Source organism: Staphylococcus sp. GDY8P196P (assembly GCF_017891705.1).
GTDB lineage: Bacteria > Bacillota > Bacilli > Staphylococcales > Staphylococcaceae > Staphylococcus > Staphylococcus ureilyticus.
In genome coordinates this window covers 403,701-461,371 of the sequence record NZ_JAESJS010000003.1, presented here as the reverse complement: position 1 = coordinate 461,371, position 57,671 = coordinate 403,701, and the positions used below count along the sequence as shown (strand labels likewise).

The following is a 57,671-nucleotide window of genomic DNA, read 5'->3' as shown; positions in this document are numbered from 1 at the left end:
TCAGACTTTTGCATGCGCTTAATTTTCGTTATTCTCTCAGCCATTATTTATTCACCTGACTTCCTGGGAAAGTGTAATCATCACGTTTCCATTTGTCTTCAACACGTACGCTATATTGTGGTTGTCTTTGTTTATCTACTCGGAAGTTTGTAGGGTTTAATGGTGATTTTCCTCTACGTGTTTTAACTTCCATACGACAACTTGTACGCTTATAAGAAGGTGTGTCTGTATCTTTATCCACATCACTGTTCGTCAATAAGTTAATCGCACCTTGATCACCATTTATCATTGCATTGTTATTAAGTGGAATATAAATTTCTTTGCCTTTTACTCTATCAGTGACATGTGCAATTAGTTCAGCTTCACCACTATCTGAAATCAACTTAACTTCTGCCCCTTCATGAATATCTCTTTCTTGTGCTAGTTCTGGAGATACTTCTACGAATGGTTGAGGGACTTTATATGCAAGACCTGGTACTTTATAAGTCATGTTTCCTTCATGGAAATGCTCTAATAAACGACCGTTATTTACATGTAAATCATATTTTTCATTCACTTTAAAGAAATTATCGAAAGTTAAAGGATAGAAATTCGCTTTACCATCTTCAAAGTTAAATCCATCTAAATACAATGTTGGTTGATCCGTGCCATCTTCAGCCACAGGCCATTGTAAACTATTATAACCATCTAATCTGTCATAGTTCACGCCCGAATAAGATGGTGTCAGTTTAGCAATTTCGTCCATAATTTGACTTGGGTGCGTGTAATTCCAATCATAACCTAGTGTTCTAGCTACATCTTGAATAATGACCCAATCTGGTTTAGATTCGCCTTTAGGTTCAAGGGCTTGATATAAACGTTGGATACGGCGTTCAGTATTCGTAAATGTACCTGTTTTCTCTAGTGAAGGACATGCTGGTAAAACTACATCTGCATATGAAGCAGTGAAAGTGAAAAACTCATCTTGTACGACTAAAAAACCAACTTTTTCTAGTGCAGCTTGTACATAGTTGATATTTGAATCAACAATACCTGTATCTTCACCATATAAATACAATGCGTCAATTTCACCTGCGTGAATACCTTCCATCATTTGGTGATTATCTTTACCAGGAACACTCGGTAATGTTTCACCATATTCTCTTTCAAATTTTGCACGAATTTCATCGTCTGCTACTTTTTGGTAACCAGGGAATTGATCAGGCATGCTACCCATGTCACTACATCCTTGTACGTTGTTGTGACCACGAAGCGGATATGCACCAGTACCTGGTTTTCTATAATTGCCTGTTGCTAATAATAAGTTGGAAATTGCTGTAGACGTGTCACTACCAATATCTTGTTGTGTGACACCCATAGCCCACGCAATTGACACTGTTTCAGCATTAACCATTTGATGTGCAAAATCTATGAGTGCTTCTTTTGAAATACCTGTTGTATCTTCGGCAAATTCCATCGTAAATGGTGCTAAAGACTTATGATATTCATCGAAGCCATTTACCCATTCATCTACAAATGCTTTATCATGCAAGTCATTATCTATAATATATTTTGTCACCGCTGATAACCAAACTAAGTCAGTACCAGGTTTAGGTTGATAGAAGTTGTCAGCTCTTTCTGCCATTTCATGTTTACGAATATCAAAAACATTTAATGTGTTGTTATATAATTTATGTCCACGCTTAATGCGAGAAGCAATGACTGGATGTGCTTCAGCAGTATTTGTGCCTATTAAAACAACCATATCAGCAATTTCAAGATCGTTGATTGAACCCGAATCACCACCATGACCTACAGTTCTAAATAATCCCTTTGTCGCAGGTGCTTGACAGTAACGAGAACAGTTATCGACATTATTCGTACCAATTACTTGTCTCGCAAGCTTTTGCATTAAATATGATTCTTCATTAGTTGCTTTTGAAGAAGAAATAAATGCTAGACCATCAGATCCGTGAGAAGCTTTTACTTTGTTAAAGTTTTCAGAAATTACTTGTAATGCTTCATCCCACTCTACTTCTTCGAATTGATTATTTTTACGTACTAATGGTTTAGTTAATCTTTCCTCTGAATCAATGTAATCCCAACCAAACTTACCTTTCACACAAGTTGCAATTTTGTTGGCTGGAGATTCGTGTTGAGGTTGAACTTTCAATACTTCTCTTCCTTTTGTCCATACGTCAAAGGAACAACCAACACCGCAATATGTACATACAGTCTTAGTTTTTTCGATGCGTTCTTCACGCATCGCCGCTTCAGAATCAGATACTGCAAATAGTGGGCCATAGCCTGGTTCTGCTTTTTTAGTTAAGTCAATCATCGCAGCAAGTGAACCTGGCTCTAAATCTGTCATATAGCCTGCGTTTCCTTCCATGTTTACTTCTAACATAGCGTTACAAGGACATACAGTTGCACATTGACCACAACCAACACATGATGAATCGTTAATTGTTGTATCATTATCCCAAATCACGCGTGGTTGTTGACGTTCCCAATCAATCGTTAAAGTTTCATTGACTTGGACGTCTTGACACACTTCCACACATCTTCCACAAAGAATACATTGGTCTGGGTCGTAACGATAGAAAGGCCCATAGTCTTTTTCATATGGTTTTTCCTTATATTCATATGTTTGATGTTCGAGACCCCACTGATCCATTGTATTATGAATCTCACAATCACCATTGTTATAATCACATACTGTACAATAAAGCATGTGTTTTTCTAAAATACGATCTAATGCTTCTTTTTGACTTGTTTGTACATTATCATTTTGTGTATTTACAATCATTGGTCTATCTATCGTCGTACTACAAGCACGTTGCATCACACCGTCTATTTCTACTGTACACGTATCACAAGTTTCAATTGGACCAAGCGATTCGTTATAACATATAGAAGGTACAAACGTATCTTGTGATTTAATAAATTGTAGTAAATTTGTGCCGGGTTCCACAAGATAATCTTTGCCATCTAATGTAAGAATTAAATGTTCTTGCATATTATTCACCCCTATTAATTTTATAAAGCCCGTGTTTATGAATCAAAGATGTCTGACAACATTCCATCTTAAAAGCCCCACACTTTTTGGTAATGTTATTTATATTGTATATGTAAATCAATGAAATGTTAAGGCTTTCCACTAATTTTTAACTGTTTAATATAAGTTTTAATTTATAGTGTTAAATATTCTCTCTGAAAATTATTATTTTAGTGACAAAAATAAAATACACGCAACCAATACAGTGGTTGCGTGTATTTATTAAATTAGATACCTAAATTATCTTTTATATCGCTTTCTATTTCAGATAATGAACTTTGGCTAGGTACAAAATAATATAGACCATCATCTTGTATGCCACCTTGACCTTCTAATTGATGGCGGTGAACATTATCATTTGCATCTTTATAATTACCTCTAACTTTGTTCAACTCACCTAAAGTCAAATCAGTTTTTACATTATCTTCAACGTGATTCATCAACGAGTTAAAATGCGTAACTGAACTGATACTTGTCAATTTGTTGGCAAGACCTTGTATAACTAATTGTTGACGTTCTTGTCTTCCAAAGTCGCCACCAGCGCCTTCTTCTTTACGACTTCTTATAAACGCCATTGCTTCTTTTCCATCCATTCGAGACTTTTGTCCTTCATTAAATTGGAATCCATCATATGAGAAGGTAGCGTTACTAGTGACATCAATACCTCCAACAGTATCTATCATATCTTTCATTCCATCCATGTCTATCGTTGCATAGTGATCTATCGGCACATTCAATAGTTTTTCTACTGATTTCACTGCCATGTCAGGACCACCATACGCGTATGCATGATTTATTTTTTCAGTTGTACCTTTACCTACGATATCTGCTTGAGTATCTCTAGGTATACTCACAATTTCAGTAGATTTCTTCTCTGGGTTGATAGACAACACCATAATCGTATCACTACGCTGTCCTCCGCCATTAGCAGCTCTTTTGGCATCTGAATCTACACCAAATAAAGCAATCGTAAATGGATCTCCATTATTAAGGTTGGCTTCTTTTTCCCTCAAAGATGACTTATCCCTATCCAATGGATTATGTATTGCACCACCGACAGAAAATATTTTAAAACCTAAATACACAACGGCTAAAATTGCTAAAATTAACAATAAACCCAAAAACCACAAAAATACTTTTGCGGGCAACCCCATTTTCTTTTTATTATATTCGTTAGAACGATTCACCTTTTTCATTCTCCATTCTATATTCGATTTTCTATTTCAATTAATTATAGATTATATAGTAAAATTATTTAATGAACATGGTGCTTAAGACCTATTGTTAAATAATTAATATTTTAAAATAATTATTTTTGATACCCAGATCCTGAATTTAGAATCGTCAACATTTCTTTATGACAAGCTTTGTTACTTATAATAAATGGTCCCGCTTTCGCAAAATCTAAAGTTGAATTATTTAACGTCGTCATTGTCAATCCCAATTCTTCAGCGAATAAAAACTGTGCAGCGATATCCCATGGTTTAGGATTTGTATTTACATGTGCGCCAAATTGTCCTAAAATTACGCGCACAGAATCTAAGCCACATGAACCAATGAAACGATATCCAAATGAAGCATCATTTAAATGATGAATCGTATCATCATTCATTACCAAAGTATTAAATGAAATAATCGCGTCTTCTAATTTTAAATCTTCAGGCTGTTGCAATAATTTACCATTCATATATGCGCCTTGGCCCTTGATAGCTTTATAAAGCTTGCCGTGTGGATAATCATAAATGTATGACAACGTAGGTTCACCATCCACAAAGTAGCCTAATATAATGCAATAATCTTCCTGTTGCTTAACTAAATTTGTAGTACCATCAATCGGATCCATGACCCATACATGACCCTTTTTTGCTTGAATACCTTCATTCGATTTTTCTTCCGCAAAAAGTTGGTGATTTGGAAAATGTTGCTGTAAAAATTGCTCAAAATTTTGTTGAATAGATTTATCTACATTAGTCACTAAATCAAATCGATTTTTTTTCGTTGAAGTAACCATTTGTTTTATTAATTGTGGGATAATATCATCTAATGTTGTTAACCAATCTCTAACTAAATTATCTATATCTAATAATGTTTCTTTATTCATTTGCGACCTCCTCTTTAAGCGAATCACTAAATTTTTTCATTTTAATTATTTCATATGTATAATTTGTTTTATTTTATCATATAAATATAATTACGGTAACAAACTATTCGATTCACTATCGTCCGATAAATGATTTCATTATTCTATACCGATAAGTATGATATTCAATAAAATGATAAGAGGCTGAGACAATTTAATTGCCCCAGCCTCTTATAGAAAGGAAAGTAAGTAATAAATATTGAAGATGTTTGCTTAGTAACTCGTACGAAAAAGATGTTAACAAAACTATATGTAATAGCCTACCCCTTTGTCATCTTTTCGCTACCCCCTTGTTACTAATTATTATACTAACATAAACAACTAAAAAATGTAAGCGTTTTCTATAACTTTTTTTAAAACTTTATAAATGTCGTCATTGTCACTTTTATGCTATAATGAATGTAATATGTAATCATTTGGGAGGTGACTTTCTAATGAATAAACGCGAAAGGCAAAATAAATTGGTACAAGCCATACAACAAAATAAGCAAATTACCGCTTCAGAACTCGCGACAGACTTAAATGTATCGAAACGTACAATTTTAAGAGATATTCAAGATTTAGAAGATCAGGGAGTAAAAATTCTAGCAAAACATGGAAAATTAGGTGGTTATCAACTCCAAGAGACGCCAAATAGTTATGAGCTCGAATTAACTGATAAACAACTCACCGCTTTATTCTTAGTATTGAATGAAAGTCAATCATATACTACACTTCCATATAAAGAAGAGATAAACGCAATTATTAAAAAATGTTTAAATTTACCTTATACGAAAATGAGACGGGCGCTTAAAAAGCTAGACCGATATATTAAATTCAATCAACAAACACATGTTGACTTGCCGCCCATTTTTTCAGAAGTCTTAATCTATTGTACCGAAAGAAATGTGATGGCTATGGAGTATAATAAAAATAATGAGATTATGACTGAAAATGTAATTTTTATAGGCTTATTATGTACAGACGGATTATGGAAAGCAGTTATTTTTGAAATTGGTCTCGGTAAAACTAATGAAATACCTATTGTTGATATCCATGATATTTCATATTCATTTGAGAAAAAAATAAAAACACAAGATATTACTATCAATAACTATCAACAATTTTTAAATCCCACTGAGTCCTAAAAAACTCAGTGGGATTTTTTCAACCTTGTCCATTATGTATATAACGTAATTAGCGTAAAAACAAATGAGATTAAATTATTGAGCATATGAATACTTACACTTGCAATGAGTTTAAAACCTGATTTGATGTATGCATAGACCATAGCAATCGCTAAAATTAAATAACTTCCTATTTCTAATGGAGATTCCGCTCCAATCACATGCATTAGTGAAAATAGAATGGCTGAAATAACCCCCATAACAATAGCATTAAATTTCTTCCCTAATTCACCTATCAGTAAATGTCTAAAAAATATTTCCTCCACTAATGGTGCACCAATTACAATTAACAAAAATGTAAACGGTAAAAATGACGGCTGATCAAATAAATTCATTAGTTCTAATTCATTTTGAGTTTCATTAAACCCAATACCATTGGGTAACTTTTGCATCACCATGTTATAAATTCCGCTACAAACCATCATAACAATCGTCACGATGATAAGAAATAAATAATGCTGCTTTATAAATGCTATATTTCTCTTCAAATTTATTTTAAAATCCTTGGTATGTAAAAAATAAAAGCTAAACACAGTAACTACATATGATAGCAGTTGTACAACCACACTTATTTTGATCACTATTTTTTCTGTTAAATGATCTACAAAAACAAAACTAAATAAAATACCAATCACTGTAAAAACAATCATACTTACAATTAAAATCGCAATAAGGAAAAAGTCTTTCCATACAATATCTTTAAAACGATATTTTGTTTTTTCCATTTTTTAATAGCCCCTTTAAGTTCATTTTTAATTTTATAGTGTATATCCTACCATGCTTAACAAAATCAGAAAATCATATTCATCATTTTAAATTTTTTTAAGAAAGGATGCATTTTATGTATAATTTAGAATTTCATCAACTCGCTCAACGCATTAACCAACTATTAAACTTAATTGAAACTTATAAGTTTGCTATCGTTACTCAAAATAAAAAGAAAGCACAGTACAAACAAGATATCCAACAGTTTATTAAAGACGAACTTATCGTGTTTTCAGACATCAGCTTACAACGATTTTCTTTGCCCCATTATAATTATTACCAATTCATTTTAACCCATGACACCAACCCCATTGAAGAACTCACTATTGGAAATACAATTAAGTACCTCGATACCTTACAAAATCAATTATTGGAAACACAAAAGTTATTGCAAGCGTTTTTGTAATAATATTTCAAAATGACATTTTTTTAAAATTAAAATTGTAATACTTTTTCATGTGTTGTAAAATGAAATCGATTACAGCAATATAGGAGTGATAACAATGCATGGCTTTTCTATTTATTTAGGACAACCCATTGATAAATCATATATTAGACGAATGATTGCTTTGGGATATACGACCATTTTCACATCTGTACAAATTCCAGAGGAAGACGAAACATCTAAATATCGCTATTTGGGAGAACTTTTAAATTATTTATCAGACGAACAACTTACGTATATGATTGATATCAATCCTTCATTGCTGGATCAATCTTTTTATGAATTCTTGCAATCATATCATCATGCGCAATTTATGATTCGTATTGATCACAGTACTTCTATAGAAATTATTAATGACATTATCCAACATGGTTTTCACTGTTGCTTAAATGCCAGCATACTTTCTGAATCACTACTTCAACAGCTTTATGAAAAACTAGATGATTTTACACACTTATGCTATTGCCATAACTATTATCCACGGCCAGATACAGGTCTAACAACTGAATTTGTTCATATTCAAAACTCACTAATTTTAAAGTATAATCCAAACGCAACGATCTTCGGTTTTATTCCAGGCACTACAAAACGTGGCCCCCTTTTTAAAGGTTTACCAACCATAGAATCAACGAGAGCACAACACCCTATTGAAAGTGCACAGCTATTATTAGATCATCTGACAACACAAATTTTGATTGGTGATACTAAAATTAGCGCACCACTAGACGAACAATTAATGAATGTATTATGCCATAGAACTTTCACACTCACAATTGATTTATTAGATATCCAAGCAACTAAGATATTACAGCAACCTCACACTGTACGACCAGACAACCCGCAAGATGTAATTCGCTCACAAGAAGCTAGACACTATTGTACAAGTGAAATTAATGCTTATAATACAACAGTTCGAAACACTGGTACAGTTACCATCGATAATAAACTGAACGGACGTTATCAAGGAGAATTACAACTTTTGAAAACTGACTTACCAGCGCATCCTCACGTTAATGTTATAGGTGAAATTTGTGAAGCTGAGCGCAGATTGATTCGTTGTATGAAGCCCAATGATACATTTAAATTTATTATAAAAACAAGGGAGTAGAAATTTATGAGTGATTTAACTACTGAATCTAGAAATAAAGCGACAATGCATTTAGATGAGATGTCTATAACAGAAATTCTTAAAACAATGAATGATGAAGATCAAAAAGTCCCACAACAAATTAGAAAAGTCATACCAGACTTGACTAAAGTCATAGAAATCACTACAAAACAATTTAGAGCTGGTGGTCGAATTATTTATATCGGTGCTGGAACAAGTGGAAGGTTGGGGGTGCTTGATGCTGCTGAATGTGTGCCCACATTCAATACGTCTCCAGATGAAGTCATTGGATTAATTGCAGGAGGACAAAGAGCCATGACTGTTGCTGTTGAAGGTGCTGAAGATAGTACCTCCTTGGCTGAAGAAGATTTACATCATATTCACCTTAATGAAAAAGACGTTTTAATCGGTATTGCTGCTAGTGGTAATACACCTTATGTTATCGGCGGATTAAAGTATGCGAATCACATTGGTGCACATACTGTTTCAATTTCATGCAATTCAAACACTAAAATAAGTAGCATAGCTAAAAATGCAATTGAAGTTAATGTAGGTCCTGAAGTCTTAACAGGTTCTACAAGATTAAAATCTGGAACAGCTCAGAAATTAATGCTTAATATGATTTCAACAATCACAATGGTTGGCGCCGGTAAAGTTTATGATAACCTCATGGTTGATGTAAAAGCTACAAATCAAAAATTAATTGACCGTTCCATACGCATTATACAAGATATCTGCGACATTTCTTATCAACAATCTGAAAAACTATATCATGCTGCAGATCATAACCTTAAAGTTGCTATCGTTATGCATATGTGTGATACATCAAAAGCAGATGCACAACAGCGTTTAGAAAAAAATAATCACATCGTTAAGCAAGCAATCAAAAATTAAACCAAATACTTAAAATAATTTATGTATATAGGAGGGTTTTATGATGTCTAAAGAACAAAAACTTGCAGAAAGTATTGTAAATGCAGTTGGCGGTTTAGAGAACATGGAAAATGTTATAAATTGCATGACGCGTGTAAGAATTAAGGTGCACGATGAAAATAAAGTTAACTATGATAAATTAAAATCGACAGAAGGTGTAATGGGCGTTGTCAAAGACGACCGTGTACAAGTAGTCGTTGGACCTGGCACAGTTAATAAGGTAGCTGCTCATATATCTGAAATGAGTGGTGTGCGTTTAGGTGAAACCATCCCTCACCAAACTAAAGATTATAAAGCAGAAACTGAAGCAAGAGCCAAAGAAAACAAAGCCGCTTTTCAAAGTAAACAAAAACGTGGCAAATTCAATAAATTATTAAAAACAATCGCTAATATATTCATCCCATTGATTCCAGCATTTATTGGTGCAGGTTTAATCGGTGGTATTGCTGCAGTTTTAAGCAACTTACTAGCTGCAGAGGTCATATCTGGCTCATGGATTACGCAACTTGTTACTGTTTTTAACGTAATTAAAGATGGTATGTTAGCATATTTAGCCATTTTCACTGGTATCAATGCTGCTAAAGAATTTGGTGCGACACCAGGTTTAGGTGGTGTTATTGGAGGAACGACATTACTAACAGGTTTAACAGAAGAAAATATGATCACTAATATTTTTACAGGCGAACCTTTACAAGCAGGACAAGGTGGTATTATCGGTGTTATCTTTGCTGTTTGGTTATTGAGTCTCGTAGAAAAGAGATTACATAAAATTGTACCAAATGCCATTGATATTATCGTAACACCTACGATTACTTTGTTTGTTATCGGATTATCAACAATCTTTATCATTATGCCTTTAGCTGGTTTTGTTTCTGACGGTTTAGTATCCGTAGTGAATGGTGTTATTAATATTGGTGGCGTCTTTAGTGGCTTTATTATTGGTGCTTTCTTCCTACCATTAGTTATGTTAGGATTACATCATATATTTACGCCTATTCATATTGAGATGATCAATCAATCTGGTGCTACTTACTTACTACCAATTGCTGCTATGGCAGGTGCAGGACAAGTTGGTGCCGCATTAGCGCTTTGGGTAAGATGTAAGAAAAATACTACTTTGAGAAATGCAATTAAAGGTGCACTGCCTGTCGGTTTCCTTGGTATTGGCGAGCCCTTGATTTATGGGGTCACGTTACCTCTTGGTAGACCATTCTTTACCGCATGTATTGGTGGCGGTATTGGCGGTGCAGTGGTTGGTGGTATTGGACACATCGGTGCTACCGCTATTGGACCGAGTGGTATTTCATTGTTACCTTTGATTTCAGATCATATGTACTTAGGATACATTGCAGGATTAATCGCTGCTTACATCGGTGGTTTCCTCTTCACCTTCTTTTTAGGTACAACAAAATCAATGAGAGAATCTGATAACTTAGGTGGTTAAACTATGACCAACGTACTTTATAAAATTGATAATATATATGAAACTTTTACAAAAAGTGAAAAAAAAATTGCTGATTTTATTTTAAACGAACCTCATCGTATCATTAATATGTCTGTCCAAGACCTTTCAAATGAAATTAATACAAGTACAGCATCCATTGTACGTTTTAGCAAGAAAATAACAGAAAAAGGGTTTCAAGAACTTAAAATTACAATTTCACGTTATTTGCCTGAAGATGCAATCAACAATAATCATATGGAATTAATTGATAATGAATCCGTCGATATTATCAAGTCTAAAATGTTAGCCCGAGCAACAGATACAATGAGTTGTGTTGCTTCACAAATTGAACAACATCACATCGATGACATCTGTGACACATTAAAACATGCGCGTACCATATTTTTATTTGGTTATGGGGCATCACTCGTTATTGTTACAGATTTATATCAAAAATTATCTCGGATTGGTTTAAATGTGCGCTTAATACAAGAAACGCATTTATTAATGACTACCATGGCTACTCATGATGAACAAGATTGTATTATTTTTGTAACCAACCAAGGTAGTCATAGTGAAATGCAATCTATGGCAAAAGTTGCAACTGACTATAATATACCTATCATCACGATTTCAAGCTCGAACAATAATCCTGTAGCTAAAATTTCTGATTATACTTTAATTTATGGTCAAACTGATGAGAATGAACTACGCATGGCCGCAACAACATCATTGTTTGCACAACTTTTCACGGTAGATATTCTTTATTATCGATTTATTGCTTTAAATTATCAACGTTCATTAGACTCAATCACACAGTCTAAAATGGCACTTGATAATTATCGTAAACATTTGTCTAAAATCCAGTTTAAACACTAAATCATTGCTGCCATCACTTTTTAAATAACATCATAAACGAGAACGACATAGAAATNNATTTCTATGTCGTTCTCGTTTTTAATCTATCGCTAACACTATTTATTTGCTAGTTGCTTACTTTACATCGTTTTGAAAAAAGTCGAAAATATTTTTGGCATTATCAGTATTATCAATATTTCCTTTAAATTTATCACTACCAGGGCCATATGCATAAGTATTTACATCTTCTCCTGTATGACCATTAGTAGTCCAACCAGTATTTGATTTGTCATTAATTGGTTTTTGTACAGCATCTTGAACCTTTTGTAATTGACTTTCATATGCTTTTTCATCTTTTTTAAGATCTTTAAGTTTTTTAGCTTCATCTTTTATTTTATTCATTTGATCTTCTGAAACTTCAAAACCGTAACCATCTTTAATGACTTTCTCCACATTTTTGCCTTTGCTAATTTCTTCAGTCATATATTTACCTGAATGTTTCATTTGGTGAATGGCGTCTGGGTTCCAAACGTAATCTTTACCTTTCGCAATAGACATACCACCTGTAGAATGATCTGCAGTAGCTACCACAAGTGTATCTGGATTTTCTTTTGCATAATTCATAGCATATTCAAATGATTTTTCAAATCCAGACATTTCTGACATTACCCCAGTTACATCATTTGGATGCCCTGATTTATCTATAGAAGCGCCCTCAACCATTAAAAAGAATCCTTTGTCGTTTTGTTTTAATTTATTTACGGCACTATCAGTCATATCCACTAATTTTGGATTTTTGTCTGGTGCGTCTATCTGTAATGGCATATCATTATCTGCAAATAATCCTAATACTTGTTTACTTTTGGAATTTTGTAGTTCGTTTTTATTTGTAACCACATCGTAACCATCTTTTTTAAATTTGTTTTTTAAATTGCCATTGTCTTTGCCAAAATACTCAGCACCACCACCTAGTAGTACATCGACTTTATGCTTGCCATTAATTTTATCATTGTAAAATTGTTTAGCAATTTCATCCTTTTTATCACGATCATCAACGTGTGATGCGTATGCAGCAGGCGTGGCATCTGTAATTTCAGCCGTAGATACGAGACCAGTTGATTTACCATTTTCTTTAGCTTGTTCTAATACTGTTTTAACATTATTTTTATTAGCATCGACGCCTATAGCTCCATTATATGTTTTTTGTCCTGAACTAAATGCGGTTGCACCAGCTGCTGAATCAGTAACATTTTCTTTTGGATCATTAGGGTTTGTACGTTGACTCCCTATTAGATATTTATCAAAAGCGGTCTGATCCATTTCTTTAGTATCTGGATTATCTGCAAAATAACGATAAGCAGAATTATACGAAGGTCCCATACCGTCACCGACTAAAAAGATAACGTTTTTAGGATTTTTTGTATTACCCATATAAGCTACATCAGCATTCTGATTTGAATCTTTAGACTCATCTTTTTTCCCTGCAGCATAAGTCCCTTGTACACTCCCTAATGATGAACCGGCAATGATTGTCCCTGCAATCGTAGCAGTAGCTAGTTTATTAAGTATTTTCATATAATAACTCCTTTAGATATGTATTATGACCTCAACTTTATTCTAAAGCACGAGTTTTGAGTGAGTATTTTTCTATTGTTAAATTTTTGTAAAAGCATTTATGTAAGTGTACCAACGTAATGACGGATATACAAAAAAGTCATAAATGATACAAAAAAATGTATCATTTATGACTACTTAATATTGCTGACAAATTGATGTGTTATTATATTTTTTAAAGTTGCTGATCATCACTTAATTTATGATAGCCTTTTAGATAATAGAACAATGTCATAAAACCTAAGAACACGATACCAATAACAACTGAAACAACTGTTTCTTTATTAAATAGCATGCCGATTAACACCATGATAAAGAACGCCATTGTAATATAATTTGTTATTGCGCCGCCTGGCATTTTAAAAGGATGATTTTTGAGTTCTTCGCTGTGATTTTTTCTGAATCTTAAATGACTAATTAATATCATAAACCACGGTACCATACCTGGTAAAATCGAGGCACTGTATACGTAAACAAAAATACTATCTGCCCCTTTAATAAATAAAGGCAAAATAACATTTAATAACGCACCAACTAAAATACCAATTGCTATTGCAGTAACCGTCCAAATAGGAACACCATTTTTCATAACTTTACGGAAAAATTTAGGTAACATGCCCTTTTGAGATAAGTTCAACGTCATTCGACTAGCGCTAAATATACCAGAATTACATCCTGACATCGCTGCAGTCAAAACTACAAAGTTAATGAGTCCAGCAGCAAATGTAATACCCACTTTTGCAAATGTTGCAACAAATGGACTGCCAATGTTTCCTAATTCATCCCAAGGATAAACAGTTACAATAACGAAAATGGCTCCGATATAGAAAATTAATATACGCCATATAACACCATTAACCGCACTTTTAATATTTTTTTGTGGATCTTTCGTTTCACCAGCAGTAATACCGATTAATTCAACACCTTGATAAGAACCAATTACAATAGAAAGTGCGAAGAAGAAACCAATCCAACCATTAGGCATAAAGCCACCATGTGACCATAAATTAGAAAGACCTATAGCCTCTCCACCATTACCAAGTCCAAAGAAAATCAAACCGAACCCTGCAATAATCATCAAGATAATAGTTACTACTTTTATCATTGCAAACCAAAATTCAAATTCACCAAAAGCTTTAACTGATACTAAGTTAGCACCAGCCAACAATAATACAACTATAATACCTGGTATCCATTGTGGTAAATCAGGAAACCAATAATTCATATATTCTCCAACGGCGATAACCTCACTCATACCTACAACAACCCATTGGAAAATATTACTCCATGCTGTCAGATAACCAGCAACTGGATTTATGTAATCACTTGCAAAGTTTGCAAAAGAACCTGAAGTCGGATGTAAATATACCATTTCCCCCATAGCTCTCATCACTAAAAATAAAAACAGCCCAGCTATTAAATAGGCAAATATTACTGAAGGCCCTGTCCATTTAATCGTACTTGTCGCCCCCATAAAGAGTCCGACACCAATCGTTCCACCAAGTGCTATCATCCGCATTTGACGTGCACCTAGTCCCCTTTGTAATTCGTTATTCTCATTCATCATTCAAACCCCATCTCATTCAAATATAAGTGAAAATAATTCACTTATTATGACGCTATTATACTATAAATTCTAAAAATTAAAACAATTATTTTTCATTTATGTAAGCCCTTACATATGTTTTTATTTTAGATTACTTTTAGAGAAAACGCAATGTAAATTTTCATTTCAATATGATAGAGAGCAATTAAATACTATATTTAGTTAATTGAGTGTCACTATTTAATTATGATTATTTTGTGAATTATTTCACAAAAACACTGTAACATAGTATACTATTTTTAATTAATAGAAAGTGAGGATAAAGTTTTGAACGAAAAAAATATTAAATGGGATAAAGTTTTTTATGGTAAAGCGTGGGTTCATCATGTCGTAGAGACAATTCGTGCCAAAGATATTTTACAAAGTTTTTATTTAAAACGTTATCTATTACGTGCCATAATGGCTGGTTTTATTTTAGGTGTGATTACAGTTTTTGTATTGCTCATTAAAGCTTCATTAGCCTCTGATATTCCAATGGGCGTTGCAAATATAGTCGGTGCGGTTGCATTTAGTTTTGCTTTAGTGTTAATACTTTTTACAAATTCCGAATTATTAACGAGTAACTTTATGTATTTTACAGTTGGACTGTATTATCGCGTCATTTCGCCAATCCGCGTTTTTAAAATATTTGTACTCTGTTTTATTGGTAATGCCTTAGGTGGATTGGTGTTCTTCTTATTGATTCGTTCCTCAGACATTATGACACCTGAGATGATGCAACAATTAGAAGCTACAATTGATCATAAAACACTAACGGCAGGTTTTGTTGCCATTCTTATAAAAGGTATTTTTGCTAATTTCTTTATAAATATATCGCTTGTCATAGCTATGCAAATTGATGATGTTTTGGCAAAAATGTTTGTCATGATGTTTGGTGTATCCATTTTCGCATTTATGGGTTACGAACACGTTGTTTATAATACCGTATTATTCGCAGGTGGAGTCGTTTACCAAAGTGATGTACTTTCAGCCATGCCTGCTTTAATCAATTTGCTGGGGGCAGGTATCGGCAATTATATCGGAGGCGGTTTAGTAATAGGCTTGTTCTATGCTTATTTAAACGACCATAAGCAATATCAAAAAAGTAAAGTACAATGACTACAACTTGCGTTATTGTAATGATGAGCTAGAGTCTAACGTTCATGAAGTTATAGTTCCTAATTTTATATGATATAATGCTCAATAGATTTTATTATAAAGGAGTTCAATATGAATAAACATCTATTGAAACGTACAATCACAGTTTCAATTATATTTGGTATATTATTTTTCCTAATCAATTATTTTAGCGATAGTGATGTTTCTGCCGGAAATTTAATGCTAAAAAGTTTACTAACGATTGTTGTATTTGGGATACTATATTACTTAATTTTTACTATTGTAAATTCACCAGAGCGAAAATATAAATTTGGTATTACATTACCTATTTCACTACTAATTGCAATCATAATCAGCGCTATGTTTTCTGCTTTAAAAATCGGTATCATAACCGGATTGATTATTGGTATCATTGCAGGGTATATCTGGGAATATATCGATACTCATAAAAATGGTGGTGATAAATCATGAGTATTTTCATTGGTATTGTTGTTATCATTTTACTAAGTGTAAGTTTAATCCCTAATTTAAAAGCTGTAAAAAAATCTAAAGCTGCTGGAGAAAAAAATCCACGTTTTGCAATTATGGTAGGTATTGATTCTATATTACTCGTATTAGTTATTGTGACACTAATACTTCAATTTTTAAAATAGACTATCATTTTTCATTTCGATATTATAAAACCCCTTATTGAAGCATTTTCCAATGTCAAAATAAGGGGTTTTATATTAAAATTGATTTTGTAAAATAAGATAATATAAGGCCAAAGCTCCCAATAAGTAAATAAGACTTCCGACCATAAATGACCGAAATTGTATTTTTAAGGGGACTTTTTTATTAAAAATAGGTCCTAAAACTAAATTTCCTATTGCTAAAACAATAGGGCCTCCTAAAAAAAATAAAATTAAATAACCATTCATACGTTAGCCTCTACTTTTTTCAAAATATTTTTCAATGATAGCTGTACCAGATAAGTCTTTACCTAAATAGGGTATGTTACTAAAATCTTGTTTTTCCGTCATATCATTCGTATTTACAATAACATCTAAACCAGCATTCACCGCTGCAGTTGCCCCATTGACTGAGTCTTCTATAGCTAAACAATTAACAGGATTATAGTTTAATCTTTGAACTGCTGTTAAATATAGTTCGGGACTTGGCTTTATTTCTTCTACATCCTCTCGTCCAACAACAACATCAATATACGCATCTAATCCTAATTGATCAAACGTTGGTTGAATATCGTTTCTAAAACTACTTGTCGCAATAGCCATGGGTATATGGCGCACTTTACAATAATCCATAAGTTGTTTCATATGTGTAACTATCGGTAAATGTATACTCGTTTCATTATGCTCTTGATATATTTTTTCTTTACGTTCTTGTCCTAGTTGGTCTTCTAGATACTGATGCAAATCTGAAGCCAATCCCCCAATAGATTGACGATAAAAATCTAAACTAACTTCTTCCAAACCATAATGATTTAAATGTTTATTTATTATTTCAAACAAGTGCTTTTCTGTATCTATAATTGTACCATCAAAATCAAATATCACAGCACGATACATACATTTCCCCTCCTATAATTTAACAAAATTGAATCAAATTATTGTCAGTGTATCATATTTTATACTTCTCTAGCCTATCAAAGACAGAGATAATATAAACTAAGAGAAAAACACGAAAAAATTAATGTTTTCCTCTTAGTTTAGAACTTCATATTAATTTTATCTCAAAATCAATGATACTTACCTTTTATTCCAGTATTTTGCAAGTATTGGACCTGTAATATTATGTATTAAGCTGAACACGGCTCCCGGAACTGCAGATAATGGGTTAAAATGTACTGTAGCTAAAGAAACTGCTAGCCCTGAATTTTGCATACCTACCTCTATCGATACTGCCTTTTTGTCCGGTCGGTCTAATTTTAGGATTTTAGCAAATGTATAACCAAGTATATAGCCAATCAAATTATGAAGAATGACAACCGCAAAAATAAGCAATCCTGTGGCTAAAATTTGTGCTTTACTACTACCAACTACAGATGCAAGTATTAATGAAATAGCTACAACGGAAACGATTGGTAATGCAGTGGCAGTCTTATCAGCAAATGTCTTGAACAGTTTTTGCAGTACAAACCCAATGATTATTGGTATTAAAATCACTTGAACGACTGACCAAAACATACTGATAAATGAAACTTGTAACCATTCATGCGCAAATAAATATATTAAAGCTGGTGTTAAAAATGGTGCTAGTAATGTTGAAACACTTGTGATAGCTACTGACAATGCAACATTTGCATTTGCTAAGTAACTCATAACGTTACTAGATGTACCACCTGGACAACATCCAACTAAAATCACACCAATTGCAATTTCTGGAGGCAAATGAAACAGTTTAACAATTAAAAATGCACTTAAAGGCATAATCGTATACTGCAAAACCACACCAATGATTACAGATCTAGGTGCTTGAAATATGATTTTAAAATCTTTGGGGTCTATGGTTAATCCCATACCTAGCATAACAATTCCTAGTAAATAAGGTACCCAATTACTTAAAGTAGAAAGTTGCATTGGAAATATAAAACCAATAACAGCTGCAATAAGCATCCATACTAAGAACGTATTCGTTGCAAACTTACTTACTTTTGATAACATCTAAAACACTTCCCTCTCTGTATTAATAAAGAAGAATGTATCATATTTTGAACATCTAAACAACAGAATTTTCTAAATATTTTGACTTTAAAACCCTAGGAATTTCCAAAAATTTTATACTTCGTTCTAAAGACCTAGTGTCTTCTTTTAAAAAGAGTGGTACAATTTAATAGAATTTAAAACATGTATAATTTTAAGGGCACTAAATATTAATTTTAATATACGTATGTCACTTTATATAGATATGGAGGTATAATATGTTTTTAGATAAAACTGAAACGTTTGTTTTAAACATCAGTGGTTTAAATAAACGTCATATCCGCAAAAATTTGTTAAAACTTTTGAAACAAGTCCACTTTTGTAAATCGTTCAAATTTACTATTTTCAAAAAAAATCATTTATATGCTTTAGAAGTGAATTTACCTAAGCAACAACTACCATATTTGATTAGTTTTCTTAGCTTCCACAATTATTTAATCTATCAAATTTTAGAAAATAATCATGCACAAGACCTACTAGACTTGGATCATTTACTATTATCATCTAAGCGTTTCGAAATCGCTGTTGACGGCCTTCATGATGCATTTATTAAAGACAAAGTTATCGACATTATGAATTTACTCAATCACACTGAAACAATTGTTTATACCTTCAATCGAAATACCATCAACGTTTCTTGTTCGCCTACAGTATTCTCTAAATTAATTCACGCTATCGCAACACACAACATTGATGTTTACAGTGCTACCTACCAACCACGTTTAATGCATAAAACGAGAATTTCTTAAAAACATTAATGTACGACATCACTCACATATACAGTAAAATTGATTTAGCTACCATTTCACGATATTTAATCAACATAAATCATGTATACAAGAATCTAGCATCCAATCATAAACGTCTATTCTTATTGTAATTGTATAGAAATGACGTTTTTTTATATGGACACTTATAAACAAAATAGAATGTAAGACCCATCTTCGCGCCGTGTATACCATGTCTACTAACAAGCATGCAAAAATTAATTGATGCGTTATTGATAAAAAATTGGACTAATCCATTAATGATTATCATATGGATTAGTCCTTTTTTGTGCATAAGTTTTATATGCAATCTGGTTATTATTTAGTTTTTTCTTCAAATACTAAATTTTCAAATGCTTCTCTGACTTGAGGTACAGACATACCTACTACGACTTGCACATTTTTCCCACTTTTCACTAAGCCATGTGCCATTTGTTTATGCGTAAAGTAATCACTATCCTCAACTTTATTGACATCATTCACTGTCAATCTTAAACGTGTCGTACAATTTGTAACGTCTTTAATATTTTCTTTGCCACCTAGACCTTCTAAATAATAGATTGCTTTAGCTTCAAACTCGTTTGCTGACTCAGTTTTTTTAGCAACTTGTGCTTTACCGTCTTTATTTTTATAGTCATCTTTATTATATAATTTCATATCCTTATCGTCTTTTTTACGTCCAGGAAGTGGAATATTAAATTTTATAATTAAAAACTTGAACAAGAAGAAATAAATCGCTGTAAAACCGAAACCTATTGCAATTTGAATAATATAAGTTAACCAGTGATTTTGGGCTAAAGGTATCCAATTCGTAGCAAAGAAATCTAATAATCCTCCACCAAAGTTACCTACTAATCCGAAACCATACATTAACGTATCCATCGTTGCTGCTAAAATTGCATGTAAAACGAATAAATAAGGTGCAATAAATAAAAATGTAAACTCTAATGGTTCAGTGATGCCTACAACAATCGCTGTCAATGTTGCTGGAATTAGTAATGCTGCAATTTTCTTTCTATTTTCTTTTGGCGTCGTTGCATACATTGCTAAAGCAATACCAATTGAACCAAAGACTTTTCCGTTACCTTGTAACATAAAGCCATATGGGAATAATTCTTTTAATGGTTCTTTACTTTTAGCAAATTCATTTACATGTTCGAACCATTCTGCTTTCAATCCATGATTCACAACAACAGGACCTACTTCTATTGGTGCATATATAAAGTGATGTAATCCAGTTGGTATCAATACTCTTTCTAAAAAATGATACAACCACACACCTATATAACCCGAGCCAATAATAAATCCTTGCAGTGAAGAAATACCATTTTGTACCGTTGGCCATATGATGCAAGTAATTAAAGCAATTGGCAACATGACAAAAAATGAAATCGTTACTACAAATGTCAAACCTTGAAATACACCAAGCATTTCAGGTAATTTTTTACTATAATATCTATTATGTATCCATGTGACAATGCTTGAAATAATAATACCGCCTAGGATATTCGTGTCTAATGTTTCTATACCAGCAATCGCTTTTAATCCCGTTACATTTTCTACACCCTTTTCTAAATTTGCTCCGAATGTATGCGGCCATTGCGTTAATATGGCATTGATAAAGGTATTAAACATTAAGTATCCCATTAATGCTGACAGTGCTGCATGTCCAGGTGCTTTTTTAGCTAAAGATAATGGCAAGCCAACAACAAATACCACTTCCATGTGATTAAATATTGTCCAACCACCAGACTCTATCACTGACCATATTTTGAACCAATTTGTACCTTCTTCAGCAATACTCCCCATTATTGAAGGATTTTTAAATAATGTTGCTAAACCGAGTACAATACCAAAAAATGCAAACATCAATACAGGTACAATCATTGCACTTCCAAATCGCTTTATAGCATTCATATAAAGTTCCCCTTTTCTAAATTTCCAAAATAATTCACTTATGATAATTGAATATCTCTCTATTCAAATGATTATGGATCAATTTACCATCGATTTTATAGTAAACGCTTACATCAGAACAATAGTTTGACGCCATTACGAACAATTTTGTACAATAAGATTATATTCTCAAAACTTGAAAATATTTTCAAAATTCTGAGGTGATAACGTTGCTTTTAGATGAACGCATAAATAACAATTTTAATAAATTAAATGAAAACGACCTACAAATCGCTCATTTTATAAACACACATATATCAGATTGTAAAACAATGAAAATCCAAGATTTAGCGGCTTATACACATGCATCAAATGCAAGTATTCATCGTTTTACTCGTAAGCTCGGCTTTGATGGCTACAGTGATTTTAAATCATACTTAAAATTTGAATCTGAACAAGTCCATCAATTACCTTCTGACTCTATGAACGCTTTTAAACAAGAAATTGAAAATACCTTCACTTATTTGGAACGTATCGATTACGACCTAGTTACTGACAAAATATATCAAGCCGAAACGGTATATTTATATGGCACAGGTTTAGCTCAAATGAATGTTGCGCAAGAAGCTCAAAGAATTTTATTGACCATACATAAAAATATTATTGTATTACATGATGTACATGAATTTAAAATGGTGTTAAATAAAGCTTCTGATAATGATTTGTTTTTTATTATTTCTTTATCCGGCGAGACCGATCACTTATCCGATATAACGAATTTACTGCAACTGCGTCAAAAGTATTTCATTTCTATTACTACGCTTCAAGACAACACCTTGGCTCAAAAGGCAAATTATAATATCTACGTATCAAGTAACACTTTTTATTTAACAAACGGCATTGATTATTCCAGCTTTATCAGCTACCATATTTTTTTTGAAACGGTACTACGTAAATTTAATGAGCGTATACAATACGGTCAATTCACACAAAATAATTAACATATCAAATAAAAGAAAGCTGGACAAATTAATTGTCTCAGCCTCTTAGTCAACATCTCAATTTATTACACAAGTGGGACTGATACATGAGCTTCTGCCCAAATATGCCTGAGTCCCACTTTTAATTTATTGAGTTAGGTTGTAATGATTTTTTATTGTTCCTCTTCATATTCTTCTAGTGTTGTTTGCAGCTTATCAAATAACATTTCAAAACCATGCGCAGTAGAATCATGATATTCCTTTTTCTTTTGCTTATACTCTAATGATGTCAATCTGCGTTCCCTAGGTACATAAGCTGTATAATTAAAAATCATTTGGGTTATGCCTGGTTCTCTTTCAAACATCTCTACTTCAATTGTATCTTCAGAGTCACTTAATTCAGGCATCCCTATCGTCATTACAATATATTCATTTGGGTTCAAAGTAACGTAAGAACCCTTCACTATATTTTCTTTCCCTTTACGAACATCAATAATTTCATAGCTTCCGTTTTGTACAGCGTCTATCTCTATTGATTTATTCGTTCGTTCAGTTGTCATAAACCATTGTTTAAGAAATCGTTGCTCAGTCCAAGCTTGATATACTAATTCAGGTTCAACTTTAAACAGTCTTTCCAACTGAATTTCTACGTTTTCATTTTCCACATTATATCTAGCCATGATTGTTCACCTACTTTCACTCTTATAACTATTCTAACTCATTATACTAGACTTCTAAACAATAATACTATGAAATTCAACTTTCCTTTATATCCCCTTTAAAAGTGATAACCTATTTATTCTATCGTTATTAATCAGTTAACGTCAAAATTTTCCCTTTTTTAATACTATCTTACTTCTTAAAAAAGAGGACAAACAGTCTATATCAAATAATATAAACTGTTGCCCTTTCTTTTAATCAACTTTTTTATTTTAATCTTGGTAATCTAAAGAAAATTGCAATTAGGCCACAAACACCTAGAATGATCGGATAAATTGAATACGGCATTAATGAAACTGGTGAGATAGACGCAACGCCTGCTGCTGCTATAACTTGCGGACTATAAGGTAATAAACCTTGGAAACAGCTCGCAAATATATCTAAAACACTTGCAGATTTCCTAGGATCAATCTCGTATTCATCTGCAATATCTTTAGCTAAGGGGCCTGCCATTAATATAGAAATTGTATTATTGGCAGTCGAAATATCCGCAGCACTCACAAGTCCAGCTATACCTAATTCTGCACCGCGTTTTGATTTAACCCTATTGCGTACAAAATTTAATAGCCAAGTGATACCACCATTATGTTGTATCAATGCTACAAGTCCGCCAATTAAAAGTGCAATAATCGCAATATCCTCCATACCAACAATTCCTTTTGAGATTGAACTAAGCAAGCCTGACCAGTTGAATGATCCATCAACCAGTCCAATAATCGCAGATAATACGGTACCACCAATCAACACTATAATTACATTTATACCTGCCAGTGCTAAAATCAGTACCAATAAGTATGGAATAACTTTAATAAAGTTATAGTCATATGATTTCGTAGTATCTATCTGAGCACCATGCGTTAAAAACCAAAGTACTATAACAGTAAATAGCGCACCTGGTAATACAATCTTTATGTTCACCTTAAACTTATCGCTCATTTTAGTTTTTTGAGTACGAACAGCGGCAATTGTAGTATCCGAAATCATTGATAAATTATCACCAAACATTGCGCCACCAACGACAGTAGCCATTGTTATCGCTGCAGATACATCCGTCGCCTGACTCAAACCAAAACCAACCGGCGCTATAGCTGCAACTGTACCGACTGAAGTACCCATTGAAAGTGATACAAACATACAAATGATAAATAAACCGACGATAATTAAGTTTTCTGGAATAAAGGATAGTCCTAAATTTACCGTCGACTTGACTCCCCCCATATCTTCTGTAGTTTGAGAAAATGCACCCGCAAGTAGAAATATTAACATCATCAAAATAATATTTGAATGTCCAGCGCCTTTAGTAAATACATCTACTTTTTTAGAAAATGTTTCTTTTTTATTTATCAACAAACCCACAATGGATGCGATAATAATTGCAACATTGAGTGGCATTATTGAAAAGTCACCAGTAATAACGCCCACACCTAAAAATATACCTACAAAAATGATTAATGGCACAAGCGCCCATGCGTTACCTTTTTTATTTTCCGTCATACAAAACCAACTTTCTTTATCATTACTTTTTTAGTCAATCATTCATTTTGCTTACCATAAAAAATAAAAAACTCTTTTCTCATAGAAGAAAAGAGTAAATCGATACATCTTTAATCTTATCTTCTAGCACACTTTATGCTACTGGAATTGGCACACGCATTACCATGTTGCCGAAGTTTCAATGGGCCAGTCCCTCCACTTCTCTAGATAAGCTATTTTATTTATTTTATAACAGTACACTATTCATGCCACTTCGTCAATTATATAATCATAATATGAAATGATATTTTACTTCAAAGGTTATTCCGTTGGCCGAACAATCGTAAATGTATCACCGATCGTGGCATAATCATTTCCAGCTAAACGGCACACGGCTTCTAGTGCCTGTGCATTAATCTTACTGTCTTCAAAATACACGTTTTCATTAATATGAAACATCACGACTTCTCCAATGATTAGATCTGACCCCTCATCAGTATCTCCTAATGATATAATCCGCTCTAATTTACATTCCATACGTATTTTCGCCTGTTCAATACCAGGTACAGTTATCAGTTCTGAGTCGACAAGGGTTAACGCTGTTCGTTCTAATTCATTTTCAGTACGATCCAATGGTGCAGCTGTACGGTTAATTTGCTCTACGTTTGTTTCATCAGTGATATGTACTACAAAATTTTCAGTCTCTTCAATATTAAGTGAAGTGTCTTTACGTTTACCTTCTGAGCGTCCTGTAGAAATCATAATCATCGGTGGTGCACTGTTCACCACGTTAAAAAAACTGAACGGTGCCGCATTTAACTTACCATTTTTATCTTGAGATGTCACAAAGGCTATTGGCCTAGGTATGACACTACCACTCAATAATTTATAGTTTTGTCTTTTAGACAATTCACTTGCTTTAAAATGTTTCACAAAAATTCACTTTCCTTTCATAAATAAAAAGTGGCTATGTCAAAATGTAAGTGCATAACTGTTCATTTAAGCACGAATCACTTTGAAATAGCCATCTATCAAATTAATCTAATTGTGTACCACCTGTAACCCCGTATACTTGGCCAGTAGTGTAACTTGATTCATCAGCTGCTAAATGAACATAAACGCCTGCTAATTCTACAGGTTGACCTGCTCTGCCAAGCACTTCTTTTTGTCCAAATGTTGGGATTTTGGATTGTGGTTGTCCACCTGATATTTGAAGTGGTGACCAAAATGGTCCTGGTGCAACACAGTTAACACGGATGCCTTTAGCTCCTAGTTCTTCAGACAAACTTTTAGTTAGCGATATGATTGCAGCTTTTGATGCAGCATAATCATGTAAAATTGGACTTGGGTTATAACCTTGTACAGATGACGTTGTCGTAATTGTAGCACCTGGTTCAAGATAATCAATCGCTTTTTGTACAGTCCAAAATATTGGATACACATTCGTTTCAAAGGTTTCAGTAAATGACGCTGTATCGAAGCCCTTTAGTGTATCTCTATATTGTTGATGTCCAGCTACGAGTGTAACATTGTCTAATCCACCTAACGAGTGATATGCACGTTCTACTAATTCATAATTGAATTGTTCATTGCGTAAATCACCCGGTATTAGCACAGCTTGTTGTCCTGCCGATGTAATAACTTCTTCTACTTCTTCAGCATCTTCTTGTTCTGATGGCAAGTAATTGATTGCAACATCAGCACCTTCTTTAGCATACGCAATAGCTGCTGCTCTACCAATAGCTGAATCTCCACCTGTTACTAACATCTTTAAACCTTTCAATCTACCATAACCGGTATAAGAAGTTTCTCCACAATCTGGTTTAGGGTTCAGATCTTTTTGTAAACCTGGAACGGGTTGCTCTTGTTTTGGAAAATCTGCATTTGAATATTTCTTTCTAGGATCTTGAGACGCCATGCTTAATCCTCCTCAAAAAATAATGGTTGTAATTATTTTTTACCCAAATTAAATCGCCCATAACACAAGATTATATTTTTAAGCTTCGTTCAATAATTTCTGTACAAATGTTACAAAGTAATCTGGTACTTTTTCTAAAATGCGTTCATCGGGATCATATTTGGGGTGATGTAAATCATAGTCACTATTAGATCCAATAAAAACAAATACACTTGGATACTTGTTGGCAAACCCAGAAAAATCTTCACCAATAGTTAATGGCTGTTCCATTATATTCACATTGTAACCTACTTGTTTAGCAACGTTAATTGCATCGTCTGTTAATTTTTCGTCATTGATTACTGCGCCTGGTAATCGTATATATTGTGTTTCAATTTCAACATCAAATACTTCTGCCAATCCACTCCCAATTTCTCTCAATCTCTTCTCAATGAATGTGCGAATACCTTCATCAAAACTTCTCACTGTACCTTGTACATAAGCTTGATCTGCAATAACATTCCATGTATTACCACAAGATACTTCTCCAATCGTTACGACTGCATTATCAAAAGCAGATAAATTTCTGCTGACGATGGATTGAACACTATTGATTAATTGACCTAATACGATGACTGGATCATTACCTTGTTCAGGCTTTGCTGCATGTGCACCTTTACCCTTAATTTTAAATTCAAAGCGATCTACAGAGGATGTCACGGCACCAGATTTCACTGCCAATGTACCTATATCCATAGTAGGATAATTATGATAACCAAGCACAGCTTTTGTACCATCAATAGCACCTGTCTCAGCTAATTTAACAGCACCATAGCCCAGCTCTTCGGCAGGTTGAAAAATAAAACGTACTCTACCTTTTAATTGATTTTCAATTTCTTTTAATTTTGTAGCTGTTGCTAAAATACTTGCCATATGGATATCATGACCACAAGCATGCATAATACCTTCATTAGTTGATGTAAATTCATGTACAACTTCTTCATTAATTGGCAAAGCATCTATATCCGATCGAACAGCAATAAACGTATCTCCTTGACCTACTTCAGCAATCAAACCAGTTTCCAACGGTATATCTAAAATTTTAATTTCATAACTTTCTAAAATACGTCTTAATCGTTTCGTTGTTTCATATTCATCATCAGACAATTCTGGAAACTGATGAAATGTACGTCTCCATTTTACAAAGTCTTCATATTGTGGCATGACATGTCACGTCCTTTCTAAATTTATAAAACGTTTAAAAATATAATATAGTATTGTTACAATCACAACGCCGAGCGCTAAATTATTAGAGATTAAAATAAGCACCATCGTAAGTACTACCATGAATCCATTTACTAAAGGTGACTTACGTATAAAGGGTATTGTTCGTCTATCAAATGTATTCAATGAAATTGTAATAAGCACGGTAGCTAAAACAGCCATTGGAATATGTCCTATAATTTCACCAAAAACAAATAAACTTACCAGTAAAAAACTACCGGTAACAAAAGTTGAAACTCTAGAGTTCGCACCCATTGTTACATTAAAACGCGATTGACCAACAAGCGCACTTCCACCATAACCGCCAAATAATCCTACTACTAAATTAGCTATGCCTTGACCTATTGATTCACGATTTTTATCACTAGTCGTAGCTGTTACTTCATCCATCATTCTTGCTGTTAAAGTCGTTTGAACGATTGCAACAATAGCCATCATCAAACCATAAAACAATGTAATTAGGAGAAAGTTAACATTTAATATTTCAATAGGGATAGTTGGATAAGGTAGTTTAATATGTATTGAAGACAAATCGTGCACATATTTTATATCAGGTTTTAATACCCACGAAAATATTGTCAGTATAATGATGGATATCAATGGTGCAGGTATAATTTTGATATGTTGAGCGCCCAACCAAATAATAAAAAATGACATGATTGCAACGATATAAGTTGCCATAGAAATACCTAAAATATTCTTTAGCTGAGATGTAAATAATAATATACCCAGTGCATTCATAAATCCAATTACAACACCGACAGGTATCAATTCTAACCATTTATTAATTTGAAAATACCCAAATAAAATTTGGATGATACCCATAAATAACGTTGCTGAAATGACAGCTTGCATCCCATGACTTGCAGCTAAAGGTGCTACGACTAAAGATACACCACTACTTGGTGCTGATACCATCAAGGTTCTATTTCCAGTCAAGCTAAGTACAAGCATCATTAAACCAGTACTTAACATACCGATTGTTGGATTCACGCCTGCTATAAATGAAAAAGCAATTGCACCAGGTAACAATGCAAGTGCAAGTAATACACCTGAAAGTGTATTCTGTACTATGTTACCTTTCCATTGTTCAATATACCCAGCATTACTCACACCATACTCACCCCCAAGCCCCTTTAATTACTATACTATCATAATTGTCAAAATATTTTATTAACTTAATTTTTTGAACTTCTAAATTTCTATTTTTAGAAAACTTGAATAAAAAAAATAAGAATAGAGCGAGGACAAATCAACATTTTTGATTCCATTCCTCACCCTATTCATCTCTAATAATCTTATTTTTAATTTTAATTACAGTTTCTCTATTAAAGTTTTACACGATTATCAAAGAGCACTTTACCATCTTTAATAACTCTTTCTGCATGATTAATACCATAATGATATGGAATATATTCATGATTAGGTGCATCCCAAATTACAATATTTGCTTTATCTCCCTCATTGATGGTACCTGCATCAACGTCAATTGCTTTAGCTGCATTGACTGTCACTGCATTCCAAATTTCATTTGGAGATAACTTTAATTTTAACGCTGCAATAGACATCACCAATTGTAAATTATTAGTCACACAACTACCTGGATTGAAGTCAGTAGCTATCGCAATAGCGCCATCGTTATCTAGCATACCTCTTGCATCTGCATAACCTTCCTTATCAAGATAAAAAGTTGTCCCTGGTAATAATACTGCAACAGTATCACTATCTTTCAATTTTTGTTTACCTTCTTCACTAGATGCAACTAAATGATCCGCAGAGATAGCATTTTCATCAATTGCAAGTTCTAAACCACCTAATGGATCGATTTCATCTGCATGAATTTTAACATCAAAGCCTTGTTTTTTAGCTGCTTCCATGTAAGATTTAGATTCTTCCACAGTAAACACGCCTGTTTCACAGAAAATATCGGCAAAATCAGCATATGGTTTAACTTCCGGCAATAAATCTATCATTTCTTGTAAGAAAGCTTGGTTTGACTCCGCATCTTTAGGCACAGCATGTGGCCCAAGGAAGGTATGTTTCATGTCTAAATTATATTTTTTTGCTAATCGATTTGAAACACGCAATTGTTTAAGTTCATTTTCTTTATCCAATCCATAACCACTCTTACTTTCTACCGCTAAGACACCGTGTTGTAACATGGTTAATAGATTTTTTTCCGCTTTTTCAAAAAGTTCGTCTTCCGTCGCTTGACGTGTGGCTTCTACAGTAGAAAGTATACCGCCACCTTGTTCAAGTATTTCTAAATAAGACACACCTTGACGCTTGAGTGACATCTCATGTTCACGTGAGCCTCCATGTACAAGATGCGTATGTGCTTCTACCAAGGCAGGTGAAACGACTTTTCCTGAAGCATCTATTATTTCTTTTGCATCATATGCATCAGAATGCTCACCCGCATAAACAATCTTGCCATTTTTCACAACTACTGTACCGTTTTCAACAATATTTAAATCATCTAATTCTTTTCCTTTTAAAGGACGTTCGGTAGCTTTCGGTAAAATTAATTGTTTAATATTTTGAATGATTAAGTCGTTCATTTTTTATCTCCTTTTCTTGTAATCATTGGAATGTGAATGCCTTTTTCATTTGCTACATTAATTGCTGATTCATAACCTGCATCAGCATGTCTTACTACTCCCATACCCGGATCCGTAGTTAATACACGTCCTAAACGTTTATCTGCTCTTTCTGAACCATCAGCAACTACTACCATGCCTGCATGTAATGAATAACCCATACCAACACCACCGCCATGATGGAATGAAATCCAAGATCCACCTGCAGCAGTATTGATTAATGCATTTAAAATAGCCCAATCTCCTACAGCATCTGAACCATCTTTCATACCTTCAGTCTCACGATTAGGACTGGCTACTGAACCTGAATCTAAATGGTCGCGACCAATTACAATCGGTGCAGAAATTTCACCTTCACGCACAAGTCTATTTAACGCTAGACCCATTTTCGCACGTTCTCCATAACCTAACCACGCAATTCTTGAAGGCAATCCTTGAAACGCAATTTTCTCCTGTGCTAAATCTAACCAACGAATAAGTTTTTCATTTTCAGGGAACAACTTTCTCATTTCTTCATCAGCACGTTCAATATCCTTAGGATCCCCACTTAATGCTGCAAATCTAAATGGTCCCTTTCCTTCGCAAAATAGCGGTCTAATATATGCGGGTACAAACCCAGGGAAATCAAAAGCATTTTTTAAGCCATCATTATATGCGACCTGTCTTATGTTATTTCCATAATCAAAAGCGACCGCACCCTGTTTTTGAAATTCTAACATTAGTGATACATGCTTATGCATTGAGGATTGCGATTCTTTCACGTATTGTTTTGGATCTTTATTACGAAGTGCACTTGCCTCTTCTAATGAATATCCTTGTGGCACATATCCATTTAAAGGATCGTGGGCACTCGTTTGATCCGTAATAATATCAATTTTAAATCCTTTATCTAAAATTGCTTGATGTACATCGACCGCATTACCGACCAAGCCAATAGATAATGGCTTGCCTTGTTTGCGTGCATCTTCCGCTAACGTTAATGCTTCGTCTAAATCTCGTGTTTTCACATCACAGTAACGTGTATCAATACGCTTATCAATGCGTGTTTCATCTACATCAACTCCGATGACAACACCACCATTCATCGTAACTGCCAATGGTTGTGCACCACCCATGCCACCAAGACCAGCAGTTAATGTAATCGTACCATTTAATTTGCCATTATAATGTTGATTAGCTAGTTCACCGAATGTCTCATATGTACCTTGAACGATACCTTGTGAACCTATGTAAATCCAACTACCCGCAGTCATTTGTCCATACATCATTAAACCTTTTTGATCTAATTCATTAAAATGATCCCAGTTTGCCCATTCAGGTACTAATACAGAATTTGAAAGTAATACACGTGGTGCCTCTTCATGTGTTTTAAATACAGCAACTGGTTTGCCTGATTGAACTAACATCGTTTCATCAGCTTCTAATGAACGCAGTGTGGATTCAATTGCTTCGAATGCTTCCCAGTTTCGAGCTGCTTTACCTATGCCACCATAGACAACCAAATCTTCGGGTCTTTCTGCAACTTCAGGATCTAAATTATTATATAGCATTCGTAATACTGCTTCTTGTTCCCAACCTTTACATTCAATCTCTAAACCTTTTTTTGCTTTAATATTTCTCATGAACAATCTCTCCTTCATCGATTTTAAATTCAACCTTTGTTTTGATATTTAAAATATCCATAATGCAAATGGAATTGTAATCAGTAGTGTGAGTACTACTCTTTCAAACCAAATAATCACAAGTTTTCCTATCGATATTTTAATTTCAGTAGATAATATAACCGGAACAACGCTTGAGAAAAATATAATCGCTGAAACACTCATGACCGCTACTGTAAATCTTGTTGCTAAATCTGCTGATTGTGCAATCGCAGCTGGTAATAACATTTCAACAATTGAAATCGTTGAAGCCTGTGCTAATACCCCTACATTTTCTACTGGAAAAATGCTGATAAATGGATAAAAGATGTAAGATATATATTCGATTACTGGTGTGAATTCTGCGATTACTAATCCTAGAAAACCAATTGACATGATAGAAGGTAAAATTGCTATAGTCATTACGACACCATCTCTCAAATTTTCAAATACATTGTCAATTAATGACTTAGACTGTTTCACAGCTAATTTTGCTTCTAACCAAGACTCTTTTAACAATGGCATGTTTCTGCGAATCTCTTCTTGATATGGTTGGTCTTTATATGTCGTATGCTTTTCAAATCTGATAGGTGGGAGTTGTACGGTAATAGCAGTAACAATAAATGTCACTGCGAGTGTAAACCAAAAATATAAATTCCAATGCTGAATAATACCTAGTGTGTTAGCTACAATAATCATAAACGTAGCGGAAACCGTAGAGAACCCTGTCGCTACAACTACTGCTTCTTTATGTGTGTAACTACCACTCTTGTAGACTTTGTTTGTTATCAGTAAGCCTATTGAATAACTACCAACAAATGATGCTACTGCATCGACCGCTGACTTTCCTGGTGTCTTAAATATCGGTCGCATTATCGGACGACAAATCACACCGATAAACTCTAACAATCCAAAACCTACTAAAAATGATAAAAAAATCGCTCCTATGGGAATTAAAACACTTAATGGTATGGCTAACTTTTCATATAAAAATGGTCCAATACTTTCTTTTAAAACAAAAGCAGGCCCTATATTGAAAACAACCATGAAAGCGATGAATACCCCTACTACTTTGAATAAGCTAAAAATAATATTTGTTTTCGATTCATTCCACCTTTGATTGAGAAATGGATGAATTGCACCAATAATAATTAAAATCAATACATAATATGGTAAAACTGGTTTCACTATTAGCGTAATCCATTGCACAATATGATCAATCATAATGGTTGATTGACCTTGTATAGTCACAGGAACGAAGAAAAATATAATACCAATCAAGCTATAAATGAAAAATCTCCACATGTACTTCACGCCCCTAACATGAAAGTACGACTCCCTCTATATCTAAAAGTATAATATGTTATTATATAGACTACCAATATCAATAAACTAATTATTAATAGTTTCAAACTATAAATACGCAAATATATAGGAGTGACATTCAGATGAAAATTGTTCAATTAGAATATTTTATTGCTGTCGTTAAATATAATAGTTTTACAAAGGCAGCAGATTTTTTGCATATAAGCCAACCGTCTTTAACTAATACAATAAAAAAAATAGAAGCTGATTTAGGTTATGATTTATTTTTAAGAACGACCAAGGATATCAAAATTACTGAAAAAGGTATTCATTTTTATAACTACGCAATTCAGCTCGTACAAAGTTATCATCAAACGCTAGAAAAAATGTATGATTTAAAAATGGGACATGCACCTAAAATCAAATTTTCTATTCTTGAATCATCAAATCAATGGATATCACAAGTAGTTGCTATGCATCAAAAAGAATATGCAGATCAAACGTATCACGCTTCAGAAGTACATGATCAGAGCACGATATTAGAGCGTCTATTAAATTTTGAAAATCATTTAGGCTTAACCAATGAACAAATTATTCACGAGGATATACACTCTGTTCCTCTATATAAGGAATCTTATGTCCTCATAACACCTAAAAATACCTTTTCTAATAGCAAAAAGGTATCCATTAAATCTTTACCGCTCATTTTACCTACAAAAGGTTCCCAAGTACGTAAGCATTTGGATGACTATTTTAACCGCTTAAATATTCACCCAAATATTATTATAGAGGCAGATCGCTTTGAAGCTTCAACGAATTTCGTTCATCGAGGATTAGGCTATGCCGTCATACCACGTGTCTATTACCAATCTTTTAATGCACGAGATTTAGATGCAATTGAAATTAAACCTACACTCAGTCGTACCATTTACATCAATTACCTAAAAAAAAGAAAGCACCCTGAACGAGTACTTTCTTTTATAGATTTATGCCTTTATTATTGGAATATTAAAGAATAAAATGATGTAAAAAATTAGCTGATAGCTTTGCAGTACGATTATCGACATCATATTTAGGGTTTGTTTCTGCAATGCTAATCGTAGAGACTTTGTCATTTGGGATAATGCGTTTGGCAAGTTCAAGGACAATATGTGGGAACAAACCTAATACTGCGTTAGCACTTACACCTGGTGCGTATGCGCTATCTATAACATCCATACATATTGTGAACATAATAACGTCATGATTGTGTATAAATCGTTCTACTTTATCTTTTACAGGAGGAGATATTTGATGTAATAATTCCTCAGCATAAACAAAGCCGATTTCTTTTTCTTCCGCATAATCAAATAGGCCTTGTGTATTACCGCCTTGTTGTATACCTAATACCAAATAATCTGCTTGATTATCTTGATCTAAAATTTGCCTAAAGCTCGTTCCAGAAGTAGACTGTGACTCTGCTCTGGTATCAAAATGTGCATCGATATTAATGATACCTAAAGAAGCATCAGGATAAACTTCTCTTATACCTAAATACTGGGCATATGCGATATCATGTCCACCACCCAATAAAAACGTCTGTTTATGCCTTTGTATTGATGTCGCAACATATTTTGCGAATTCTTTTTGGGTGTCTTCTAAGTCATCATGATCATGTTCTACATTACCATAGTCATATATCTTGCAGTCACTCAACACAGGTAGATTGGCAAATGCTTTCTTAATTGCGTCGGGACCTTCTTTAGCACCTAATCTCCCTTTGTTCAATTCAACACCCCTGTCAACTGCGTAACCTAATAATCCCACACCTTGGCGTGTCTCATGATAGTCATCTTTGATATTTCTAAAATTCACAGTTTGAAAATGTCTAAATTGAGACTTATCTGATTCGCTATCGACTCTACCTGTCCAGAAATCACGCTGTGCTAATTTATACATAATTCTCCTCCTTTTATAACAATGTCTCATTTAAAAGTATACGCTTACATTGAATTCAATTCAATTTATGCTTTTATTTACCCAAAATTTATCTACTTAATTTTATCAAATGACAATAAATTATTTCATTTAGATGTTAGTTTTGGCATTACTATTACATTTCAATGATAAATACCTAAATTTAATTTATTTCTGATTAATAAATATGTATAATTAATGATAAATGATTTTCTGAACCCTATTGGAGGTTACATAATGAATAAACAACGTATATCAGGTTTTCAATGGGCAATAATGATTTTTATTTTCTATATTATTGCTTATGCAGCTCCTATTATACTGAAAGACTTACAAAGTACTATTTCACTTAAGACTTTTGTCTTTGACTTAAGTGCTATAGCGCCATTTATTGCTGCGCTTGTTTGTATTATCGTTTTTAGTAAACGTAAGACGCAGTTATCTGGTTTAAAACTAACAATAGATTTAAAAGTGATTGAACGTATTTTACTAGCATTTATTTTACCTTTAATCATTTTCCTGATTGCTATGATAAGTTTTAATATCTTTGCGGATAGTTTTGTATTATTACAAACAGAAGATTTATCTGTTTCAATTACTGCAATTATACTTGGACAACTAGTGATGGCATTCTTAATAGAATTTGGTTTCCGTTCTTATTTACAAAATATTATAGAAACGAAAATGAACACATTCTTTGCATCGATTATTGTTGGTTTATTATATTCCATTTGGAATATAAATATGGCCTTTAGTCTTGAATATACTTTATATGGTTTATTATATACATTTGCATTTTCCATGATTATCGGTGAGTTAATTCGTGCTACAAAAGGTCGCACGATATTTATCGCAACGATATTCCATGCAGCAATGTCATTTGGTCTTGTTTTCTTATTCAATGAAGAACTTGGCAGTGTTTTTGCAATGAAAGTAATTGCATTATCCACATCAGCTGTAGCAGTCGTTTACATTTTATTAAGTATTATTATTCGAGCAATACTTTATTTCTTTACTAAACGTAGTTTAGATGAAGTTGATAGCAATAATTATTTAGATCATGTAAGTGAAGATTCAGAAACTGCTCAAGCAGATGATAGTAATGAAGATACACTCGAATCTGATAATTCAACAACAAATGTACATACACATAGTGGAGACAGTGAGCACAGTGAAACTGCTACATCTCAAACTGAAAGAGCAACAGACAATCATGTCAATTCACATGATGCTAACTCAAAACCATCGACTGAACATGTGAATGACACGGACACTGAGAAGAATCACCGACAAACACAGCACGATGACAGCCGAAACAATATTATTGATGAAAACACGCCACAAACTATAGAGAACAACGATGTCCAAGATGAACGTCAACATGTTGAGACACAGGTAAATGGCGCCGTTGAAAATTCTACTGAAAAAGCACAGGTGGAGACATCATCACCAAAACATGATGATTCTAGTACTTCTGAGCCAACCATACAACAACAAAATAAAAAACGACAACGATCACCTTTTAAACTTAAAAACAAACATGATCATCGTCGCTAATTAACAAAAAGCAGGTTACGCTAATCGTATATTCAGATACAATGAATAAACTTCATGTCTATCTTAATTTATACCGTTAGTTAACCTGCTTTTATTATATTTTGAGTTATGATTTATTTAAAATTTCAACGCCTTTTTGCTTACCTATAATGACTTGATCTGTAACATCAAGAAAATATCCAGTTTCTAAAACACCTACTAAATGAATTAAAAATTCATGCATAGCATAAGGATCGATAGATGAATTCAATGTAACATCAAGGATGTAATTGCCATTATCAGTTATAAATGGGACATCATCCACCATTCGGCGCATCACTTTTAAATTATCGTAAGCTACTATTTTTTTAGAAACTAATAACCAATTAAATTTATCTACTTCTACAGGTAAATTAAAAGTTTGACCTAAGTATGATACACACTTAGATTCATCTACTAAAACAATAAACTTTTCCGCCATGGCATCAATCACTTTTTCTCTAAATAATGCCCCGCCGCCACCTTTAATTAAATTCAAATTGTTGTCTACTTCGTCTGCACCATCAATGGCAACGTCAATTTTTTCTACATCATTGACATCCACTACTCGAATACCTAATTCTTTTGCGATATAAGCAGTTTTATTAGAGGTGCATACACCTGTAATATCAATCTGTTCATGGTCCAACTTCTCAGCTAGTTTTGGGACAAGCAACTCTATTGTTGAACCAGAACCAATGCCCACAACCATACCGTCACTGATTTGGCTTAACGCTTCATTAAATGTACTAATTTTTAACTGTTTCGTATCCATAATGCGTCCCCTTTACATAACTTACTCTCACCTTTATTGTACATGAGATTGAAAAAAATACATAGTTAAAAAATATGTATAAATTTTAAATTAATATATCTTCTTGCATAATTAAATAGCTAGTTTACAATAATAATACATCACCAACTAGGAGGATTGTCATGATTTATCATTTAAAAGCGATTGCTACAGGAAAAATAGAAGATTTACCTTATAGTACTAAAAGACCAATGCGTTCAGCACTTAACAAAACACTTTTCACCGGTAAGATGTGGCTTTCAAAAACCGGTTTTTCTGAAGATGAACAAGAATACAAAGGACATGGCGGGCCCAATAAGGCTGTATGTTTATATAGCGAAAAAAATTACGATCTATGGAAAGATGATGTCACAGATTTACCAGAATATGCAATGTTTGGCGAGAACTTAACGGTCAAAGACTTAGATGAAAAAGATTTGCATTTTGGAGATCAATTTCAATTAGGTGAAGCGATTATCGAAGTTTCAGAGATAAGAGAGCCTTGTTGGAAAATACAAGAAAAGTATAAAATTCCTAATCTTATTAAACGCATGTCCAGTTCATGTAAAACTGGTTGTTACTTTAGAGTAGTTAAGGAAGGCTTTGTTTACGATTCGTCTCATCTTCAGCTCATAAAATTCGGGGAACATGATTCTCTTTTATCTGTATTCGAACTTAATGATATTTATTACAATGACAATAAAAATGTCGTGCGCTTGGCATATGCTTTGAAAAATCCATATTTAACTGAAGAAAGACGACGTAAATTAGAAAAATATCTAAAACGCGCTCAAAAATAAACATTACAATATGGGTAAATATCCTAAACTAATGGCTCAAAAAAAAAGATTCTTATACAACAAGAATCTTTAAAAATGATATATTGATATAACTCAGGTTAAGTAACTGACCAAAAATGGTATTAATATAACTGCACTTACCTGAGTTTGTCTACTTAATCTATTTTCTGTAATACATTATTATAAATTGCTACTTACTTATCCATAAGTGGTGTTTGCTTACTTTATATTAATTCAAAACACTTGATACACGCGCAATGATATCATTCTACTTCTTCGCAAGTTTTTTCAGCAATTTTATATGATGTCTTAGAATAAAATGGCTGATTCGCTTCTAAAATTGATGGCGCATCTTCTCCATACAAATTAATATCATTAGGTATGCATTGTGTTTCTAACGTAAATCCTGAATGTGCTTTATAAATATTGAAATCACTTTCCCATTCCGTAGTATCATTAAATGTAAATATCACGACATTGGGCATATCAGTTTCAACAGTCAGTTGAAAATGTTTATTTTCAACTGTCATACCTTGCTCTCCAATCTGAAACGGATGATCTAGACCACCATAACGTTTCATTTGTGATTGAATGTCATGATGCTCACTATTAAAAATATCTTTAAATTGAATGTGATTGCGTGCAAAAACATGTTCTAAATTTAGTGGCTTTTGTTTTGTCACAAAATGATCGTTATCTAATAAATGCATTTTTAATGTTGAACTTGAAATACTATGGTTATCGATAACATTATTATCTCTGTTCAAATTAAAGTAAACATGATTCATAGGATTAAAAATTGTTTTTTCGGTAGTAACGGCTTTATACTCAATTGTCCATTTGTGATCAACGTCATAAGTATGTATCACCTCTAAATCGATATTTCCTGGAAAATAATCATCTGATTGCTGAATTGTAGTGGAAAACACAATTTTCACTTGTCCTACTTGTTCAAATATTTCATAATCAAAATAACATTTATCAATACCGTTATAACCACCGTGAATATTATTTTTACCATCATTCGTATCTAATCGATACGTTGTACCATCCAAATGAAATTCTGCATTTGCAATCCGTCCACCATAACGGCCTACAGTAGCACCAAAATAAAAAGGATTTTGTTGATAGAATTCATCCGCTTCTACCACATTACCTAATACAATATTGTTATCATCATATTTCCATGACACGATACGAGCGCCATAGTTTGTGAAAACAATCTTAGTTGCTTCATTGTCTATCTTAATTAAATCAATACCATTACTTTGTCTTTCTACTTTTGCAAACATCATCAATTACTCCCTTTCAAACCAAACATATTATGATTCACTTAGACTTTCAGTTCTATCTTGAATAAAACTTCAAACAAATTGAATGTATCGAACCACAGTCATGAACACCATCTTTGTTTTATAAAACAAGACATAGGAGTCCTGGTAGTTCTAAAATTCATTGCTTTTAAAGTGAATGAGACAACATTTAAAAATGAGCTAAGGTCAATACGCACTCAATATCTCCCCAAATTATTGAGCAAAATACTTCATCCACTAAAATTTAAAATTCCAAAATAGCTTACTACTTCCCTTAGTAAATATCTTACTTATCTATAGTGTAACAACTTAACTAATTCATTATCTATACTAATTATTCATTCTATCAAATATTATTTAAAATTGTGATATTTTTTCTATTTTTTATAAATATGTTTTATTTGGCATATTCAACAAACTCGAGGACCCTGTTTTACAATTCATACTTTCATAAAAAAAGTAGGAGTGAAACCATCATGTTGTTTGAGTTTCATTCCCCTACTTATATATTATGATACGGTTTTTAAAAGTTATTTGTTCATCTATAACTCATTTCTATAATCGTTAACATATGTTAATTTTTTCCGAAAACACGTTTCATAGATTTAAACAGACCTTTATCAAAACTTAAGATGGTATCTTTATAACTTCTTACTGCAATGTAAAGCAAGATAAATATGGTTACTATTGATAGACTCATACTTATTACAATTTCCCAAGTAGCTACATCAGGTGTTGATGCACGTAAAAACATGATAAAGGGAGATAATAAAGGAATAAAACTTGTAATCCTTATGATAGTCGTGTCAGGGTTTATAACACCAAACATTGCCGTATATAATGCAATGATACTAATCAAAGTCATTGGCATAAGTGATTGATTAATGTCTTCGATACGTGAAGTAATCGATCCCAAAATAGCTGCCAATATAATATAGGAAAGTATACCTAAAATCAGCGATAGTATACCAACGATGATTAATTGTACTGTTAGATCATTCGGCTGTACATCAAATCCTTTAAGCATATCTCCAATATCAAATAACAGTACACTTATAATACCTACTACAATGAAAATACTAATTTGTGTTAATGCCACAGCAATGACGCCACACAATTTAGCAAGTATGTGTGTTACTGGTGATATGCTTGTAATAATCATTTCAATGACACGTGACGTCTTCTCAGTTGCAATTTCCATCGCTACTTGATTGGTATAATTTATGATAATGAAAAACATGAGCATAATACCTGCATATACGATAATCGTATTAAATGTTTTTTGTGATTCACTTAAATGTGTGCCATTCGCACTATCTGAAAGCACTTGTGAGCTTACTTCACTTTGAGATTGCAATTGCTTTAGCTCATCTTCAGATAGGTTCAAACTAGATGCCACAAGTTTGGTTTGGATAGCTGATAAAGTAGTTTGTAATTTTTGTTCATCTGTTTTCGAAACGGTATCCTTACTTAATATTTCACCAGTCAATTTATGATTATCATGTAATTGAATGACATACGCTTTATCTAAACTTTCATTTTTCACTTGTTGATGTGCTTGTGATTCTGTCAATTTTTTAAATTTCGCATCACTATCAAGATGATCACTTTGTGCTTTAACCCCTTTATATATTGAGTCTTGATTGACTACGATACCAATCTTATCAGGCCCATTATCAAATAGATCAACGATTTTATTAATATTAGCTGCCGCCAACATTAATACAACGACAATTGCTGTGAAAATCATAAATGATTTTGTTTTAACTTTACTTTTATACGTAAGTGAAAAAGTAGCCCAAAATTTATCCATTTACCTCACCTACTTTATCTATAAAAATCTCATTTAATGTTGGTTCTATCACTTGAAATCTTTTTACAAAACCATACTGCACAACGATATGATATATTTCCTCTGCAATAGATTCGTCTTCTATTAATGCTCGTATTTCCCTCTTATTGCGTTCCACTTGGATAACCCCATTGATATCATCTATTTCTGACATCGTTTGATTGGTTTCAATGATTACGCTTTTATTGCCGTGATTTGCTTTCACTTCACCAATCGGCCCTGAAACAACAAGTTCACCTTTATTCAAAATACAAACATCATCACAAAGCTCTTCTACATGCTCCATCCTATGAGAACTATAAATAATCGTCGTTCCTGCATCATTTAAATCTTTTACAGCTGATTTTAATAATTCAACATTAACTGGGTCTAAACCACTAAAAGGTTCATCCAAGATTAATAACTCTGGATTATGTAACATACTTGCTAATAGTTGTATTTTTTGTTGGTTCCCTTTAGATAATGATTCAATTTTCTTGTCCCTATTTTCTTCAATATCAAAACGATTTAACCAATAATCAATGGCTTTAGTTATTTCCTTGGATTTCATCCCTTTTAATGTAGCTAAGTATCTTAACTCATCGACCACTTTCATTTTTGGATGTAATCCTCGTTCTTCAGGCAAATATCCAATTTTATCATATATTGATTGGTCGATTGCTTTATCTTTATACAAAATTTGTCCTTCAGTAATCGGCGTCAACCCAAGTATCATTCTAAATGTTGTTGTCTTTCCTGCACCATTACGTCCTAAAAAACCTAGCATGTTTCCTTGTTCTAAATTTATCGAAATATCATTAACTGCTGTAAAATCCTTATATTTTTTTGTAACATTTGCTATTTTTAAGGACATGACAAGATTCCCTCCCTTAAAGTCTGTTAAGTATATATTGATAATAACATTTCACACCTTAAATATACATTTCAAATTGTCTTATATATAGAAGTTCTCATTTTGGTTCTTTCCAATGTTACAGCATGAGTCACAGCAATGATAGGTACAAATGTAGATGATGCTTTTTCAACGCTACAATATTTTAGATAATGTATTAGGAATACATTATCTAAATTTATCTTATTTAAATGAATAAACTTTATAAAAACCCAAGTATCACGAAGCATATTAACAGCCTAACTCGTATACTTGGGTTTATTTTAATTATTGTTCTCTATACATGTCATCAATCTTAGTATATTGATTTGCATATTTATGGCTCGGACCATATTTATTTGTTTTGCGTTCACTATCCAAACAACTAACGACTAACGCATAAATACCAAAACCTATATAGAATGCGTACATCAATACGATGAAAATTATACTTGCAATATGATTCAAATCTGAATCTAATACAGCTATGATTAAAAATATGATGTAAGAAAATACTGTAATGCCTAAATAAATAAGCGGTAATAACATTGTTCTACCTGTATCATGAAACCTTCTAATAAATATTGCCCAATTAGGTATCAGCGTAGCCAAACCGTACACAACGAAATATATTAAACTGATGATAAGAAAAACTACGCTTATCATAATGACTGTTTCAGATTGAGAAGCAGCAGCGCTTATTAATGCAACCAAAGCAATAAAATATACAACGAACGCTGGTACTAGAAAAATTAAATGCCATAAAACCATATACCAATATTCACTTCTGCGTGCACGGCCCTTGAAGTTAAAATAATTTTTCCAAAATAGTTTTAATGCTTCTCCAAACCCAATTTTTCTTTCCAAATTGCTCCCCCCGTTTCAAGTTCATTTGATATAATGTTTATTTAACTTTAATATAGTCATTGATACTTTAACTACACTTTTTAATTTTTAGTAAACTTATAAGGTTATTCTACCAAAATTTACACATGGTTGTAACACAATTTTACAATTTAATAAAAAAGTTTGAAAAACATTTAATTTCTAAAACTATTATATGGAGGATTAGTAAATGGATTTTTTACAGCGAGATACAGTCACTATCGCCAAAGATTTATTAGGCGTACGTGTCATTTTCGAAGATGAATTACATACGTTTACAGGATACATTGTTGAAACTGAAGCATATGTTGGAAAAAAAGATCAAGCTGCTCACGGATTTAATGGCAAACGCACACCCAAAGTAGAATCTTTATATAAACTGGGTGGCACAATTTATGCGCATGTGATGCATACCCATCTACTTATCAACTTTGTAACGCAATTAGAAGGTGTACCTGAAGGTGTACTGATACGTGCTGTTGAACCAGAAGAGAATATTGAAGCAATGCGCTTAAATAGAAACAAAGACGGCTTTGAATTAACAAATGGCCCTGGAAAATGGACTAAAGCATTTAATATACCAAGACATCTGGATGGTTCACGATTAAATGAAGGCCATCTAAAAATAGATACTAAAAACCGTAAATACCCTAAACATATCGAGGAAACACCGAGAATTGGTATCCCCAATAAAGGTGAATGGACACAAAAACCACTTCGTTTTATCGTTAAAGGCAATCCGTACGTTTCCAGAATATCAAAACGTTCTACGGTACCGCCACAGGATACATGGCGTTAAAAAAGGAAACAGAGCTTTATATTTAATATATGCTCTGTTTCCTAAAATATTATTAAACTATTTGAATTATAATCGCTCATTTTAAATGCTCGTCTATGATATATGTTTTACTTTTCTACGCATTACCACAAACAAACTAAAAATTATTTAGAAAGTTTTTTATCTTTATCAAGTAAACCGAATTGTATCGTAATAACAGTACAAACAACAAATATCACAGGATAAAATGTGTATTTTAAAACTTCTATATAAGAAACATCACCATACTGTTCAACCATTAACATACCACTATCATGTGGCAGCACCATTAAGGCACAACAAGCAAATATATCTAATAAGCTTGCCATACGTTTAGGCGGTACCTTATATTCATCACCAATTTCTTTAGCGATAGGCGCAGAAATTAAAATAGCTAACGTGTTATGTGATAAAGCAGCAGAAAGCACACCAGACATTAAACTAATCACATATTCCGCACTTTTACGGCCTTTTGCTTTCTCTTTCATTGTCTTAATGATCCAATCAATACCACCATAATATCGGATTAAAGCCACCAGTCCTGATACTAAAAACGCCACAAGAAAGATAAGGAACATACTTTCCATACCTTCACCTATAGCTTTCGTAAACTGAAATATTCCCAAATTACCTTGAGCCAAACCAATGATACCTGCCATTATAATGCCAATGATTAGCACTAAAATCACATCTAGACCTGCGATTGCTGCTACAAGTACAAATAGATACGGCAGTATATTGATAAAGTTAAAACTTAAGTCACCTTCTACTTTACCCGTCCCACCCACAACTGCATATATCATTGCAGTAATAAGTGCAGCAGGTAGTGCAATCAACACATTCATCTTAAATTTATCTTTCATTTTAGCACCGACACCATTTGTTGCTGCAATTGTCGTATCTGAAATAATGGATAAATTATCACCAAAATACGCACCAGCAATCACAGCGGCACCAGCTGCTGCAACATTTAAATCCGCAGCTTGCGCTACAGCAACACCTACAGGAATAAATGCAGCTTGTGCCCCCGTAGAAGTCCCTAAGGTTAGTGCAGCAAAGCCGCTCATAATAAATATCCCAGGTATAAGCAGACTTGGTGGGATTACAGTAAGTCCCATATTCACCATTGCTGTTTTACCGCCCATTTCCGATGTCACCGTAGAAAAAGCGCCTGCTAATAATAGAATTAGACCTAGATTAACAATACCGGAGTTACCTGCATGCTCTGTAAATATTTCAACTTTTTTAGTGAACTTTGTTTTTCTATCATAGCATGTCCAAGCAATAATGATGCCAATAAAAATAGCAACATGTCTTGGTAATTGATCAAAAGCATCTTCCTTACCCATTATGGTAAAAGTAATACCTACACCAATGTATAACCCTAAAAATATGACTAATGGCAGAAGTGCTAAAAAACCATATTGCTTATCACTTCTATTAAATTCCTGCATAACACTCCTCCTGATAAACCTAGTAATTTTATATGGCATATAGTATATCAAAAAATGAGTAAACACAGAAATTTAAAATCTCACCACGTCTCATGCTAAAAATAAAATGTGAGCATGAGCCAAAATCCAATTGACTTATGCTCACACACTGTTACTTAATAATTAATCTTACAGATTTAGTTGATTTCAGCATCACCTGTATCTGTTTTAATATGAATGAGATTTGATCCATTTCCTACTTGTTTGTTTTTAAACAAGTGATTGTTAATATCCAGCTCTCCTACGTCACTATCAAATTCTATCCGTGTATTGTTAGGCTGTTTGTCCGTGTAATCCATTGTTATATCGCCCACATCCGTTTTCACTTTAACCGGTTTATCAATTGGCATATCTTTGATATCAATTGAGCCAGTATCACCTTCGAACTCACCCGAATTAAATTGAGTTTTTGTCACATACATATCCGCAACAACAACCTCAGCAATTAAACGATCAAATTTTGCATGACTAATATTCAATTCCCCTACATCCGCATATAATTTAGCATAATCCGCTTTTATTTGATCAACCATAATCGAACCGGATTCAGTATTAACATTTAAATGACTTAATGATTTTGGTAAAGTAATCGTGACATCATTATGCTTAAAATCCATAAATGTGATATCAACATTGCTGTCTAAGGGTTTATCTTTCACATATAACGTTCCGTTTTTCACCGTAGTATCCATATTTATTTTATCGTTGGTGCCTCGTGATTCAACTTTTAGTTGATCTCCTCTTTTTAATTTTATATTACTGTTGTTCAAATCTACATTGAGTTTTTTCACTTCAGCATTATTATCATATACTTTATGATAGTTCTCAGTGACTTCTTTCGATTTTTTACTTTCTACTTGAAACTGATTTACCACACCAATGCCACAAACAATCGTTATAATTAATCCAATTATGAAGAGGATAATTAGTGTTTTCTTCATGAAACCCCACTCCTTTTCACCACGTTTATGTTCCATTTGAGATACTTCACACAAATTAAATAAAATGCTTTAGTAATTAAATACGTAATCACAAATAACATTAATCCCATACCGAACAATGCACCTATCGCATAAACATCAAAAAGTAATATATTTTCAAACCCATTTAAAAACCCTTTCACTAATAACAATATTGGGCTTAAAACAAATGAAATTGTAGTGACAATCAATGAAACAACGATACTCAACACGAAAATAAACGGTACTAAAATCACAAAGAAATTTAATATACTTAAACCCATCACTGCAAAAATGGCATTTCCTACGTCACCAAATTTTTTACTGTCAGCAGCTTTTTCTACAGCAGCTGTCGCATTCATTTCTTTAGCTAAAGTTCTAGGATCTCCTAACTCCTCTGAAATTTGTGCTTCTGATTTACCTTCTTTTAGTCCACTATAAAAATGTGTTTCATATTCATTTAAAATATCTTGTCGTTCTGCATCAGAATCATGTTTTAAATGTTTATGCAATTGTTTTAAAAATTCATTTTTAGTCATTCCATTCACTCTCCTTTATAAATATTTCTACAATACTTGAAAATGATCGCCATTCATGTAATAAATCAGCTAACCTGTCATTACCTTGGTCAGTGACTTTATAATACTTCCTTGCTGGTCCTTCTGAAGAAGGTTGGTAGTATGTCGTGAGTTCTCCATTTTTCACTAATCTTCGTAATAATGGATATACTGTTCCTTCTGCAATACTCATATGCCTCGAAATATTTTGAACGAGCGAGTAACCATACTGGTCATCTCTTTTGATTATTAGCAACACAATAAGTTCAAGTGCGCCTTTTTTAAATTGACTATTCATATGTTACCTCCTATGGGAAACCAGTACTATACATTACACAGTAGCTGTCAAACAGAATATAACACACACTACTGTACATTGCAAGGTACTGTGCTATAAATATCCCTGATTAATTCCCCTTTAATTTTTGCGTATCAGACAATAGTATTATTGTCTGAAGATTACAAATAAAACAATCACTATTTATTCTATTTAGTATTTAATTCCAAACTAGATTTATGCGATTTAAATATGTATAATAGATAGCATGGAGTTTTGTAAGCACTTTCTTCATTGTCATTTTGCACACGACTCCATCCATATAACAAGACACACAGGAGAGTTTCATTTGAAATATAAGGGGGATTGAAAATGCTAGAGCTAGATGCAATTACTACTTTAGCAATCGCAAGTTTGTTATACCTGTTAGGTATATTTATTGTTAATCATGTTTCAATATTAAGAAAGCTTTGTATCCCAGCACCTGTTATCGGAGGCTTAATCTTCTCGATTTTAGTTGCAATTTTACAATCTACGAACATTATAACAATCAAACTAGATTCTGAATTCATACAAAACTTCTTTATGCTTGCGTTCTTTACAACAATTGGATTAGGCGCTTCTTTAAAGTTACTACGTTTGGGCGGAAAAGTACTCATTTTATACTTTATATTCTGCGGTTTTCTTGCAGTCTTCCAAAACCTAATTAGTGTTTCATTAGCAAAAGTATTAAACATTCCACCATTATTAGGCTTAACAGCTGGTTCTATGTCTATGGAAGGTGGCCATGGTAATGCAGCTGCTTATGGGCAAACTATTCGAGACATGGGGTTTGATTCTGCATTGACCGCAGCTTTAGCAGCAGCAACACTAGGCCTTGTAGCTGGTGGTTTAGTCGGTGGCCCTGTAGTAAAATTTTTAATAACTAAGTATAATTTAAAATCAGAACATGCAGAAGAAACAACAACAGACTATGGTAACGTGAAATCTAATGAATACTTACATAATCGCATGAACCCTACTACCATCTTTTTCTTACAATTTACGATTGTAACTATTTGTATGGCAATTGGTTCATATTTAGGAAATACATTCTCTGAATTAACTGGTATCAATATTCCTATATATGTTGGTGCAATGTTTGTAGCAGTTATCATTCGCAATATTTCTGAATATAATAATTTAAATCTTATTGATATGAAATTCGTTGATAAAATTAGTGACATATCACTAAGCCTTTTCTTATCAATCGCTTTGATGAGTATACAACTTACAGAAATATATCAATTAGCTTTACCTTTAATTATTATTGTTTTAATACAAGTAGTATTTATCGTGTTATTCTCAATATTTATCGTATTCCGCGGTTTAGGAAAAGATTACGATGCAGCTGTAATGATCGGTGGGTTTATTGGTCATGGCCTAGGTGCAACTCCAAACGCTATGGCAAACTTAGATGTTATTACCAAAAAATTCGGTGCTTCACCAAAATCATATCTGGTCGTACCGATTGTAGGTGCATTTTTGATTGATTTACTTGGCGTCCCAATCGTTACTACATTTATCAATCTATTCTAATGCTGAATTTTGATTTTTAACATAGGAAAGATTCTGAGACATAGATCTTAGAAAATAGCACTCTGATGATTCAATTCATCGGAGTGCTTCTTAATTTGTTTCTATACTTCATATTGTTGGCTCGCTTTCTTAGGCGCAGCTTCAGCTTGTCCTGTTCCCTCAAGCGACTCGCCAAAATACAACGTATTCATATGTCATCTCACATTAAAATACTTTAAAAACAAGGTCTTATATCAACCAAAATGATGTTAAAAATTATTCTACATGCATACAGCCAATCTGAATGCTTTGGTCTTGCAATTGAAAAACTGCTTAATGATTGTATCTGAAAGTTGTAGCTCTCACAAAATCAAACACCGTCTTATAAAACAATGAATTGTTTTAGAGTAAATCTTAAAGTAGACGTCCTATTAGAACCTTTATTTCTTGGTATTAATGGTATTTAATATGAGAAAAGTAGTAACTCAATGAGCCAATTATAATTAAAACAATATAGACAAAGGCAATTTCTATATTGTTCAATAGAAATTGCCTTTGTCACTTATCCAAGAACTTTATGTCCAAGATTCTTTTAATTTATCTTTAATCATCAATGATTTAATATACGAAAGTTAACACAGTAGTTCATGACCAGATTTACAAAAATAAATTTCAATAAAATCTTAATTATTAATATCGATATTACGCTGCTCTATCCAAGAATGTAATCTAGGGCCAAAAATCAATTTAGCGCGTTTTAAATCATTTATCGTAGGCGCATTTAACATCGTCATAATTTTTCTCATATGTTCAGTAAATTGCTCAGTATAGTTTAATGTTTCTGTAATACCATAATTTTCCACTTGATTTAAAAATGGGCGCGACATACCCACCGCACTTGCCCCAAGCGCTAAAGATTTCACAGCATCTAAAGGAGACCGTACGCCACCACTAGCAAGTATATTCATATCTTTTTGATAAGCAGTGCTTTCTAATAGTGATTCCACAGTTGTTTGTCCCCACATACTTAAATAGTCCATGTCCTTGTAGGCACGTCTTTCATTTTCAATATCTACAAAGTTCGTACCACCACGTCCGCTCACGTCTACATATCTTATGCCAATTTCATTTAAGTTTTTGATTGTTTCTTTACTCATACCAAAACCTACTTCTTTGACAATCACTGGAACATCTATCCGCTTCACAATTTGTGCAAGATTGTCCATCCATGTAGAAAAAGTTCTATTACCTTCAGGCATGACTAATTCTTGAGGTGCATTGACATGCACTTGTAATGCTTGAGCATCAAGTAATTGAACTGATTGAACAGCTTTATCAACAGGCACATCGGCGCCGACGTTACTAAATATGATACCTTCAGGATTGGCCTCACGCACGATTGTAAATGATGATGCCATATTGCTATTACGTAACGCCGCATGTGTAGAACCTACTGCCATTGCCATACCACTTTCACGTGCCACGATTGCCAATTTTTCATTAATTTGTTTCGTCCATTCGCTGCCACCAGTCATCGCATTAATATAAAGTGGTTGACTGAGCGTGAAATCTTTTAGCGAATGTTCAAGATTAACATCACTCACATCTATACTCGGAATAGAATCATGTACAAATCGAATTTCATCAAAATCTGAGATTGAAGCATCTGTTTGTGCCATTGCAATCTCAACGTGTTCATTTTTTCTTTGTTCTCTTTTTAAATCACTCATTATTTACTCCTACCTCAAAAATTTTAATTTTGTCAGTTTTCAAACTGCGTCATTAATTTCATACCATGAGACTAAAACCATTTTTCTTTTTTAAAATAAATCACACAACCTATACTAATACAAAACATTAGTGCTAAGACAAAATAATAACCATATCGCCATTTTAATTCTGGCATGTTTATAAAATTCATACCATAAATACCTGTAATTAATGTCAATGGTAAAAATACAACTGACACTAAGGTGAGGACTTGCATAATTCGATTCATTTTATATGAAGCATACGATGTCAAATTATCTTTTATTTCGTTTGTCATTTCTTGGCATATTTTCAAAATATTTTGTTGTTTAATCATATGATCGTCAATATGTTGAAGATAAAGCTGGCTCTTATTATCTAAAAATAATTGATGACTTTCTTTTAATTGATTGACTAATTCTGTCATGGGATAAATGATGCGCTTTAATTTAATTAATTCCGAACGTATCTTAAATACATTGTCCATCTCAAATTTCATAGAACCCTTTGTATTTTCACTATCTTCAAATTCATATACCTTATCTTCGATAGCATAAACGAAATCAAAGTAACCGTCTACTAAACAATCCAGCACCAAGATAAATATATGAGTTGGGAGAATATTATTTGTCATTTGTGTTTTAATAGTAGTTTCAATCTTCTTTAAAATATCAAAAGGTTGATGATGGTATGTAATAAGTAAACGATCTTTTATAAAAATATTTAATGCTTTTGCATTGAAATCTTCAGTTTTCACATCATGTACTACAATGTACTGATATGTGTCATAAGCTTTGTATTTAGCTCTCGGTGTCCCGTTTACTGTATCATCAATTTCAAGTTTATTAAAGTTAAAACGTGTTTTTAAAAATGTATTTTCTGCCTCAGTCGGTTGATTAAAATCACACCATATAAACTGCGCTGTTTTCGGAATATCTTCTAAACAATTAGCGCTTGTGAGTTTATTTTCAGACGATAAGTATCTCATTGTGATAGCCATAGGTCACCCCTATAATCATTTTCTTTATTTTATCATGAAATGCTATTTGTGTATGTTATATACAATTTTTAGTAAACTTAGGTTAGTAAAATTAATATATATATGCTTAATCTAACAATTAAAGTATTAAAGGAGATGTAACGATGAGCAATCCTTTCACATTTTCCAACAATGTGACACCTGATATGATTGACCATAATGGGCATGTACATGATGCAAACTATAATATGGTTTTCAGTGAGGCAATTAATCAATTTAATTATACACATGGCTTATCTTTAGCTGAACGTGACAAGTTAAATTACACATTATTTACTGTTGAAGAACAAACAGCTTATTTATCAGAATTAACTGAAGGTGATACATTTACCATTACAATCTACATCTATGATTATAATGAAAAAAGCTTGCATTTCTTTTCCATCATGACGAACCAAGATGGTATTAATATAGCAACAAATGAAGCAATGATGTTAGGGATTGATCGCACAATTAATAAAACAGCGCCCTTCCCTAAATCATTTGCTGACCAAGTTAGCAATTATTATGATAATCAACAATTAATCGAATGGCCTAAACAATTAGGTCATAAAATCGGTATCTCAAGATAAGGAGTGCTTAAGATGTCACAAAGTGTAATCGACGCAATCAAAGTGCAGCTTTATGATTTAAACGATGATATGAAAGCTGCGCTTAGCGAACTTAACCAAAACAAACAGCTAGTTATTAATGGTCCTGATCATCAATTGATTAAGCGCGGATTTGATATCAGTTATTACCAAGGTCAGAAACAAGCGATAGATACGATTCATTCATTAGTCGAACAAATTGATGTAGAAGAAGATTTAGTTCAACGCTACAGAACTTTTGTTCAAGAAGAAAAACAACTGTATAAAAATAATCTCTCAGAATTTAAAAATATGGATGAGCCAAAGCAAGATTTCAATGAATTTATAGCACTCTACTATAAATTAAAAGGGACACAGACTATTTTAACTGTCATTGATACAATAATGAACGAACACTACTAATTCAATGAACTATTTGGGACATATAAAAACAGACGCAAGGCAATATCAACACATTTATGTTTGATATCTACCTCGCCTCTGTTTTTAATTTTTTATAGGCTTATCATGCTTCTAGAATTCAGTTATATGCTAACGCATTAGCGTTTATCATGAATTGTATTGACGATTTCTTTTACAACTTTATGAGATTCTCTAATAGGTAATAATGCGAATGCATTCACCATTTTTTTAAAGGTATACAGTTGTACTGGTTGACGCATATCTTCTAACATATAAGCTAACCTTTTCATATCTGGTAAATAAATCTCTCTTCCACCACCAAATATATATATAGGCGGTAAACCAAATAATTCTCCATAAATTGGTGATAATCTACTATCATTCAGCGGAAGATTATTGGACCATACTTTCATAATTTTTTGTAAACCTTCTATATTTATGATGACATCTTTATCGATTAAATCATCTGTAATATTTTCATTATTCAATTGAGCATCTAACATAGGTGAAAACAAGTACAATTTAGCTGGCAAAGGTTGATTGTTAGATTTTAATTGTTGCACAAAACTCATCGCTAATGCACCGCCAGTACCATCACCCATCACAATAATATCTTCATTACTGCATTCTGTTAATAATTGTTGATACACTTTATGAATCGCAGCATATGTATCCTCAACATGATATTTAGGTGCTTTTGGATAAATAGGCAATACAACTTCGTATAAAGTACTTAATGCAAGTTTATCCATAAATCTCCAATGAAAAGCTGAAGGCTGTAAAATATTATACCCACCATGAATATAAAGTATTTTCTTTTGTTGGCTGTGTCTAAAACGAAATCTGAACAACTGCATATCATCCATCATTTGTTTTTCTAAATCTGATTTTACATTTAACGTTTCAGGTTGTTTGTGCTTTTTTTCATTCATCGTTAATCTTTTTTGTAAAAATTTTTCAAAGCTTTGTTGGTTATCAAATATAATTGAACGATGTGGTAATAAGTATTTATTAACAAATTTTGTTGTTAGTCTTGATTTCATACATAATCATCCCTATCTTTTTGTAACAAATTTTAGAATTATAGAATTTTTGTTTCAATTCAGTATTTAAAATAAATTATATGATAAAATAAAAATAATGACATAAACGAGAAGTTATAATAGATATTGAAATTTTAAAAATATGACAATTCATACTAAAAATTAAAATATTCAACTACATTGGTTAAAATGTAACAGTTATCACATATTATAACAAAATAAAAGTCATAAAATAACTAGATTCCCCCATCTAATGTTATGAAAGGAGTAAGTTATGACCGCAAACAATCACCAATTTAAAGATTTTGAACACACTTTAACGAATGAAACAATGCAACGAGGCTCTCGCTATGGAAAAAAGAAAAAATCTTGGGTCAGCCTTATTATACAAGTAATCGTCTTAATTCTAGTTGCAATTTCTGGTTACAGTATGTTTAAAGAGCCCATATTCAATTTAGTTTTCGTAGATAAATCGGTTAATTTTAAAGAATTAACGAATTTTCAAGAAACCATCAATAACTTAACACATTTAAATATAAATATAGAAAGCATTGATAACTTACAAACAAGTATTGATCGCTTAATACTTGTATTTTATATATTTTTTATCGCCTGTATATTAAGTTTAATCTTAACTATTTTCACATTATTTTTTAATAAAACGATTTTGAAAATAGTTAATATGTTTATCATAGCAATCATGCTAGCAATTACTTTTGGTTTTTCTGCATTAATTAAAAATATTGCTACAAGAATTGCCGATTCAATGAATCAATATTATATAACTGTTGATTCAAACCAAATATTAACAGAAGCAAATGCAATCCATAACGCTTTTATTTTATTAAGTTGTAGTATTGCTTTACTTTTAATTAGTTTATTCTTTAGAAATCGGAAACCAAGAATTTAACGTCGTTCAAATTTTATCAAAAAGCTGCTACATATAGTATATTAAGCCCGAAAATGTATGCCGAAGTTCATTTTCGGGTTTCTTTTATACCTATAGATCGATGCACCAATCGATTAATATATTTGATAAAATTAAAGTCAAACCCTAAAAGGTCTCAACTTAATTATCAAATTTATTTAGACCACTTGGTTTTTTACTTTTAATGTATATAATACTAGTAATTATCTGAGTCACAAAAGTATTCATTATAAGAAAAATAGTAGCGCAGACTTTATTAAAGATTAAAAAAGCGACAATTTCTATACAACTGTTATAGAAATTGCCGCTTTTTCGTTAGTCAGAAATGTTATATCACTGATTCTTTTTCTTATTCTTCATTTGAAATGTAATGTGACTTGCCTTTTAAGAACAAGCTCAAAATAAATGCCAACGCACTTAACAAAGTAGCGATTAAGAAAGCACTATTTACGCCGTTAATTGAAGCTAGCTTTTGCACAAATTCTAAAACTTGAGAAGTTGCCATTTGTTCTCCACCCATTGCTTGAGCCATTTCTTGTAAACGGTCTTTAATAAATGGATTTGTTTTATCTAAATCCTGTGTATATGATGCAATATGTTGTGTTGTTTGTGTAGACATAACTGTAACCAGTAATGCCGTACCAATTGAACCAGCCAATTGTCTCAATGTATTAGTTAATGCATTGCCGTGTGCAATGAGTCTTTGCGGTAATGCGTTCATACCAGCAGTCATTATTGGCATCATGATAAAACTCATACCAAATGAACGAATGATATAAATAACCATTAAATGACCATACGTTGTATTCATATTTAATTTTGTTAATTCCCACGTAGCATAAGTCATAATGGCTGTCCCTACTAAAGCTAGTGGTTTAATACCTATCGTATCTAATAATTTTCCTGCTATTGGGCCCATTACGCCCATTATTAGAGCACCTGGTAATAATAATAAACCTGATTGTACTGGTGTAAAGCCTCTTAAGTTTTGTAAGTAAAGTGGTAATAAAATCATACCACCAAATAAACTCATGGTTACAATCATGTTAATAACTGTTGTTAATGTAAAACCAGAGTATTTTAAAACTTCCATGCTTAGCATTGGCACACGCATTGTAAGCTCTCTAATTACAAAAGCAATAATAAAGATCACACCAATGATAAGAGACACTACAACTATTGGAGAACTCCAGGTGTTATTTCCCGCTTCACTGAAGCCGTATAATAACGCACCAAAGCCAATTGTACTAAATATGATACCGGGGATATCTGCTTTAGGGTTTGTAGTAACTTGATATACTCTAAACCATATATAAGCGATAGCCAATGAAATAAGTCCTATAATGAACATGCCATAGAACATCACGTTCCAATGATAATTTTCTACAATATAACCTGATAATGTTGGTCCTATTGCAGGTGCTAAAATCATTGCTATACCGAGTGTCCCCATTGCTGCGCCACGTTTTTCAGGTGGAAATATAGTCATAAATACATTTGTACCGAGTGGCATTAAGACACCTGCACCAATAGCTTGCAGTAGTCGGCCAACCATCATTATTGTAAATGAACCTGATATACCACAGACTAACGAGCCAATCGTGAATAATGTCATCGCTATTAAAAATAATTTACGATACGAATATTTATTAAATAAATAGGCACTGATTGGTATTAGAATACCATTCACAAGCATAAAGCCTGTCATAAGCCATTGACCTGTATTAGCAGAAATATTAAAATCTGTATTTATTTTAGGTAATGCAACATTTAATAACGTTTGGTTTAATATAGCTATAAACATACCGAAAATCATCGCTATTAAAACTTTACCTTGAGAAGTGCCTTTTCCAAACATAAATGAACTATGTTTAGCTTTCAACTTTTCATTTACCTGTGCTTCTTCAGAATTCGGATTGATTTGTTCATGATCCGAATCATGTTGTGTCGATGATTCAGTAGCGTCACTGTCAGAGTGCGTTGCCTTTTCTGGCTTTTCGTCTATTGATTCATCTTTGTTTTGTTCTTGATTTTCTGTTGTTGTTTTGTCGTCTTTAACTTTAAATTTAGATTGATAACTTTCGTTAGAAGCAATGCTTTCATGCTTAGATTGTTCCATTTTTCTGGCAGATTTTTGCTTATTTCTTTTCATGATAAAGAAATTTAGTCCGCCGACAAGAATGAGCGCTATGACTACGTAAACAATAATGAAGGTCATTGTCATTTTAAGACCCCCTTAATTTTTATGAATTTTTACTTCAGCGTTCATTCCTGGAACAACATTTTTAGATGGTTTTGAATCTAGTGAAATTTTCACTGGTACCACTTGTGATACTTTTGTATAGTTGCCATCACTGTTTGATGAAGGCATCATTGAAAAGCTTGAAGCAGTTGCTTTGCCTACTTCTTCTACTTTACCTTTTAATTCAGCGTCTTCACCATCTAATTTAACATTTACATCTTTACCTTCCTCAACGTCTGCAATATCTTTTTCATCCACGTTAGCAGTTATATAAGAATCATCTAAATTATAAGCATAAGCGATTGGTGTGCCAGCTTGAGCCATTGAACCTTCCATGCCATCAACTTTTACAATTGTGCCATCTTTAGGCATTTTAATACTCATATCTTGAGATTGACCGCCTTCACCTTTAGCAGCAATCTCTGCAACTTTGTCACCTTTGCTTAATTTTTCATTATTTTTGACATCAAGCGATTTGATTTCGCCAGAAGCTGG

Annotated in this window: 54 protein-coding genes, 1 pseudogene and 1 riboswitch (2 of these 56 cut by a window edge); of the genes and pseudogenes, 20 read left to right on the top strand and 35 right to left on the bottom strand. The window is 32.9% G+C overall.

The genetic code is table 11. The features are described from left to right. From KA814_RS02155 to KA814_RS02140, 4 genes are all read right to left on the bottom strand, one after another. Positions 1–44, bottom strand: the 5' end (the start) of a protein-coding gene (locus tag KA814_RS02155; protein ID WP_019468329.1) for a helical membrane plugin domain-containing protein. It extends 424 nt beyond the left edge of the window; 44 of the gene's 468 nt are visible here — the first part of the coding sequence; its start codon is at positions 42–44; its stop codon lies off the left edge, out of view. After that, complete coding sequence (gene fdhF / locus KA814_RS02150) at positions 44–2,998, bottom strand: formate dehydrogenase subunit alpha (protein ID WP_064209360.1); 2,955 nt, start codon at positions 2,996–2,998, stop codon at positions 44–46. Before fdhF ends, KA814_RS02155 begins: the two co-directional genes overlap by 1 nt. A gap of 266 nt (positions 2,999–3,264) precedes the next feature. Then, positions 3,265–4,233: an LCP family glycopolymer transferase gene (locus KA814_RS02145; protein WP_225792135.1), complete on the bottom strand. Its 969-nt coding sequence runs from the start codon at positions 4,231–4,233 to the stop codon at positions 3,265–3,267. 113 nt (positions 4,234–4,346) lie between these two features. Further along, positions 4,347–5,138: an inositol monophosphatase family protein gene (locus KA814_RS02140; protein ID WP_107521714.1), complete on the bottom strand. Its 792-nt coding sequence runs from the start codon at positions 5,136–5,138 to the stop codon at positions 4,347–4,349. Positions 5,139–5,611: 473 nt separating this feature from the next. On the opposite strand from KA814_RS02140, the gene KA814_RS02135 reads away from it, so the two are divergent. Next, positions 5,612–6,304 (top strand): helix-turn-helix transcriptional regulator, encoded by a 693-nt coding sequence (locus tag KA814_RS02135; RefSeq protein ID WP_046208482.1) that lies wholly within the window; start codon positions 5,612–5,614, stop codon positions 6,302–6,304. 32 nt (positions 6,305–6,336) lie between these two features. Here KA814_RS02135 and KA814_RS02130 read toward each other — a convergent pair whose 3' ends face one another. Then, complete coding sequence (locus KA814_RS02130) at positions 6,337–7,068, bottom strand: CPBP family intramembrane glutamic endopeptidase (protein WP_064209359.1); 732 nt, start codon at positions 7,066–7,068, stop codon at positions 6,337–6,339. Between the two features lie 116 nt (positions 7,069–7,184). Between KA814_RS02130 and KA814_RS02125 the strand changes: the two genes are divergently transcribed. The 5 genes from KA814_RS02125 to KA814_RS02105 all read left to right on the top strand — a co-directional run bounded on the left by KA814_RS02125 (position 7,185) and on the right by KA814_RS02105 (position 11,917). Continuing rightward, positions 7,185–7,514, top strand: coding sequence for a hypothetical protein (locus KA814_RS02125; protein WP_064209358.1), 330 nt, complete (start codon positions 7,185–7,187; stop codon positions 7,512–7,514). 97 nt (positions 7,515–7,611) lie between these two features. Further along, positions 7,612–8,661, top strand: a complete 1,050-nt coding sequence (locus tag KA814_RS02120) for a MupG family TIM beta-alpha barrel fold protein (RefSeq protein ID WP_064209357.1) — start codon at positions 7,612–7,614, stop codon at positions 8,659–8,661. Between the two features lie 6 nt (positions 8,662–8,667). Next, positions 8,668–9,555: an N-acetylmuramic acid 6-phosphate etherase gene (gene murQ, locus KA814_RS02115; protein WP_046208486.1), complete on the top strand. Its 888-nt coding sequence runs from the start codon at positions 8,668–8,670 to the stop codon at positions 9,553–9,555. 43 nt (positions 9,556–9,598) lie between these two features. Next, positions 9,599–11,038, top strand: a complete 1,440-nt coding sequence (locus KA814_RS02110) for a PTS transporter subunit EIIC (RefSeq protein ID WP_064209356.1) — start codon at positions 9,599–9,601, stop codon at positions 11,036–11,038. 3 nt (positions 11,039–11,041) lie between these two features. Beyond that, positions 11,042–11,917 (top strand): MurR/RpiR family transcriptional regulator, encoded by an 876-nt coding sequence (locus KA814_RS02105; protein ID WP_046208488.1) that lies wholly within the window; start codon positions 11,042–11,044, stop codon positions 11,915–11,917. A gap of 114 nt (positions 11,918–12,031) precedes the next feature. Here KA814_RS02105 and KA814_RS02100 read toward each other — a convergent pair whose 3' ends face one another. Both KA814_RS02100 and KA814_RS02095 read right to left on the bottom strand, forming a co-directional pair. Continuing rightward, positions 12,032–13,471: an alkaline phosphatase gene (locus KA814_RS02100; protein ID WP_046208489.1), complete on the bottom strand. Its 1,440-nt coding sequence runs from the start codon at positions 13,469–13,471 to the stop codon at positions 12,032–12,034. Between the two features lie 214 nt (positions 13,472–13,685). After that, positions 13,686–15,074, bottom strand: coding sequence for an amino acid permease (locus KA814_RS02095; protein WP_046208490.1), 1,389 nt, complete (start codon positions 15,072–15,074; stop codon positions 13,686–13,688). A 309-nt stretch (positions 15,075–15,383) separates the two neighbouring features. On the opposite strand from KA814_RS02095, the gene KA814_RS02090 reads away from it, so the two are divergent. The 3 genes from KA814_RS02090 (at position 15,384) to KA814_RS02080 (ending at position 16,867) form a co-directional block, all read left to right on the top strand. Continuing rightward, positions 15,384–16,214: a formate/nitrite transporter family protein gene (locus tag KA814_RS02090; protein ID WP_064209355.1), complete on the top strand. Its 831-nt coding sequence runs from the start codon at positions 15,384–15,386 to the stop codon at positions 16,212–16,214. 111 nt (positions 16,215–16,325) lie between these two features. Then, positions 16,326–16,685, top strand: a complete 360-nt coding sequence (locus tag KA814_RS02085) for an SND2/TMEM208 family protein (protein ID WP_046208491.1) — start codon at positions 16,326–16,328, stop codon at positions 16,683–16,685. Beyond that, positions 16,682–16,867 (top strand): hypothetical protein, encoded by a 186-nt coding sequence (locus tag KA814_RS02080; RefSeq protein ID WP_046208492.1) that lies wholly within the window; start codon positions 16,682–16,684, stop codon positions 16,865–16,867. The genes KA814_RS02085 and KA814_RS02080 overlap by 4 nt, the downstream gene beginning before the upstream one ends. A gap of 75 nt (positions 16,868–16,942) precedes the next feature. Here KA814_RS02080 and KA814_RS13595 read toward each other — a convergent pair whose 3' ends face one another. The 3 genes from KA814_RS13595 to KA814_RS02070 all read right to left on the bottom strand — a co-directional run bounded on the left by KA814_RS13595 (position 16,943) and on the right by KA814_RS02070 (position 18,877). Then, the gene (locus KA814_RS13595) at positions 16,943–17,134 is read right to left on the bottom strand and encodes a hypothetical protein (protein ID WP_046208493.1); all 192 of its coding nucleotides are present in this window, start codon (positions 17,132–17,134) and stop codon (positions 16,943–16,945) included. A gap of 3 nt (positions 17,135–17,137) precedes the next feature. Further along, positions 17,138–17,782 (bottom strand): HAD family hydrolase, encoded by a 645-nt coding sequence (locus tag KA814_RS02075; protein WP_064209354.1) that lies wholly within the window; start codon positions 17,780–17,782, stop codon positions 17,138–17,140. A 180-nt stretch (positions 17,783–17,962) separates the two neighbouring features. Further along, positions 17,963–18,877 (bottom strand): bile acid:sodium symporter family protein, encoded by a 915-nt coding sequence (locus KA814_RS02070; protein ID WP_046208495.1) that lies wholly within the window; start codon positions 18,875–18,877, stop codon positions 17,963–17,965. A 257-nt stretch (positions 18,878–19,134) separates the two neighbouring features. Between KA814_RS02070 and KA814_RS02065 the strand changes: the two genes are divergently transcribed. Next, the gene (locus KA814_RS02065) at positions 19,135–19,665 is read left to right on the top strand and encodes a hypothetical protein (protein ID WP_046208496.1); all 531 of its coding nucleotides are present in this window, start codon (positions 19,135–19,137) and stop codon (positions 19,663–19,665) included. A 336-nt stretch (positions 19,666–20,001) separates the two neighbouring features. Here the strand turns inward: KA814_RS02065 and KA814_RS02060 are convergent, their stop codons facing one another. Further along, positions 20,002–21,600 (bottom strand): alpha-glucoside-specific PTS transporter subunit IIBC, encoded by a 1,599-nt coding sequence (locus KA814_RS02060; protein ID WP_064209353.1) that lies wholly within the window; start codon positions 21,598–21,600, stop codon positions 20,002–20,004. A 209-nt stretch (positions 21,601–21,809) separates the two neighbouring features. Between KA814_RS02060 and KA814_RS02055 the strand changes: the two genes are divergently transcribed. Further along, entirely contained in the window at positions 21,810–22,580 is a 771-nt protein-coding gene (locus KA814_RS02055) for a MurR/RpiR family transcriptional regulator (protein ID WP_046208498.1), read from the top strand. A 152-nt stretch (positions 22,581–22,732) separates the two neighbouring features. Here KA814_RS02055 and KA814_RS02050 read toward each other — a convergent pair whose 3' ends face one another. From KA814_RS02050 to KA814_RS02010, 9 genes are all read right to left on the bottom strand, one after another. After that, entirely contained in the window at positions 22,733–23,239 is a 507-nt protein-coding gene (locus tag KA814_RS02050; RefSeq protein WP_046208499.1) for an SRPBCC family protein, read from the bottom strand. Positions 23,240–23,486: 247 nt separating this feature from the next. Beyond that, positions 23,487–24,773, bottom strand: a complete 1,287-nt coding sequence (locus KA814_RS02045; protein WP_064209352.1) for a Na+/H+ antiporter NhaC family protein — start codon at positions 24,771–24,773, stop codon at positions 23,487–23,489. 113 nt (positions 24,774–24,886) lie between these two features. After that, positions 24,887–24,987, bottom strand: a riboswitch (SAM riboswitch). Between the two features lie 86 nt (positions 24,988–25,073). Next, complete coding sequence (locus KA814_RS02040) at positions 25,074–25,685, bottom strand: flavin reductase family protein (protein ID WP_064209351.1); 612 nt, start codon at positions 25,683–25,685, stop codon at positions 25,074–25,076. Positions 25,686–25,788: 103 nt separating this feature from the next. Further along, positions 25,789–26,670 (bottom strand): SDR family oxidoreductase, encoded by an 882-nt coding sequence (locus KA814_RS02035; protein WP_064209350.1) that lies wholly within the window; start codon positions 26,668–26,670, stop codon positions 25,789–25,791. Between the two features lie 78 nt (positions 26,671–26,748). Continuing rightward, the gene (locus KA814_RS02030; protein ID WP_064209349.1) at positions 26,749–27,873 is read right to left on the bottom strand and encodes an amidohydrolase; all 1,125 of its coding nucleotides are present in this window, start codon (positions 27,871–27,873) and stop codon (positions 26,749–26,751) included. Between the two features lie 6 nt (positions 27,874–27,879). Further along, positions 27,880–29,046, bottom strand: a complete 1,167-nt coding sequence (locus tag KA814_RS02025; RefSeq protein WP_064209348.1) for a SulP family inorganic anion transporter — start codon at positions 29,044–29,046, stop codon at positions 27,880–27,882. 215 nt (positions 29,047–29,261) lie between these two features. Next, entirely contained in the window at positions 29,262–30,494 is a 1,233-nt protein-coding gene (gene hutI / locus KA814_RS02020) for an imidazolonepropionase (protein ID WP_064209347.1), read from the bottom strand. Beyond that, a complete protein-coding gene (hutU, locus tag KA814_RS02015) occupies positions 30,491–32,155 on the bottom strand; it encodes a urocanate hydratase (RefSeq protein WP_064209346.1) in 1,665 nt (554 codons plus the stop codon). The genes hutI and hutU overlap by 4 nt, the downstream gene beginning before the upstream one ends. A 48-nt stretch (positions 32,156–32,203) precedes the next feature. Then, entirely contained in the window at positions 32,204–33,478 is a 1,275-nt protein-coding gene (locus KA814_RS02010) for a YjiH family protein (protein ID WP_046208507.1), read from the bottom strand. Positions 33,479–33,621: 143 nt separating this feature from the next. Here KA814_RS02010 and KA814_RS02005 point away from each other — a divergent pair, with 143 nt between their 5' ends. Next, entirely contained in the window at positions 33,622–34,497 is an 876-nt protein-coding gene (locus tag KA814_RS02005; RefSeq protein WP_046208508.1) for a LysR family transcriptional regulator, read from the top strand. On the opposite strand, the gene hutG is transcribed toward KA814_RS02005, so the two are convergent. Next, positions 34,487–35,416, bottom strand: coding sequence for a formimidoylglutamase (gene hutG / locus KA814_RS02000; protein ID WP_046208509.1), 930 nt, complete (start codon positions 35,414–35,416; stop codon positions 34,487–34,489). The two genes, KA814_RS02005 and hutG, sit on opposite strands and share 11 nt — an antisense overlap. A 255-nt stretch (positions 35,417–35,671) precedes the next feature. Here hutG and sdpC point away from each other — a divergent pair, with 255 nt between their 5' ends. Next, the gene (sdpC, locus tag KA814_RS01995; protein WP_046208510.1) at positions 35,672–36,991 is read left to right on the top strand and encodes a peptidoglycan release complex CPBP-like subunit SdpC; all 1,320 of its coding nucleotides are present in this window, start codon (positions 35,672–35,674) and stop codon (positions 36,989–36,991) included. A 106-nt stretch (positions 36,992–37,097) separates the two neighbouring features. On the opposite strand, the gene KA814_RS01990 is transcribed toward sdpC, so the two are convergent. Then, positions 37,098–37,787 (bottom strand): ribose 5-phosphate isomerase A, encoded by a 690-nt coding sequence (locus KA814_RS01990; RefSeq protein WP_046208511.1) that lies wholly within the window; start codon positions 37,785–37,787, stop codon positions 37,098–37,100. 158 nt (positions 37,788–37,945) lie between these two features. On the opposite strand from KA814_RS01990, the gene KA814_RS01985 reads away from it, so the two are divergent. Next, positions 37,946–38,602 carry an MOSC domain-containing protein gene (locus KA814_RS01985; RefSeq protein ID WP_046208512.1) on the top strand — a complete coding sequence of 219 codons (657 nt, stop codon included), beginning with the start codon at positions 37,946–37,948 and terminating at the stop codon, positions 38,600–38,602. 263 nt (positions 38,603–38,865) lie between these two features. On the opposite strand, the gene KA814_RS01980 is transcribed toward KA814_RS01985, so the two are convergent. The 4 genes from KA814_RS01980 to KA814_RS01965 all read right to left on the bottom strand — a co-directional run bounded on the left by KA814_RS01980 (position 38,866) and on the right by KA814_RS01965 (position 43,505). After that, a complete protein-coding gene (locus tag KA814_RS01980) occupies positions 38,866–39,894 on the bottom strand; it encodes an aldose epimerase family protein (RefSeq protein ID WP_046208513.1) in 1,029 nt (342 codons plus the stop codon). 595 nt (positions 39,895–40,489) lie between these two features. Then, complete coding sequence (locus KA814_RS01975) at positions 40,490–41,728, bottom strand: ABC transporter permease (protein WP_064209345.1); 1,239 nt, start codon at positions 41,726–41,728, stop codon at positions 40,490–40,492. Further along, on the bottom strand, positions 41,721–42,620 hold the full coding sequence (locus tag KA814_RS01970) for an ABC transporter ATP-binding protein (protein ID WP_064209344.1): 900 nt from the start codon (positions 42,618–42,620) through the stop codon (positions 41,721–41,723). Before KA814_RS01970 ends, KA814_RS01975 begins: the two co-directional genes overlap by 8 nt. A 306-nt stretch (positions 42,621–42,926) precedes the next feature. Next, entirely contained in the window at positions 42,927–43,505 is a 579-nt protein-coding gene (locus KA814_RS01965; protein WP_064209343.1) for a DUF805 domain-containing protein, read from the bottom strand. A 208-nt stretch (positions 43,506–43,713) separates the two neighbouring features. Here KA814_RS01965 and KA814_RS01960 point away from each other — a divergent pair, with 208 nt between their 5' ends. Beyond that, positions 43,714–44,322, top strand: coding sequence for a DNA-3-methyladenine glycosylase (locus KA814_RS01960; RefSeq protein ID WP_046208518.1), 609 nt, complete (start codon positions 43,714–43,716; stop codon positions 44,320–44,322). A 143-nt stretch (positions 44,323–44,465) separates the two neighbouring features. Here the strand turns inward: KA814_RS01960 and KA814_RS01955 are convergent, their stop codons facing one another. The 4 genes from KA814_RS01955 to KA814_RS01940 all read right to left on the bottom strand — a co-directional run bounded on the left by KA814_RS01955 (position 44,466) and on the right by KA814_RS01940 (position 47,647). Beyond that, positions 44,466–45,794, bottom strand: a complete 1,329-nt coding sequence (locus KA814_RS01955) for a Na+/H+ antiporter NhaC family protein (protein ID WP_046208519.1) — start codon at positions 45,792–45,794, stop codon at positions 44,466–44,468. 176 nt (positions 45,795–45,970) lie between these two features. After that, complete coding sequence (locus KA814_RS01950) at positions 45,971–46,774, bottom strand: DUF4097 family beta strand repeat-containing protein (protein ID WP_064209342.1); 804 nt, start codon at positions 46,772–46,774, stop codon at positions 45,971–45,973. Continuing rightward, on the bottom strand, positions 46,771–47,331 hold the full coding sequence (locus tag KA814_RS01945) for an HAAS signaling domain-containing protein (protein WP_046208521.1): 561 nt from the start codon (positions 47,329–47,331) through the stop codon (positions 46,771–46,773). Before KA814_RS01945 ends, KA814_RS01950 begins: the two co-directional genes overlap by 4 nt. Further along, positions 47,324–47,647 (bottom strand): PadR family transcriptional regulator, encoded by a 324-nt coding sequence (locus KA814_RS01940; protein WP_046208522.1) that lies wholly within the window; start codon positions 47,645–47,647, stop codon positions 47,324–47,326. Before KA814_RS01940 ends, KA814_RS01945 begins: the two co-directional genes overlap by 8 nt. Before the next feature lie 351 nt (positions 47,648–47,998). Here KA814_RS01940 and gltS point away from each other — a divergent pair, with 351 nt between their 5' ends. Both gltS and KA814_RS13590 read left to right on the top strand, forming a co-directional pair. Next, positions 47,999–49,204 carry a sodium/glutamate symporter gene (gene gltS / locus KA814_RS01935; protein ID WP_046208523.1) on the top strand — a complete coding sequence of 402 codons (1,206 nt, stop codon included), beginning with the start codon at positions 47,999–48,001 and terminating at the stop codon, positions 49,202–49,204. Positions 49,205–49,443: 239 nt separating this feature from the next. After that, positions 49,444–49,632: pseudogene (locus KA814_RS13590) on the top strand (IS5/IS1182 family transposase); the annotation flags it as partial. Positions 49,633–49,866: 234 nt separating this feature from the next. Here the strand turns inward: KA814_RS13590 and fni are convergent. Beyond that, positions 49,867–50,913 (bottom strand): type 2 isopentenyl-diphosphate Delta-isomerase, encoded by a 1,047-nt coding sequence (gene fni / locus KA814_RS01930; protein ID WP_064209341.1) that lies wholly within the window; start codon positions 50,911–50,913, stop codon positions 49,867–49,869. 71 nt (positions 50,914–50,984) lie between these two features. Further along, complete coding sequence (corA, locus tag KA814_RS01925; RefSeq protein ID WP_064209340.1) at positions 50,985–51,932, bottom strand: magnesium/cobalt transporter CorA; 948 nt, start codon at positions 51,930–51,932, stop codon at positions 50,985–50,987. 143 nt (positions 51,933–52,075) lie between these two features. Between corA and KA814_RS01920 the strand changes: the two genes are divergently transcribed. After that, positions 52,076–52,543, top strand: a complete 468-nt coding sequence (locus KA814_RS01920; protein ID WP_064209339.1) for a thioesterase family protein — start codon at positions 52,076–52,078, stop codon at positions 52,541–52,543. A gap of 12 nt (positions 52,544–52,555) precedes the next feature. Continuing rightward, on the top strand, positions 52,556–52,963 hold the full coding sequence (locus KA814_RS01915; protein WP_064209338.1) for a hypothetical protein: 408 nt from the start codon (positions 52,556–52,558) through the stop codon (positions 52,961–52,963). 137 nt (positions 52,964–53,100) lie between these two features. On the opposite strand, the gene KA814_RS01910 is transcribed toward KA814_RS01915, so the two are convergent. Further along, positions 53,101–54,006: an alpha/beta hydrolase fold domain-containing protein gene (locus tag KA814_RS01910; protein WP_064209337.1), complete on the bottom strand. Its 906-nt coding sequence runs from the start codon at positions 54,004–54,006 to the stop codon at positions 53,101–53,103. Between the two features lie 274 nt (positions 54,007–54,280). Here KA814_RS01910 and KA814_RS01905 point away from each other — a divergent pair, with 274 nt between their 5' ends. After that, positions 54,281–54,916, top strand: coding sequence for a hypothetical protein (locus tag KA814_RS01905; protein ID WP_046208529.1), 636 nt, complete (start codon positions 54,281–54,283; stop codon positions 54,914–54,916). 367 nt (positions 54,917–55,283) lie between these two features. On the opposite strand, the gene KA814_RS01900 is transcribed toward KA814_RS01905, so the two are convergent. Both KA814_RS01900 and KA814_RS01895 read right to left on the bottom strand, forming a co-directional pair. Continuing rightward, on the bottom strand, positions 55,284–57,158 hold the full coding sequence (locus KA814_RS01900; protein WP_210122652.1) for a DHA2 family efflux MFS transporter permease subunit: 1,875 nt from the start codon (positions 57,156–57,158) through the stop codon (positions 55,284–55,286). A 12-nt stretch (positions 57,159–57,170) separates the two neighbouring features. Beyond that, positions 57,171–57,671, bottom strand: the 3' portion of a protein-coding gene (locus KA814_RS01895) for an HlyD family secretion protein (RefSeq protein ID WP_046208531.1). It continues 147 nt past the right edge of the window; 501 of the gene's 648 nt are visible here — the last part of the coding sequence; its start codon lies beyond the right edge, outside the window — the gene reads right to left on this strand; it ends in the stop codon at positions 57,171–57,173.

What these genes read in the sequence shown, in the direction of transcription:
- corA (WP_064209340.1), bottom strand. Translation starts at nt 51,932, where the DNA reads ATGGCTATCACAATGAGATACTTATCGTCTGAAAATAAACTCACAAGC.
- KA814_RS01955 (WP_046208519.1), bottom strand. Translation starts at nt 45,794, where the DNA reads ATGCAGGAATTTAATAGAAGTGATAAGCAATATGGTTTTTTAGCACTT.
- KA814_RS02095 (WP_046208490.1), bottom strand. Translation starts at nt 15,074, where the DNA reads ATGAATGAGAATAACGAATTACAAAGGGGACTAGGTGCACGTCAAATG.
- KA814_RS01905 (WP_046208529.1), top strand. Translation starts at nt 54,281, where the DNA reads ATGACCGCAAACAATCACCAATTTAAAGATTTTGAACACACTTTAACG.
- KA814_RS02070 (WP_046208495.1), bottom strand. Translation starts at nt 18,877, where the DNA reads ATGTTATCAAAAGTAAGTAAGTTTGCAACGAATACGTTCTTAGTATGG.
- murQ (WP_046208486.1), top strand. Translation starts at nt 8,668, where the DNA reads ATGAGTGATTTAACTACTGAATCTAGAAATAAAGCGACAATGCATTTA.
- KA814_RS02110 (WP_064209356.1), top strand. Translation starts at nt 9,599, where the DNA reads ATGTCTAAAGAACAAAAACTTGCAGAAAGTATTGTAAATGCAGTTGGC.
- KA814_RS01985 (WP_046208512.1), top strand. Translation starts at nt 37,946, where the DNA reads ATGATTTATCATTTAAAAGCGATTGCTACAGGAAAAATAGAAGATTTA.
- KA814_RS01980 (WP_046208513.1), bottom strand. Translation starts at nt 39,894, where the DNA reads ATGTTTGCAAAAGTAGAAAGACAAAGTAATGGTATTGATTTAATTAAG.
- KA814_RS02135 (WP_046208482.1), top strand. Translation starts at nt 5,612, where the DNA reads ATGAATAAACGCGAAAGGCAAAATAAATTGGTACAAGCCATACAACAA.
- KA814_RS02050 (WP_046208499.1), bottom strand. Translation starts at nt 23,239, where the DNA reads ATGGCTAGATATAATGTGGAAAATGAAAACGTAGAAATTCAGTTGGAA.
- hutI (WP_064209347.1), bottom strand. Translation starts at nt 30,494, where the DNA reads ATGAACGACTTAATCATTCAAAATATTAAACAATTAATTTTACCGAAA.
- hutG (WP_046208509.1), bottom strand. Translation starts at nt 35,416, where the DNA reads ATGTATAAATTAGCACAGCGTGATTTCTGGACAGGTAGAGTCGATAGC.
- KA814_RS02065 (WP_046208496.1), top strand. Translation starts at nt 19,135, where the DNA reads ATGTTTTTAGATAAAACTGAAACGTTTGTTTTAAACATCAGTGGTTTA.
- KA814_RS02130 (WP_064209359.1), bottom strand. Translation starts at nt 7,068, where the DNA reads ATGGAAAAAACAAAATATCGTTTTAAAGATATTGTATGGAAAGACTTT.
- KA814_RS02145 (WP_225792135.1), bottom strand. Translation starts at nt 4,233, where the DNA reads ATGAAAAAGGTGAATCGTTCTAACGAATATAATAAAAAGAAAATGGGG.
- KA814_RS01975 (WP_064209345.1), bottom strand. Translation starts at nt 41,728, where the DNA reads ATGGATAAATTTTGGGCTACTTTTTCACTTACGTATAAAAGTAAAGTT.
- KA814_RS02060 (WP_064209353.1), bottom strand. Translation starts at nt 21,600, where the DNA reads ATGAATGCTATAAAGCGATTTGGAAGTGCAATGATTGTACCTGTATTG.
- KA814_RS01945 (WP_046208521.1), bottom strand. Translation starts at nt 47,331, where the DNA reads ATGACTAAAAATGAATTTTTAAAACAATTGCATAAACATTTAAAACAT.
- KA814_RS01970 (WP_064209344.1), bottom strand. Translation starts at nt 42,620, where the DNA reads ATGTCCTTAAAAATAGCAAATGTTACAAAAAAATATAAGGATTTTACA.
- KA814_RS02005 (WP_046208508.1), top strand. Translation starts at nt 33,622, where the DNA reads ATGAAAATTGTTCAATTAGAATATTTTATTGCTGTCGTTAAATATAAT.
- KA814_RS02125 (WP_064209358.1), top strand. Translation starts at nt 7,185, where the DNA reads ATGTATAATTTAGAATTTCATCAACTCGCTCAACGCATTAACCAACTA.
- KA814_RS13595 (WP_046208493.1), bottom strand. Translation starts at nt 17,134, where the DNA reads ATGAATGGTTATTTAATTTTATTTTTTTTAGGAGGCCCTATTGTTTTA.
- KA814_RS01910 (WP_064209337.1), bottom strand. Translation starts at nt 54,006, where the DNA reads ATGAAATCAAGACTAACAACAAAATTTGTTAATAAATACTTATTACCA.
- KA814_RS02045 (WP_064209352.1), bottom strand. Translation starts at nt 24,773, where the DNA reads ATGACGGAAAATAAAAAAGGTAACGCATGGGCGCTTGTGCCATTAATC.
- fdhF (WP_064209360.1), bottom strand. Translation starts at nt 2,998, where the DNA reads ATGCAAGAACATTTAATTCTTACATTAGATGGCAAAGATTATCTTGTG.
- KA814_RS02120 (WP_064209357.1), top strand. Translation starts at nt 7,612, where the DNA reads ATGCATGGCTTTTCTATTTATTTAGGACAACCCATTGATAAATCATAT.
- hutU (WP_064209346.1), bottom strand. Translation starts at nt 32,155, where the DNA reads ATGAGAAATATTAAAGCAAAAAAAGGTTTAGAGATTGAATGTAAAGGT.
- KA814_RS01900 (WP_210122652.1), bottom strand. Translation starts at nt 57,158, where the DNA reads ATGACAATGACCTTCATTATTGTTTACGTAGTCATAGCGCTCATTCTT.
- KA814_RS02105 (WP_046208488.1), top strand. Translation starts at nt 11,042, where the DNA reads ATGACCAACGTACTTTATAAAATTGATAATATATATGAAACTTTTACA.
- KA814_RS02100 (WP_046208489.1), bottom strand. Translation starts at nt 13,471, where the DNA reads ATGAAAATACTTAATAAACTAGCTACTGCTACGATTGCAGGGACAATC.
- KA814_RS02075 (WP_064209354.1), bottom strand. Translation starts at nt 17,782, where the DNA reads ATGTATCGTGCTGTGATATTTGATTTTGATGGTACAATTATAGATACA.
- KA814_RS01940 (WP_046208522.1), bottom strand. Translation starts at nt 47,647, where the DNA reads ATGAATAGTCAATTTAAAAAAGGCGCACTTGAACTTATTGTGTTGCTA.
- KA814_RS02030 (WP_064209349.1), bottom strand. Translation starts at nt 27,873, where the DNA reads ATGCCACAATATGAAGACTTTGTAAAATGGAGACGTACATTTCATCAG.
- KA814_RS02080 (WP_046208492.1), top strand. Translation starts at nt 16,682, where the DNA reads ATGAGTATTTTCATTGGTATTGTTGTTATCATTTTACTAAGTGTAAGT.
- KA814_RS01950 (WP_064209342.1), bottom strand. Translation starts at nt 46,774, where the DNA reads ATGAAGAAAACACTAATTATCCTCTTCATAATTGGATTAATTATAACG.
- KA814_RS02085 (WP_046208491.1), top strand. Translation starts at nt 16,326, where the DNA reads ATGAATAAACATCTATTGAAACGTACAATCACAGTTTCAATTATATTT.
- KA814_RS02035 (WP_064209350.1), bottom strand. Translation starts at nt 26,670, where the DNA reads ATGGCGTCTCAAGATCCTAGAAAGAAATATTCAAATGCAGATTTTCCA.
- KA814_RS01915 (WP_064209338.1), top strand. Translation starts at nt 52,556, where the DNA reads ATGTCACAAAGTGTAATCGACGCAATCAAAGTGCAGCTTTATGATTTA.
- KA814_RS02010 (WP_046208507.1), bottom strand. Translation starts at nt 33,478, where the DNA reads ATGTGGAGATTTTTCATTTATAGCTTGATTGGTATTATATTTTTCTTC.
- KA814_RS01920 (WP_064209339.1), top strand. Translation starts at nt 52,076, where the DNA reads ATGAGCAATCCTTTCACATTTTCCAACAATGTGACACCTGATATGATT.
- KA814_RS01960 (WP_046208518.1), top strand. Translation starts at nt 43,714, where the DNA reads ATGGATTTTTTACAGCGAGATACAGTCACTATCGCCAAAGATTTATTA.
- fni (WP_064209341.1), bottom strand. Translation starts at nt 50,913, where the DNA reads ATGAGTGATTTAAAAAGAGAACAAAGAAAAAATGAACACGTTGAGATT.
- sdpC (WP_046208510.1), top strand. Translation starts at nt 35,672, where the DNA reads ATGAATAAACAACGTATATCAGGTTTTCAATGGGCAATAATGATTTTT.
- KA814_RS02140 (WP_107521714.1), bottom strand. Translation starts at nt 5,138, where the DNA reads ATGAATAAAGAAACATTATTAGATATAGATAATTTAGTTAGAGATTGG.
- gltS (WP_046208523.1), top strand. Translation starts at nt 47,999, where the DNA reads ATGCTAGAGCTAGATGCAATTACTACTTTAGCAATCGCAAGTTTGTTA.